A 56,062-nucleotide genomic window follows, 5' to 3' on the forward strand; every position below is an offset into this window, starting at 1 on the left:
TGATAACTAGATCTGTACACCCTAACTTCTTTTGTCTTTTAAATGCGCTCACCCGGCTTTAGGCCGGGTTAGTCGTTATATCGCGATAGCAACTAGTACTCAATTATGCCTAGATATTTATTTTTTGATGCTTTGATATACCTTGGAATATTGCATCTTCTTCTTGCTTAATTTTATTGTATATCCAATCAGCCATCATTTCTTCCGCTTGGCTATCTAGGCCTTGAGAAGAATATTTGAAAAATGTCTTTTCAAATTCGTTGGAAACAGTATATCCGTCAAGCTCGTTTCCTTTGGGCACTACGAGTTTGGCATAGCCCACTATGTTCCTTTTTTTTAGCGTGTTCATTCTCAGCCCCTCCTCATCTATCTCTTTGACATAGACAAACTATCATTTAGCACATTTTTAAAATTAAATCTAGTTTTTGTTTTGATTATTTTCGTGATTTGTATAGATTTCTATAGCAACATCTAAATATACAGCAATAAGTGACGCTATATTTTGTAGAAAGTCTTTGTCTCTTTCCAATGAGAATTGTTCTGGTTGGGCACTTGTCAACACAAGGACTCCTAGACACTCATTATCTGAATTGCTTTCATTATATGTTAGGATTGGGACGGAGATAAAAGAACAATAATTTCTTTTATCTGAGGAGTTAGTTATTTTTAGCTCACTACTTTTAGTAATATCTGGGCATATTTTCAATTCTTTGTGTAAGTGTGTTAAACCTACATGCCCAAAGCCAGGTTTCCAACTTCTATCTTTTCTAATAATTCTATCATCACAACGTCTTGATGCTACTTGTAGCTCTTGGCTGCGGTTATCATATATATAGAGCTATGTTGTATCGAGATTCACTAACAAAACTAAACAGCACTTCTCTATGTATGGAAAGATAGCTGAGTATTGTGTCAAAGAAATCCTGCAGTTTATTATCCATTGTTTCCTCAGAAAGTGAGCCATCTCGTTTACCGTGGATCATATCCCTGATGTGACTATTAACTTTTAATGTTGTTAGATAGATAACTAACTTTTGTGTTGCTGTCAACGAGGTTGATAAATGCATTCTTTCATAAATTTTTTCAATATCATCGGATATGCTATTATATTTTTTCACTAACTCGGAAAGCTCTATAGTTGTATCACTTCTCTTATCAAGGTAATGAAATCCAACGGAGAGTAAAAAATGGACAATCAAAAAAACAAAACAGAATATAAAAAATGAAGAATGAAGCTTTGATAAGTCATCTTTAAATAAGAAAACATAGGAAACACCAAGGCCAATAATAATTGGAGCAAAACAGGTGTTCCATATGCTAAATGTTGATATAAAATAACCAGTAAACCTTGAATTAATATATTTGTTCTTTTTAAGAACACTTTCAATTCTTTCTTGGTCCATATAACGACGCCCCCCTATCAGAAATCAATTTCTAGCTAAGACGTAGCTGATATAACTACGCCTTGCTTTAAAGCTCAATCACTTAACCAACTTGCTCTCCATCACCCCTTGCTTGCCTTCCTCTTCACTGACTTGACTCAGCTTGGAGCGGGCCATCAGCAGGCCCATCTTGACCTCCTGCCAGACGTAGTAGTTTTTACCCGCCTCGGTGCTGAGGGTCAGAGTGGCATCGTTCTCTGACTTGGAGGTGATGGTGTGGCTGCCCGGCGTCACCTGCTTGAGGATATAGCTGTGGGCCACGGTATCGCCGACTGCCATGCCATCCACCAGCACCGGCATTTTAATGGCGGCACCGAAGGTCTCATTGCGATAGATATAGAGGTTGGCCGCATCCTTGGGCGCCATAAACTGCTTGGCCTGCGCGTCTGCGGTGACATCGGCCATGGGCACGGAAGCACAACCGGACAGTAGCGCCGCCGACAGCAGGGCGGCGGTAACCATTATTTTCCTGAACATAGGCACTGTTTTTATTGGATTAAAGGGAGATAAAGGTTCGCATGGAGCTTGGTTGGCCGGCAATTGCCCTTTGCCCTTCTAGCCGTGACCCGCCTCTCTTTTTTGGGAATTCATCGAGTCCGATATGCAGTTTCTCTCCCCCAAGCTGACCGCTTGCTGTGATAGTGGCAAGATGACCCATTCGGAGAAGAGACCATGCTGGCGCTGATCACCACAGCTCACCAAACCTGTTACCCCAATCCCATCGGCTTTGTGGCCGGAGAGCGGGTGCGTATCGGCCATGAGGATGACGAGTTTCCGGGCTGGGTGCGCACCTACACGGCCGACGGCAACGAGGGGTGGGCGCCCCTGTCGCTGCTGACCCCGGCCGGGCAGGGGGAGGCGTTGGCGCGGCAGGATTACACGGCCCGGGAGTTGAATGTGGAGGTGGGGGAGCGGGTGACGGTGGAGCGCGAGCTGGCCGGCTGGCTCTGGGTGCATAACGATCGGGGGCAATCGGGCTGGATCCCGGCCAGCTGCATCGCCACCGTCAGCTAGGGACCATGGCGCCGTTTTGCCGTTATCATGCTCGCGTCGACGGAGGGAATCATGATGAGCGAGCGACGCAGAGCGTATCAGGCGAGGTTGTTGCCACTCTGGCACAGGGGAAGGCGGGCCTGTCAGGGCGGCTTGCTCTTTGCGCTTTCATTCAGCGCCTATCACCTGTTGGTTTGGCTACCCGTGCTGCGCGAGCGAGGGCAACTGCTGTGGGACGGCGGCAGCTGTTACACCCCGGCCGATCTGGCGATATCTATCGTGCTGGTCGGCCTGGTCGGTGCGGCGCTGCTCTGGTGGCCCCTCTTTTTGCTGCGTGGTCTCTGGCAGGCGGGGGCCTTTGCCTGTGTCTGGCTGTGGCTCGCGTATTACCTGGCGCAGCAGGCCAGTGCCAATGACGGGGCAACCTGGGCGATGAGCGGCATCATCTACAGCTTTATGGTGCAGAATGCCCACCACATCTTGGTCACTCTGGTGCCCGCCCTCGCGCTTGTGATGCACAGGGGACGCAGACGGGGGTAAGGGAGTCGTAATAGAGGTGGCATGGGTTATAGTGAGACTCGTTTGTTTTGGTCCATTTTTTCACCCACCGAGAGCGCACCATGAACCGTGATATTGCCGCCCAGTTTATCAAGATGCTGACCAACCTCGATCACTGCCTGGCCAAGGCCGAGGCTCATGCCGAGGCGAAACACTTCAACGTGGAGAACTTCTTCGGCGAGCGCCTGATCGTCGACATGCTGCCCCTGAGCAAGCAGGTGCTGATCTGCTGCGACGCGGCCCGCGCCTGCGTCGCCACCGCCAGCCTGACCGAGCCGCCTGTGCTGGGTGACGATCCCAAGACCATGGCCGATCTGCGCGCCCACGTGGGCAAGACCCTCGCCTACCTGGAAGGGATGCAGGAGGCTGACTTCAGCCGCTACCAGAGCGGGCGCTACCTGCCCCACTGGGCCGGCGGCAAGGGCATGGATGGCCACACCTGCGTGTTCGAGTACGCCATCCCCAACTTCTATTTCCACCTCACCATGACCTATGCCCTGCTGCGCAAGGCGGGGGTCGATCTCGGCAAGCGCGACTACCTGGGCGCGTTGGCGATGTAATAAGCCGGGCCGGGCACGAAAAGCCTGCCGGATGGCAGGCTTTCTTCGCCCTGGACGGAGAGCCCTTGGCCCCAGTCTGCGCCGGCATCTTCTTGACGAGCGCGCGGGCTGTGCGGGTCAGTGAATGGCGCCGGGGAAGACCCCTGGTCGGTTGAAATGGCGCTTTTCGATAAAAGCGCACCACTTATCTAAAGCATCCTGGCTTGGCCCCACTTACAGTGCGAAGTGAAGGGTCTCAAAGGCGCTCATCACGTCACTCCAACCGATCGGATGCATCACCGGCATGCCCTGCGGCATTCATGGCGGCAGAGTGATGCCTTACTTCGGTAAAGCGGGGGCGTTGCCCCTGTCGACTGTTCAGACCACAAGTAAGTGGCCAAGTCGCTACAATCCGCGCTGAAAATCAGAAAAGGCAATAAAAACATGAAGATCCGAACAATCTTACTTGCGACTGTGCTGAGTCATGGCGCCGTGCAGGCGCAGGAAAGCGTCGCCTCAAGCTGGCAAGACAGCCCGGTCACCCGCCTCAAGGCCCAGGCTCTGTTGCAGACACTCAACGCCACCCTGCTCAGCAACCCGAGCGCCACCGTCACACTGCAAAGCTGGTGCACCGACCACAAGATGGCCGGTGAACCGCGCATCCGCGCCTTGCGCGACCAGAACACCCGTAAACCCGCCGATGCCGCCATCCGCGAGCAGCTCAAGGTCGGTGCCGATGAGCCCGTCGGCTATCGCCGGGTACAACTCGCCTGTGGCGATCATGTGTTCTCCGAAGCGGACAACTGGTACGTGAAAAGCCGCCTCACGCCTGAGATGAACCGGCTCCTCGACACCAGCGATACCCCGTTTGGCCTGGCCGTCAAGGCACTGAACTTTAGCCGCCGGACTCTCTCGTCCACCCTGCTCTGGTCGCCTCTACCGGCCGGTTGGGAGATGCAGATGCCCAAGTTGGCCACCAGTGATCAGTCGTTGGCGATACCCGAGCGGGTGCTGCAACATCGTGCCCTCCTCTCACGGGGTGATGGCGTGCCGTTTAGCCTGGTGGTCGAGACCTATCGCCGCGATCTCTTCGCCTTCCCGCTGGACAACGCCGTCAGCCACTAACGCCAGATGACGCCCTGTTAGGGGGCGAGACGCCAGCTTGCTGGCGTGCAATCAACAACAAAGCCTGCCAGGTGGCAGGCTTTTTTTATTGGGCGCGGCTCAGCCCTGCACTGTGTCGGGCTCCACCAGGCTTGCCAGCTGGGTGAGCGACTCCTGCCAGCCGAGGTAGCACATGGGCAGTGGTATGGCCTCGGGAATGCCGGTTTGCTCTATGGTGAGCTCGGTGCCGCACAATACGGGGTGGAAGGTGACGCTGACCCGCAGCTCGCCGGGCAGCTGAGGGTCATCGAAGCGGTCGGTGTAACACAGTCGCACGCCGGGCTCGAGGACCAGGTAGGTGCCGCCGAAGGCATGCCCCTGGCCGCTGGCAAACTGGGTGAAGGCCATCCTGAAGGTGCCACCGACCCGCGCCTCCAGATGATCCACCCGGCAGGTGAAGCCGTGGGGCGGTAGCCACTTGGCCAGTGCCAGGGGGTCGATAAAGGCCCGATAGACCCGCTCCGGCGGTGCCTTTAGCACCCGGTGCAGCTTCACTGTGCCTGTCGTCATGGTTCGCTCCTTCTGGGTGAGATGACCCGTCAAGGATAGCCGGCGCCGGGCTCGGCGCCGCCACGGGGCAGGATGAGAGGGGGGCGCGATAAAAAAGCCCGCTTCGAGAAGCGGGCTTAGGGTCAGCGGGCGGCTCAGGCGCGCCAGGCTTTCCAGGTGTTGATCAGGCCATTGGTAGAGCTGTCGTGGCTGCTGATGGCCTCAGCGGTGCCGAGCTCCGGCAGGATCTTGTTGGCCAGCTGCTTGCCCAGCTCAACGCCCCACTGGTCGAAGCTGAAGATGTTCCAGATAGCGCCCTGCACGAAGATCTTGTGTTCGTACATGGCGATCAGGGAACCCAGCATCTTGGGGGTCAGCTGCTTGAACAGCAGGGAGTTGGTCGGGCGATTCCCCTCGAACACCTTGAACGGCACCAGATCCTTGACCTGCTCCAGCGTCTTGCCGGCGGCCAGGAACTCGGCCTCAACCTGTTCTTGGCTCTTGCCGAAGGCCAGGGCCTCGGTCTGGGCGAAGAAGTTGGCCAGCAGTTTCGGATGGTGATCGCCGATGGGGTTGTGGCTGATGGCCGGGGCCAGGAAGTCGCAGGGGATCAGCTTGGTGCCCTGATGGATCAGCTGATAGAAGGCGTGCTGGCCGTTGGTGCCCGGCTCACCCCAGATGATGGGGCCGGTCTGGTAGTCGACCGGGTTGCCGGCGCGATCCACGTACTTGCCGTTGGACTCCATGTTGCCCTGCTGGAAGTAGGCAGGGAAACGGTGCATGTACTGATCGTACGGCAGGATGGCCTCGGACTCGGCGCCGTGGAAGTTGTTGTACCAGAGGCCAATCAGCGCCAGCAGCACCGGCACGTTCTGCTCATAGGCGGCCGTGGCGAAGTGCATGTCCATCTCGAAGGCGCCTTGCAGCAGGGCTTCGAAGTTGTCGATACCGACCGACAGGGCGATCGGCATGCCGATGGCAGACCAGGAGGAATAGCGACCGCCCACCCAGTCCCAGAACTCGAACATGTTGGCGGTGTCGATGCCGAACTCGGCCACGGCCTTGCCGTTGGTCGACAGGGCTGCGAAGTGCTTGGCCACGTGGGCCTTGTCACCGGCATGGCCCAGGAACCAGTCGCGGGCGCTCAAGGCGTTGGTCATGGTCTCCTGGGTGGTGAAGGTCTTGGAGGCGACCAGGAACAGGGTGGTCTCCGGATCGATCTTCTTGAGGGTCTCGGCGATATGGGTGCCGTCGACGTTGGAGACGAAGTGCATCTCCAGGTGGTTCTTATAGGCGCGCAGGGCCTCGGTGATCATGACGGGGCCGAGATCCGAGCCGCCGATGCCGATGTTGACCACGTGCTTGATCGGCTTGCCGGTGTAACCCTTCCACTCGCCACCGATGACCTTCTCGCAGAAGCCTTTCATCTTGGCCAGCACGGCGTTCACTTCCGGCATCACATCCTTGCCGTCCACCTCGACCGGGCGATCGGAGCGGTTGCGCAGGGCCACGTGCAGCACGGCGCGATCCTCGGTGCGGTTGATCTTCTCACCGTTGAACATGGCGTCGATGGCGCCGCGCAGGTCGGTCTCGTCGGCCAGCTTGATCAGCAGTTGCAGCGTCTCTTCGGTGATCAGGTTCTTGGAGTAATCCACCAGCAGATCGCCGCCGAAGGTGAGGGAGAACTTCTCAAAGCGCTGGGGATCCTTGGCGAAAAGATCCTTCAGTTGCATGTCGCCCTGGGCGGCGAAGTGGGCTGCCAGTGCCTGCCAGGCCTGGGTATGGGTTGGATTGATGTTTTTCATAGTCATCCTGAGATTCCAATTGTTGTTTGAACCTTGCAGGCAAGGCTCCCGCCAAACCTTATTATTCGAGGGATTATAGCCAGTCCGGCAGCCGTTCCGGGGTAACAGAAGATTGCAGACTGTCTCGCTCAGAGAGGTGGTAAGTTTACAACCAAACGTCCGGATTATGGCCCCCCGAGATGGCGGTGACATTGAGCCTGCTCATATTTTCCCCGGCCTGCCCCAGCGCAAAGCACTGCCGCCACCCCCTTCCCCGTGACAAAAACGGGTTTTGTGCAGAAGTTGACCGCCGTCAACTCAGGTTCAGCTGACCCCTTCTATGCTGCGCTCGCAAGGATTCAGATCTCCCAGGGACGGTTCATGAAGAGAGGAGATCGGATATGAAGAAGATGTTTTCCCTGTTGGTGCTCTGTCTGGTGGCGACCGGTGTGGTCGGAGTGTTGACCCTGTCTGCCGCAACCCTGGCGCCAAGCATGGAGGTAAGGGTGCTGTCGGTCATAGGCGCGCTGTTGGCCGGTTATCTGATGATGCAACCCATCGTCAACCGGTTGGCGAGTCGCCTGGCCTGATCCCGTTAACGAGGCGAATGCCTCGTTATTTTCGCTCTTTACATTACAGTTAAGGTAAAGGTTAAGGTTAATGATATTCCATCGGGGGAGTATCACTCATGACCATTTCCATTCAGGTGCCTGTCAAAGGCATGAGCTGCGCCGCGTGCGGTGATCGCATCGGGCGTGGCCTGAGCGAGCTGGAAGGGGTAACGGCCTCGGTCAACTTTGCCCTGGAGCTGTGCGCCATCTCGGCGTCGACCCCGGAGGCCGAGCGCGCCGCCCTGGCTCGTATCGGTGAGCTGGGCTACCAGACCGTCGAAGAGACCCATCAGTTCGCCATCGAGGGGATGAGCTGCGCCGCGTGCGCCGCGCGCCTCGAGCGGGTGCTGGCCGCCCAACCCGGCGTGGTGGGGGCCGAGGTGAACTTCTCCCTGTCCCAGGCCCGGGTGCGTGGGGTGCAGGGGGCGGTGACGCCGGCCTCCTTGCGCGATGCGGTGCAGGGGGCCGGCTTTGGCGCCCACTTCGCCAGTGGCGAAGACAAGGCGCGCCAACTCGCCGAGCAGGCCGAGCGGGAACGCCTTGAGGAGCGCGGTGAGCGCCGTCGCCTCATGGTGGCGGCCCTGCTCACCCTGCCCCTGGTGGTCGGCATGGCGTCCATGGCCGGCTGGCTCCCCTGGCACCTGCCGCCCCTGATCGAGTTTCTGCTCGCCACCCCGGTCCAGTTCTGGGTCGGCGCCCGTTTCTATCGCGGTGCCTGGCGCGCCTTGCGTGCCGGCGCGGCCAACATGGATGTGCTGGTCGCCACCGGCACCAGCGCCGCCTATGGCTACAGCGTCTGGATCTGGCTCAAGCTGGGGTCGGCGGCCATGGGGCACCTCTATTTCGAGGCGAGTGCCGTGGTCATTACCCTGGTCTCCCTCGGCAAGTGGCTGGAGGGGCGCGCCAAGCGCAGCACCCGTACCGCCATCGTCGAGCTGATGGCCCTGCGTCCGCAACAGGCCAGGGTGTGGCGCGGCGACCAGTGGCAGCAGTGCGCCATCGCCGAGGTGCTCAAGGGGGATCGCATCCAGGTGCTGGTGGGGGAGCGCATCCCGGTTGACGGCGTGATCCTGGCCGGTGAGAGCGAGCTCGACGAGGCGGTGGTCACCGGCGAGAGCGTGCCCGTGCTGCGCCAGGTGGGGGACAAGGTGTTGGAGGGGACCATCAACGGCTCCGGCCTGCTCGAGATCGAGGCCCACGCCGTGGGGGAGGAGTCAAACCTCGGCCGCATCATCGCCCTGGTTGAGCAGGCCCAGATGGGCAAAGCGCCGTTCCAGCAGTTGGTGGACCGCATCAGCGCCCTGTTCGTGCCGGTGGTGATGATCATCGCCCTGCTCACCGGTCTGCTCTGGTGGCAGCTCGGCGGCGGTCTGGAGCAGGCCCTCATGGCCGCGGTCTCCGTGCTGGTGATCGCCTGTCCCTGCGCCCTGGGGCTGGCCACCCCGGCGGCCGTGGTAACCGGTACCGGCGTGGCGGCGCGCCACGGCATCCTGATCCGCGACATCGAGACCCTGCAGCGAGCCCATGGCATTCGCGCCGTCATCTTCGACAAGACCGGGACCCTGACCCTGGGGAGGCCGACCCTCGAGCAGTGGCAGGGCTGCGAGGCGGATATGCGTCTGGCCGCCGCCCTGCAACAGGGCAGCGAACACCCGCTCGCCCACGCCATGCTGAGCGCCGCGAGTGGCCCTCTGCCCCAGCCCGAATCGGTGCAGGTGCACGTGGGCAGCGGCATCGAGGGGCGGGTCGAGGGGCATCATCTGTTCATCGGCAATCAGAGCCTGATGGCGACCGCCGGCCTGGACCCGGCACAGTGCGTGGTGCCAGAGGCCGGGGTGACCCGGGTCTGGGTTGCCCGCGATGGCGAGCTGGCGGGGTGGGCCGATCTGGCCGATCCCCTGCGCCCGGAGAGCGAGGCCGCGGTGCGCGCCTTGCAGGGGCGCCACATCGCCGCCTGGCTGGTCAGCGGTGACGCCCGTCCTGCGGTCGATCACGCGGCGGCGCGCCTCGGGCTGGACGGCGCCTTCGCCCAGGTGAAACCCGAAGGCAAGGTGGAGCGGGTGCGCGAGTTGCAAGCCAAGAGCGACGGGCTGGTGGCCATGATTGGTGACGGGGTTAACGATGCGCCGGCCCTGGCCGCCGCCGACGTCGGCATCGCCATGGGATCGGGGGCCGAGGTGGCCATGGAGACGGCGTCGATTACCCTGATGCGCCCGGATCCGCGCCTGGTGGTCGATGCCATCGACATCTCGGCCTCGACCTGGCGCACCATACGCCAGAACCTGTTCTGGGCCTTTATTTTCAACACGGTCGGCATTCCGCTGGCCGCCTTCGGCCTGCTCAGCCCGGCGTTGGCCGGCGCCGCCATGGCACTGAGCAGCGTGACCGTCCTGACCAATTCCCTGTTATTGAAACGGTGGCGCCCGCGCGCCGCCGCCTGGATAAGGAGAACCTAATGAACATCAGCAAGGTGGCCAAGGCCAGCGGGCTCACCGCCAAGACCATCCGCTACTACGAGAGCATCGGGCTCATCACGCCGCCGGTACGCAGTGCCAACGGCTATCGCAGCTACGGTGAGGCTGCGGTGCGCGAGCTGCGCTTCGTCAAGCGGGCGCGCGAGACCGGCTTTAATCTGGAGGAGTGTCAGGAGCTGCTGGCCCTCTATCGGGATGAGCACCGCACCAGCGCCCAGGTCAAGAAGCTGGCCCAGGAGAAGATCGCCGATCTGCGCGAGCGCATCAGCGGCCTGCAGGCCATGCTGGCCAGCCTGGAAAAGCTGACCTGCTGCTGCCACGGTGACGGGCGTCCCGAGTGCCCGATCCTCGAGGAATTTGAGAAGGGATGAGCCGGCTAAGAGGCTAATTTGGGAGGCGTTTGCGACAGGGTAATCTGAGTAAAAGGCTAATAATTGGCCGTTATTGTTGGCCCGATAGGCCGGTGCTAGACTGTCGCCCTTCTTGGGCTGGGAGTGGCAGAGTGACGGCGAGTATTACCAAGCAAGTCCGACAGGCAGTCGTGACCCAGCTCTGCGAGCATATGGCGTTCAGCCTGCCCTGCCTGCTGCTGATGGCCGTCAGTTGGGCCCTGATGTTCTACGCCTATGTCGAGCCGCGCCAGACCCTGATCTGGCTGGGCAGTCACCTGTTGTTGCTGGGGCTGCGCTGGGCCCATCTGCTGTGGCGCCAGGGCATGCTGGATCGCGTCGAGCATCAGCGGCTCGAGCATGAGCTCTTCATCGGCGTCACCATCACCTCCATCCTGTGGGCCATGGGGGTGCTTGCCTACTTCGATCAGCTGCCCGATACCTATCGGGCCAGCGTGCTGATCCTGGTCAGCCTGATCCTCACCGGTGGCAGCATACTGCTCATCGGTAGCCGCCGCTGTTTTCTGGGGTTTCTGTTTCCCCTCGGGGTGATCCAGTTGCTGGACTTGGCGCTTGGCAGCGAGCAGGAGCGGATCCTCGGCTGCATGATCGCGGGTTACCTGTTCGTGTTTCTCCCCACCCTGGTGCGCCGACTGCGGCGGGATATGCTGACCTCCCTCTATCACCGCTTCGCCAACGCCGATCTGGCGGCCGAGTTGAAGGCGGTCTCGGAGCATCTGCATCTCGCCTCGCGTAGCGATGGCCTGACCGGCATTGCCAACCGGGCCTGCTTCGATCACTCCCTCGAGCAGGCCTGGCGCCGTTGTCACCGCGCCAAGGCCCCCCTGTCGTTGATCCTGCTCGACGTGGATTACTTCAAACAATTCAACGACCTCTATGGCCATCAGAAGGGCGACGCCTGCCTGCAACAGGTGGCCGGCGTGTTGTCCGGGGCCCAGCGCAGGGAAGACGATCTGGCCGCCCGTTACGGGGGCGAGGAGTTTGCCCTGCTGCTGCCGGCGACCGGCCATCGCGGTGCGCGACAGGTGGCGGAGCAGGTGCGCCGGGCCATGCGCGAGCTGGCGATCCCCCATGCGCGCTCGCGGGTCTCCGGGGTGGTGACCTGTAGTCTGGGGGTGGTGACCCTGGTGCCGGATCCCTCGCTCTCCATGAGCGATCTCATCCAAAAAGCGGATGCAGCCCTCTATCAGGCCAAGCATAATGGGCGCGACCGAGTGGAGGTGGCCCCGTTGGGGCGCGCCGCCTGATATCCGACCGAACGAGGAGGCGACATGCAATGTCATCGTATTGAGGAGCTGCTCGAACTGCTGCAGCCCGCCTGGATCCGCGAGCAGGATCTGAATCTGATCCAGTTTATCGAGAAGCTGGCAAGAGAGGCCGGTTACCAAGGGGCGCTGGGCGAGCTGACCGACGACGTGCTCATTTATCATCTCAAGATGCGTGACGCCGACAAGAGTGCCCTGATCCCGGGTTTGGCCAAGGATCATGTGCCCGATTTCAAGGAAGCCTTGCTCAAGGCGCGCGGCATCAAATAAGTCCCCACTCTTTGTGGTGTGTTGTCAATGGCAACGCGCCACTTCTTCGCTACAAAATTGCGATCATCGTTCCATTCTTGTCACATCTGACGCCATCTCGCAGCAAGCTGTTTAAGATATAATCCGCCTATAACAATCACAACGGAGCAACGTGCTGCAATGGGTGACCACGAAAAGATCGAGGTCAAGGACGTGACCGGGGTATTCAATCCCAACACGTACAAGGCCAGTGACGACAGATTTAACCCGGGTAACCGGATCTATGTGCGGGCGCAACTGGGTTATTGGCAGCGGCTGCGCAAGGGGATGGGATGGTTCTTCATGCTGTTCTTCCTGGCGCTCCCCTGGCTGCGCTACGATGGCAGGCAGGCGATCCTGTTCGATATCGGCAACCAGCAGTTCCATATCTTTGCCGCCACCATCTGGCCTCAGGATCTCACCCTGCTCGCCTGGATCTTCATGATCGCCGCCTTCGGGCTCTTCTTCCTCACTACCTTCCTCGGCCGTGTCTGGTGCGGTTATCTCTGCCCCCAGACGGTCTGGACTTTCCTCTTCATCTGGTTTGAAGAGAAGCTGGAGGGGCCGGCCAACAAGCGACGCAAGCTCGATGCCGCCCCCTGGAGCCGGGAAAAGATAGTGCGCAAGGGGAGCAAGCATCTGGCCTGGATGGTTGTCTCACTCATCACCGGCCTCACCTTCGTTGGCTACTTCCACGACATGACCGAGTTGGTGCCGGGGCTTGCGACCCTCTCCATCGACTTCTGGCCCCTGTTCTGGGTCTTCTTCTTCGCCGCCTGCACCTATGGCAACGCCGGCTTCATGCGCGCCATCATGTGCGTGCACATGTGCCCCTATGCCCGCTTCCAGTCGGCCATGTTCGACAAGGACACCTTCATCGTCGGCTATGATGCCAAGCGCGGTGAGCAGCGCGGCGCCCGCTCCCGCAAGGCCGATCCCAAGGCGATGGGGCTCGGCGACTGCATCGACTGCGATCTCTGCGTGCAGGTCTGCCCGACCGGTATCGACATCCGCGACGGCCTGCAATACGAGTGCATCAACTGCGGCGCCTGCGTCGACGCCTGTGACCAGACCATGGATCGCATGGGCTATGCCAAGGGGCTCATCAGCTATACCACCGAGCACAAGCTGGCGGGTAACAATACCCATGTGGCCAGGCCCAAGCTCATCGGCTATGGCCTGGTGATGGCGGTGATGCTCTCGGTGTTTGCCTATAACGCCATGTCCATCATGCCCATGGGGCTGGATGTTATCCGCGACCGTAACCAGTTGTTCCGCGAGAACAGCGACGGCCTGGTGGAGAACACCTATAACCTGAAGATCCTCAACAAGACCATGCAGCCCCAGAGTTATCGGCTGACGGTCGAAGGGCTACCCGACTATCAGTGGTACGGTCCGCGCGAGGTGACGCTCAAGAGCGGCGAGATCCTCAACCAGCCGGTCAGCCTGGGGGTCAACCCGGACAACCTGCGCCAGGGCTCACTGGATATCCGCTTCGTGCTGATCCGCAAGGGGGCGGGGTCGGATCCCAAGGGGGTCATCAAGCAGGAGAGTAAGTTTATCAGCCGGCTCTGACCGGTTGTGGATAGAATGGGGGCCAAGTGCCCCCCTTTTGTTTTGGAGATGTCATGGGCTTTCACTTTCACGATCTCACCCCGGATCTGATCCTCGATGCCCTCGCCAACACCGGCCTGGCGGTGGATTCGGGGCTGACCGAGCTCAACAGCTACGAGAACCGGGTCTACCAGTTCCACGACGAGGATCGCCGCCGTTATGTGGTGAAGTTCTACCGCCCCGCCCGCTGGAGCCGCGAGCAGATCCTGGAGGAGCACGGCTTCTCGGCCCTGCTGGCGGCCGAGGAGATCCCGGTGGCGGCCCCGCTCGCCTTCGGCGGCGAGACCCTGCTCGAGCAGGGGGGCTTTCACTATGCGGTCTGGCCGAGTCTGGGGGGGCGCTCCTTCGAGGTGGATAACCTGGACCAACTGGAGTGGGTCGGCCGCTGGCTGGGGCGGATCCATCGCCTGTCCCGCACCTTCCCGTTCCACCACCGCCCGCATCTCGATGTGGCCTCCATGCTCGAGGAGCCGCGCCACCTGCTGGCGTCGGGGGAGTGGGTGCCACGGGGGATTGCCAAGTCCTTCTTCGGCCTGCTCGACGAGCTGATCGCCCATGTGCGTGAGGCGATGACCCTCGAGGTGGAGCAGATCTCCCTGCACGGGGATTGCCACCCCGGCAACATCCTCTGGCGCGATGGCCCCCTGCTGGTGGATCTGGACGACTGCCGCACCGGTCCGGCCATCCAGGATCTCTGGATGCTGCTCTCGGGAGACCGTCAGGAGCGGCTGCTGCAACTCGACACCCTGCTGTGCGGCTACGAGGAGTTCATGGAGCTGGACCGGCGGGAGCTGTCGCTCATCGAACCCCTGCGAGCCATGCGGATGGTGCACTACATGGCCTGGTTGGCGCGCCGCTGGGAAGACCCGGCCTTCCCGCGCCATTTTCCCTGGTTCAACACCCCGGCCTATTGGGAGCAGCAGCACAAGATGCTGCACGATCAGTTACAGCTCCTGCGCGAGCCGCCCCTCTCATTGACTCAGGGCTGGTGACACAATAGGCTTGGTTCTGCTTCGGTTCGCCGGGCGTGCCTCACACCTATCCTATTAACAGGAAAGATCATGAAAAAAATACTGTTTTTCATTGCCGCTATGCTGATGATGCCGACGGTGCACGCCGCCCCGGAATTCAAGGAAGGCGTCAACTACGACGTGATCAAACAGACCGGCAGCGCGCAGCCGGAAGTGCTGGAATTCTTCTCTTACTACTGCCCGCACTGCTACAAGTTCGAGCCCATCGCCAACGAGCTCAAGAAGAGCCTGCCCGAGGGCGTTGCCTTCAAGAAGAACCCGGTCGCCTTCCTCGGTCGTGAGATGGGCCCCGAGACCCAGCGCGCCTATGCCGTCTCCAGCCTGCTCGAGGTCGAAGGCAAGTTGACCCCGGCCATCTTCAACAAGATCCACAATGAGAAGAAGTACCCCCAGAGCCGCGACGATCTGAAGCAGATCTTCGTCGACAACGGCGTCAAGGGTGAGGAATTCGACGGTGCTGTCGACAGCTTCGCCGTCTCCGGCATGGTCTCCCAGTACGATCGCAACACCGAGGAGTATCAGATCCGCGGTGTGCCGGCCTTCCTGGTGAACGGCAAGTACCTGGTCAAGATCGAGTCTATTACCTCTCAGGATCAGTTCAACCGTTTGGTAAGCTACCTGGTTGGCCTGAAGGGCTGATTCCGGATAGCAAAAAGCCCGGCCAATTGGCCGGGCTTTTTCATGCCCGCTTACTTCTTGCGGGCGTTGGCGAAGGCCGCCGCGAAGGCGTTGCCGAGCGCCCCGTTCTGGGGCTTCTCCTCCCGTCGTCCCTGTGGCTTGGCACCCTGGCCGGAGCGGGCCTCGCCACCGCGGCGATCCTCCCCGCGCGGCTTGCGCTCGCCGGCCTTCTCGTCGAGGCGCATGGTGAGCGAGATGCGGCCGCGCTGCACGTCCACCTCCAGCACTTTCACCTTCACGATGTCGCCGGCCTTGACCACCTCGCGGGGATCCTTGATGAAGCGGTCGGTCAGTGACGAGATGTGCACCAGGCCGTCCTGGTGGACGCCGATGTCGACGAAGGCACCGAAGTTGGTGACGTTGGTGACCACCCCCTCGAGCACCATCTCGGGCTCGAGATCCGACACCTTCTCCACCCCTTCGCGGAAGGTGGCGGTCTTGAACTCGGGGCGCGGGTCGCGGCCCGGCTTGTCGAGTTCGCCTATGATGTCGGTCACGGTCGGCACGCCGAAGCGCTCGTCGGTGTATTCGGCGGGTTTGAGCCCCTTGAGCAGGCTGCTGTTGCCGAGCAGGCTCTCCACCGACTGCTGCAACTTCGCCAGGATCCGCTCCACCACGGGGTAGGACTCAGGGTGCACCGCAGAGGCATCCAGCGGGTTGGCCCCGCCGCGGATACGCAGGAAGCCGGCGCACTGTTCGAACGCCTTGGGCCCGAGGCGGCTCACCTTGAGCAGCTGCTGGCGGCTGGCGAAGGCGCCGTTGTCGTCCCGGTACTGGACGATATTCTGGGCCAGCGTCTGGGTCAGGCCCGAGACCCGCGCCAGCAGGGGGGCGGAGGCGGTGTTGACGTCCACCCCGACCGCGTTCACGCAGTCTTCCACCACCGCCTCGAGCTTGCGGACCAGCTGGGTCTGGCTCACGTCGTGCTGGTACTGGCCGACACCTATGCTCTTGGGATCGATCTTCACCAGCTCGGCGAGGGGGTCTTGCAGGCGGCGGGCGATGGAGACGGCGCCGCGCAATGAGACGTCGAGCCCGGGGAACTCATTGGCCGCCAGCTCGGAGGCGGAATAGACAGAGGCGCCGGCCTCGCTCACCACTATCTTCTGGGCGCGCGCCTCCGGATAGCGGGTGAAGAGCTCGGCGGCCAGCTTGTCGGTCTCACGCGAGGCGGTGCCGTTGCCGATGCTGATGAGCTCGACCCCGTGTTTCACGCAGAGATCGCGCAGGGTCTTGAGGCTCTGCTCCACCTGGCGCTTGGGCTCGAACGGGTAGATGGTGGCGGTGTCGACCAGCTTGCCGGTGGCGTCGACCACGGCCACCTTGACCCCGGTGCGGATCCCCGGATCCAGCCCCATGGTGGTGCGCATGCCGGCCGGGGCGGCCATCAGCAAGTCCTTGAGGTTCATGGCGAACACCTTGATCGCCTCCTCCTCGGCACTCTCGCGCACCCGGCCGATGAGCTCGGTCTCCATCTGCAAGGAGAGCTTGATGCGCCAGGTCCAGCTCACCACCCCCTGTAGCCACTTGTCAGCCGGTCGACCGCCGAAGGCCAGCCCCAGCTGGCGGGCGATGATCCCCTCGCAGGGGCTGGCCCCTTCCTCTTCGCCGGTGTGCAGGGTGAGCGACAGCACCCCCTCGTTGCGGCCGCGCAGCATGGCCAGCACCCGGTGTGACGGCGCCTTGGCCAGCGGCTCGTCGTGCTCGAAGTAGTCCTTGAACTTGGCCCCCTCCTGCTCCTTGCCGGCCACCAGACGGGCGCGCAGGTTGGCGTGTTGCCACAGGAAGTCGCGCAGCTTCTCGAGCAAGTCCGCCCGTTCGGCGAAGCGCTCCATCAGGATGTAGCGGGCGCCGTCGAGCACCGCCTTGGTGTCGGTGAAGCCCGCCTCGGGGTTGAGGTAGGCGTTGGCCTCTGTCTCGGGATCCCGCATGGGATCGCCCAGCAGGGCGTCGGCCAGGGGCTCGATGCCGGCCTCGATGGCCATCTGTCCCTTGGTGCGGCGCTTGGGCTTATAGGGGAGGTAGAGATCCTCGAGGCGGGTCTTGCTGTCGGCCTCCCGGATATCGCGGGCCAGCTCTGGGGTCAGCTTGCCCTGCTCCTCGATGGAGCGAAGTATGGTCTGGCGGCGATCCTCCAGCTCGCGCAGGTAGCCGAGGCGGCTCTCGAGGTTGCGCAGCTGGGTGTCGTCGAGGCCACCGGTCACCTCTTTACGGTAACGGGCGATGAAGGGGACGGTGGCGCCCTCGTCGAGCAGGCGGATGGCGGCTTCGACCTGCTCGGGGCGGGCGGCCAACTCGGTGGCGATCTGTTTCTCTATGGTGCTCATGGGGTTCTCGTCTTATCAGGGCCGGGAATAGGTGATGGCGTTGATGTACCAGACGGCCTCACCGGCCGGAGTCTGCACCACGGCCTCGTCGTCGACCTCCTTCTTCAGGAGGGCGCGGGCCATGGGGGAGTCGATGGAGATGTAGTCCTTGCGCCCGAAAATCTCGTCGTAGCCGACGATACGAAAGTTCAGGGTGTCGCCGGCATCGTTCTCTATCTCGACCCAGGCACCGAAGAAGACCTTCCCCTCCTGGGTCGGGGAGTAATCGACGATCTTGAGGTTTTCCAAACACTTGCGCAGGTAGCGCACGCGCCGGTCGATCTCGCGCAGGCGTTTCTTGTTGTACTGATAGTCGGCGTTCTCGCTGCGATCGCCCAGGCTGGCGGCCCAGGCCACCTTGCGGGTGGTCTCGGGACGCTCGACGCGCCACAGCTGGTCCAGCTCCTGCTTGAGGGCATTGTATCCCTCTCGGGTGATGAGTTGGCTTCGCATGGAAGGGCCTCTCCTTGTCACTTGGTCCGGGCATTCTAACCTCGAGCCGCAGCGAGGGCACCTGGGATGCGTGCTTTCCCCCTGTTGCCGGTCGGTCGGCTGTGCGATGCTCATATGAGGACAACAGGGAGGGCGTGTCATGCGTTGGGTGATCGTGTTGTGGTGGCTATTGATGTCACCCCTGCTGGGGGCGGCCGAGCCGAGAGGAGAGATGACCGGACAGGAGCGGGAGCGCACCCTGATCCTGCTCAACGAGCCTGTGGTGATGTTTCAGGCCAGCCTCGGCAGCCTGACCCCTGAGGCGCGGGTGCGACGCGCCAAGGCGCGCATCGCGACCCTGGAAGAGTCGGATCTCAAGGGGCCGGTCGCGGTAGAGACCCAGATGCGGTTCGGTCAGTCGGTTCGTTTTATCACCCTCAATGGCAAGCGGCTGGTGATGCTGGTCGAGAAGGATCTCGACGAGTCGGACGAGCTGACCCTGGATCAGGCGGCCGAGCGGGTGCGCGAGCGGCTCGAGAGGATGCGGCTTCAGTTTATGGAGCTGCGCTCGCCCGCCTATCTGGCCCGGGCCACGGCGCTGGCGTGTGGCTCGGCCTTGCTGCTCTGGGTCTTCTTCATGGGGCTACAGCGCGGCTATCGCCGCACGCGCCAGTGGCTGGCGAACCGGCTCCTGATGAAGCGCAGCTGGCTGCCCGAGAGCTGGCGTCCCCTGGTCGGCCCTATAGAGCTGCGGCTACTGGGTGGCATGACTCTGGTGGTGGTGGTGATCGCCCTCTATCTCTGGCTCACCTATGTGCTGGGCCTCTTCCCCCACACCCGGGCCTGGAGCCAGCAGCTGGGCCAATCGCTGCTGGCGCTGTGTACCCGCCTGCTGGAGGGGGCCCTGGCCGCCCTGCCGGGGCTGGCGACCGTCCTCATCATAGTGGTGGCGACCCGCTTCTTCATTCGTCTGCTGGGATTGCTGTTCGATCGGGTGCAGCGCGGGCAGGTGCAGATCCAGGGGCTGCATGCCGAGACGGTGGGGGCCACTCGCCGCCTGATGAACGCGGTGATCTGGCTGTTTGCCCTGACGGTGGCCTATCCCTATCTGCCCGGTGCCGACTCCGATGCCTTCAAGGGGGTCAGCGTCTTCTTCGGCCTGATGGTGACCCTGGGCTCGGCCGGGGTGATGAATCACGCCATGAGCGGTCTGGTGCTGATTTACTCACGCGCCCTGCGCAAGGGCGACTGGGTCCGGATCGGTGAGGTTGAGGGGCAGGTGAGCGAGCTCAGCGCCCTCTCGACCAAGATAGTGACCCGGGAGGAGCACGAGGTGACCCTGCCCAACGCCGTGGTGGTGGGGGGGCGTATCACCAACCTGAGCCGGCTGGCGGCGGGGCGTGGCCTACCCCTGCTGACCAGGGTGACCATCGGCTATGACACCCCCTGGCGTCAGGTACAGGCCATGCTGGAGCTGGCGGCGCGGCGCACCCAAGGGGTGAACGGTGAACAGGCCCCCCTGGTGCGCCAGCTCGGCCTGCTCGACTGGTACGTCGAGTACGAGTTGCAGGTGTGGATCGACGAGGGGGAGAAACCGGCCCTGATCCGCAGTCGCTTGCACGGGGCGATTCAGGATGTCTTCAACGAGTTTGGGGTGCAGATCATGTCCCCCAACTTTGTCGCCCAGCCGCCGCGGGATCTGGTGGTTCCTCGCGAGCAGTGGTATGCCGCCCCGGCGCAGACGGAGGATAATAAACGGTAACATCTTTTCCCTTGGCGCACTGTCATGCCCCCTCTACCATGACCGTGAATTGTGGTGAGGAGTAACGAAATGACCCAACAGCAGAAGGTGCTGGTCGTCGACGATGATCCCAAGCTGAGAGGCTTGTTGGAACGCTACCTGAGCGAGCAGGGGTTCTGGGTGCGCGGGGTGGCGAACGGAGAGCAGGCCGACCGCCTGCTGACCCGGGAGAACTTTCATCTGATGGTGCTGGACCTGATGCTGCCGGGTGAGGATGGTCTCTCCATCTGCCGTCGCCTGCGCGAGGGGGGTAACCAGATCCCAATCCTGATGCTCACTGCCAAGGGAGACGAGGTGGACCGCATCGTCGGCCTCGAGATGGGGGCCGATGACTACCTGCCCAAGCCCTTCAATCCGCGCGAACTGCTGGCCCGGATCCGGGCCGTGATGCGCCGCCACTCGGTGGAGCTGCCGGGCGCCCCCTCTGCCACCGAGAAGGTGGTGGAGTTCGGTTCCCACGTGCTCAATCTGGCGACCCGTGAGATGACCACGGATGGTGAGCCGGTCACCCTGACCAGCGGCGAGTTTGCCGTGCTTAAGGTGCTGGTCAGCCATCCGCGTGAGGCGCTGTCACGCGACAAGCTGATGAACCTGGCTCGCGGCCGCGAGTACACCGCCACCGAACGCAGTATCGATGTGCAGGTGTCGCGCCTGCGCCGCATGCTGGAGGCCGACCCGGCCCATCCCCGCTATATCCAGACCGTCTGGGGAATCGGCTATGTGTTCGTGCCTGACGGCAGCGCACCGTGAGACGCGCCTCGGGCATGTTCGCCCGCCTGCTGATGTTTCTGGCGGCGGTGCTGGTGGTCTATCAGGTGGCCTCCTATGCGATCTTCTACAACTATCTGCTCGATCCGACGGTCAAGCAGATCAGCCATCTGTTGGCCAATCAGGTCAAACTCATCTTCCCGATCGACCGCAATCAGCAGCCCCTGAGCGAGGATGCCGAGGCGCTGGTCTATGTGGCGACCGGGTCCGATATCTACACCCAGAGCGAAGCCGAGCGCTATGGCCTGAAGCAGGCCAGGCCCAACGACTTCATGGAGGAGCTGATAGCCCAGGAGCTGGGCGGCAAGACCCGGGTCATGGTGGAGATCAAGGACTACTACATCATCTGGATCCAGCCTCCCCAGGCTAACGGAGTCTGGGTGCGGATCCCCCTCACCGAGATAGAGGACGGCGACATCAAGCCGTTGGTGCTCTATCTCTCCATCATGCTGGTGGCCGTGCTGTTCGGGGCCTGGTGGTTTGCCCGTCAACTGGTGCGCCCGCTGGAGAGGCTGGAAGAGGGGGCCATCGCGGTCAGTCGGGGTCAGTTCCCCGATCCGCTGGCAGAGCAGGGATCTCGCGAGTTGCGCCGGCTCACTCGCACCTTCAACAACATGTCGCGAGCCATCAAGGATCTGATCGAGGAGCGCAACCTGATGATGGCCGGGGTCTCCCACGATCTGCGCACGCCGCTCACCCGGATCCGGCTCGCCACCGAGATGATCTCCTCCGAGGATGAGTTTCTCAAAGAGAGCATCAACGCCGACATCGACGAGTCGAACGACATCATCGATCAGTTCATCGACTACATCCGCCCCGACACCGGGGTGACCATGGAGCGCACCGATCTGGCGGCCCTGGTGCACGACGCCGTGCTGCTGCAGGCGGATCAGGGGCTGGAGATGGATATCGACCTGCCGGCCACGCCCATGCCCGTGGATTGCAACCCGGTGGGGCTGCGTAGGGTCATCAACAATCTGACCAACAATGCCCTGCGCTACGGTGCGAGCCGCTTCTGGGTCGAGCTGCGTGGCGACCAGCACTGGGCGTGCCTGCGCCTGTGCGACAACGGCCCCGGCATGGCGGAGCAGGATTACGAGCGGCTGCTGCGCCCCTTCACCCAGGGGACGACGGCGCGCACCCAGAGTGGTAGCGGCTTGGGGCTGGCCATCGTCGCCAAGATCCTGGCCCATCATCACGGCACGGTACGCCTCGGGCGGGCCGAGCAGGGGGGGCTGATGGTGGAGTTGCGGCTACCGCGTCAGCAGCCGCTGGAGTGGGAAGAGTAACAAGGGGTAATAAAAAGCGGGCCAATCGGCCCGCTTTGTCATCTCGGCGTGTGCTTACAGCTGGGGACCGGCGGCCACCAGGCGCTTGCCCTCGTCGTTGTCGGTGAAGCGCTCGAAGTTCTTGATGAAGCGCCCTGCCAGATCCTGCGCCTTGGCATCCCACTGGGCCGGCTCGGCGTAGGTGTCACGCGGATCGAGGATAGCCGGGTTCACATCGTGCAGCTCGGTCGGTACTTCCAGGTTGAAGATCGGCAGCACCTTGGTCGGCGCCTCTTCAATGGAGCCATCCAGGATGGCGTCGATGATGGCGCGGGTGTCCTTGATGGAGATACGCTTGCCGGTGCCGTTCCAACCGGTGTTGACCAGATAGGCCTCGGCACCGGCGGCTTCCATCCGCTTCACCAGCTCCTCACCGTATTTGGTGGGGTGCAGGGTCAGGAAGGCGGCCCCGAAGCAGGAGGAGAAGGTCGGGGTCGGCTCTGTGATGCCGCGCTCGGTACCGGCCAGCTTGGCGGTGAAGCCTGACAGGAAGTGGTACTTGGTCTGCTCCTTGGTCAGCTTGGAGACCGGGGGCAGCACGCCGAAGGCGTCGGCGGTCAGGAAGATCACCTTGTTGGCATGACCCGCCTTGGAGACCGGCTTGATGATGTTTTCGATGTGATAGATGGGGTAGGAGACCCGGGTGTTCTCGGTCTTGGAGCCATCGTCGAAGTCGATGGTGCCGTCGGCCGCTACGGTCACGTTCTCCAGCAGCGCATCGCGACGGATGGCGTGGTAGATGTCCGGCTCGGCTTCCTTGGAGAGCTTGATGGTCTTGGCGTAGCAACCCCCTTCGAAGTTGAACACGCCGTCATCGTCCCAGCCGTGCTCGTCGTCACCGATCAGTTGACGCTTGGGATCGGTGGAGAGGGTGGTCTTGCCGGTGCCGGAGAGGCCGAAGAAGATGGCCACGTCGCCATCCTTGCCCACGTTGGCGGAGCAGTGCATGGAGGCGATGCCACGCAGGGGCAGGAAGTAGTTCATCATGGAGAACATGCCCTTCTTCATCTCGCCACCGTACCAGGTGCCGCCGATCAGCTGCATGCGCTCTGTCATGTTGAAGGCGACGAAGTTCTCGGAGTTGAGACCCTGCTCCTTCCACTCGGGGTTGGTGCACTTGGCACCGTTCATCACCACGAAGTCAGGCTTGAAGGTTTTCAGCTCTTCGTCGCTCGGGCGGATGAACATGTTCTTCACGAAGTGCGCCTGCCAGGCCACCTCGGTGATGATGCGCACCGCCAGACGGGTGTCCGGGTTGGCACCACAGTAGCCGTCGACCACGAACAGGCGCTTGCCGGAGAGCTGCTTGGTCACCAGGGACTTCAGATGTGACCACACTTCAGGGGAGATCGCCTTGTTATCGTTCTTACCCTGGTCGGACCACCATACGGTATCCTGGGTAGTCGCGTCTTTGACGATATATTTATCTTTCGGAGAGCGACCGGTGAAGATGCCGGTGTTGACATTGACGGCGCCGAGTTCGGTGACGACGCCGCGCTCAAAGCCTTCCAGCTCGGGGCGGGTCTCTTCGATGAAGAGCTGTTCGTAAGAGGGATTGCGTACTACATCCGTCACACCATGGATGCCGTAACGTTCCAGGCCCAATTGCTCGGCCAGGGTGGGTTCAGCCACGATTGTCATTGTGATCTCCTGGGTTCAGAGGTTCTTGTAGGGTTCTATCTGGCCTCCATCCTACCACCTAGGTGGTAGGATTTAGCGACGGCCATCAAACTTTATAAAATAGGGTGTTTTTTTAATTATTAAGTTAAAGGCGGGTTGCCCCGCCTTCAATTAGTGTAACTTGTTTGCATCATTTCCTGGAACCACATTGAACAGGGTTTCCACGTCGATGCCGTCAAAAATGTAGTGATTTCCGCAGTAGTCGCAGTGCATGTCGATCTGCCCCTGCTCCTGCACTATGGCCAGCGATTCTTCCCTGCCAACCTGCAGCAGGGCGTTCTGGCAGCGCTCGCGCGAACAGGTGCAGCGGAACTCGACCGATTGCGGATCGAACAGGCGCACCTGGTCCTGGTTGTAGAGGCGGTAGAGGATCTCCTCGGCCGGCAGGGTGAACAGCTCCTCGTCCTTGATGGTCTCGGTCAGTTGCACCAGGTGGTCGAAGTCGGCCTCGTGATCCTCGCTCTGGGCAGGCAGGGCCTGCACCATGATGCCGGCGGCCTTGGGTTGGCCCTCCACCATGCCGGTGCGGATCCAGAGGCGGGTCGGCAGCTGCTCGGACTGGGCGAAATAGGCCTCCAGGCAACCGGAGAGGGTATCGGCCGCGAGGGCGATGATCCCCTGATAGCGCTCACCCTGATCCGGGGTGATGGTGATGACCAGCTGACCGTTACCGACCAGATCTTTCAGGGCATTGCTCGCCGGCAACTCCCCTTCGAAACGGGCGACGCCGCGCAGCTGCTGGTTGTGGTCGCCGTTGATGACGGCCATCTTGACCGGGCCATCCCCTTGCAGCTGCACCGTGATGGAGCCTTCAAACTTGAGGGTGGCGGTGAGCATGCTGGTGGCGACCAGCAGCTCCCCCAGCAGACGCTGGATCTGCAGCGGGTAGGATTGGGCATCGACGATGTGGCGGTAGGTCTGGTCGAGCTGTACCAGCTCGCCACGCACTTCATACTCTTCAAACAGGTAACGATGGAGTTGATCTTGAGTCATCTTGGTTTCCAGTGATGGGCGCAAGCCGTGGCTTGCGGCAATAAAAGGGATCAGAACTGTTTGGCCCGGATCAGCAGGCGGCGTTCCTGCTTGTCGGGGCGGCGCTCGGGGCTCGGGGCAAATTGGCTGCCCAGCTTGCGCGCCTCGGCGTTATCGTGGCGGCGCTTCACGCTGGCCTCGGTCTCCCGATAGAGCAGCTGCGCCTCGGGGGCGCCACGGCGCTGGGCCGTGATGGCGAGCACCTCGACCTCTCGCTCGTCATGGCCCTGCCAGAAGCGGATCAGGGCGCCCACCTCGACCACCTTGCCAGGCTTGCTGCGCTGGCCGTTGTAGTGCACCTTGCCACCTTCGACCATCTCCCGGGCCATGCTGCGCGCCTTGTAGAAACGGGCGGCCCAGAGCCACTTGTCGAGCCGGACGGCCTCGGATTTCTCCTGTTGCAACGACATGGGATGTCCTGATGGTGAAAAATGATGCCTTATTATACCAGAGTGAGGTGGCCGGGTTGAACGCAAGGGAGAGAGGCGGCGAGTGTGATCCCCCCCCTTTTTTCGAACGAGACCCCGGTATGGCGGTTGTATCGCCGCCCAAGGCCGTACACAATGACCAGCCCGGTACATCCTAGATATTATTGATAAAACCATGAATGACCTGCTCAGGGAAGACTGGCTCCAGAAGAGATGGGAGTGGTTGTCGCGCCTGCCCTGGCGCCGCAGTTGCCAGCCCCTGTTTCTGCTGTTGCTGCTGCTGATCGCCCAGCAACTGGCCATCCTCACCTGGCGGCTCACGGGTATGTTGCAGCCACCGCAGGCTAGCCTCTGGCAGCCGGCCAGCCAGGGACTCTCCGGCTCCTCCCGCCAGGGGGAGAGCGATCTCGGCGCCATCACCCGTCTCGCCCTCTTTGGCAAGGCCGCTCCCAAGGAAGAGGCCGCCGAGGATCGCGCTGTCGCGGCCGACGCCCCCCAGACGCGGCTCAATGTCCAGCTCACCGGTGTGCTGGCGAGCAATGACCCCACCAAGTCCATCGCCATCATCGCCAACGGCGGGATGCAGAACAGTTACGGGGTCGGCGACATCATCGACGGCACCCAGGCCAAGATCCGTCAGGTCTATCCTGACCGCGTCATCATCGAGCATCAGGGACGCGACGAGACCCTGATGCTGGACGGCGAAGAGTATGGCAAACCGCTGCCCACCGCCCATGCCGGTAACACCCTGGGTGGGGTACGCGATGAGCTGTTAAAAAACCCCGGTAAATTGACCGATTACATCGCCATCGACCCGGTGCGGGTGGATGGGCGCATGGCCGGCTACCGCCTCACCCCGGGCAGCGACCCCGAGCTGTTCAACCGGCTCGGTCTGCAGGCCAACGACATGGCGGTCAGCATCAATGGACTGGACTTGAGAGACACGGCGCAGGCCATGCAGGCCATGCAACAGTTGGCGGGCGCTACCGAGATGACGGTTACCGTGGAGCGGGATGGTCAGCTCTACGACGTTTTCGTCGGGCTGTCGGAATGATGATCTGGAGTTACACCAATAAATGATTATTAAAAACAAAGCACTGCGCATGGCTTCCGTGGCTGCCGCGCTGCTGATGGCGGGTCAGGCGTGGGCGGCCGAGTTTTCGGCCAGCTTCAAGAATGCGGATATCGAAGAGTTCATCAACACGGTCGGCAGGAATCTCAACAAGACCATCATCATCGAGCCCTCGGTGCGCGGCAAGATCAATGTCCGCAGCTATGACCTGCTCAACGAGGCGCAGTATTACCAGTTCTTCCTGAGCGTGCTCGACGTCTACGGCTTCGCCGTGGTGCCCATGGATAACGGCGTACTCAAGGTGGTGCGTTCGCGTGACGCCAAGACCTCGGCCATTCCTGTGGTGGATGGATCCAACCCTGGCATGGGCGACGAGATGGTGACCCGGGTTGTGCCGGTTCGCAACGTCTCGGTGCGTGAACTGGCCCCCCTGCTGCGTCAGCTCAACGACAACGCCGGCGGTGGCAACGTGGTTCACTACGACCCCTCCAACGTGCTGCTGATCACGGGGCGTGCCGCCGTGGTAAACCGCCTGGTCGAGGTGGTGCGCCGGGTCGACAAGGCGGGCAACCAGGAGGTCGACATCATCAAGCTGAAGTACGCCTCGGCCGGCGAGATGGTGCGGCTGGTGATGACGCTCAACAAGGATGCCAATCCCCAGGGCGGCATGGCGGGCTCGGCCCTGCTCACCCCCAAGGTGGTGGCCGACGAGCGCACCAACTCTGTGGTGGTGACCGGTGAGCCCCAGGCGCGTGAGCGGATCATCCGCATGGTGCGCCAGCTGGATCAGGATCTGCAAACCCAGGGCAACACCCGGGTCTTCTATCTCAAGTATGCCAAGGCCAAGGAGATGGTCGATGTGCTCAAGGGCGTGAGCTCCAGCATCGAGGCCGAGAAGAAAGGCGGTGGCGGTGCCGCCGCCGGTGGTGGCGGTGGCAACAGCATAGGCGGCAAGCTGGCCATCTCTGCCGACGAGGCCTCCAACTCTCTGGTCATCACGGCCCAGCCGGATGTCATGGCCGAGCTCGAGCAGGTGATCGCCAAACTCGACATCCGCCGCGCCCAGGTGCTGGTCGAGGCGATCATCGTCGAGATGCAGGATGGCGACGGCCTCAACCTCGGGGTGCAGTGGGGTAACACCAATGGTGGTGGCACCCAGTTTACCAACACCAATCTGCCACTCGGTCAGGTGATCGCCGCCGGCAAGGCCTATGACAAGAACGGCAGCACGGATGCCCTCGGCAAGTTGGCGGGGAGCTTCAACGGCATGGCCGCCGGCTTCTACCACGGGGATTGGGCCATGCTGATGACGGCGCTCTCCACCAACACCAAGAACGACATCCTCTCGACTCCGAGCATAGTCACCATGGACAACAAGGAGGCGTCGTTCAACGTGGGGCAGGAGGTGCCGGTCCAGACCGGTTCCCAGAGCTCGACCTCGGGTGACAACATCTTCAACACCATAGAACGCAAGACGGTCGGTACCAAGCTGGTGGTGACCCCCCAGATCAACGAGGGGGATTCGGTGCTGCTCAATATCGAGCAGGAGGTCTCCAGCGTCGCCAAGGCCCAGGCCTCGGGCACCGCAGACCTGGGCCCCACCTTCGACACCCGCACCGTGAAGAACGCCGTGCTGGTGAAGAGTGGTGAGACCGTGGTGCTGGGTGGCCTGATGGATGACCAGACCAAGGAAGAGGTCTCCAAGGTGCCCATCCTCGGCGATATTCCCGTACTGGGCTATCTGTTCCGCGCCACCTCCAACACGGTGAGCAAGCGCAACCTGATGGTCTTCATCCGCCCGACTATTTTGCGCGATGCCAGCGTCTACTCCGGCATCTCCAGCAACAAGTACACCCTGTTCCGCGCCCAGCAGCTGGAGAACGCGGCCCAGGAGGGCTACCTCACCTCGCCGGATCGCCAGGTGCTGCCCGAGTATGGCCAGGACGTGACCGTCTCCCCCGAGATGCGTCAGCAGATAGAGCAGATGCAGCGCCAGCAGCAGAACACGGCCAGCGGGGCGCGTACCTTCCTGCAGGGTAACCAGTAATGGCGTATCAGCTCGACGATGCAGAGGCACCGGCATCACTGCCGGAGCTCCCCTTCGCCTTTGCCCGCCAGAACGGGACCATACTGACCGAACGGGGCGGTGTCCCCTGGTTGGTGTGTCGTGCCGGCATCACGCCGCAGACGCTACTTGAGGTGCGCCGGGTGGCCGGCCGCCCCTTCCAGGTGGAGCAACTCGACGCCGAGGCGTTTGAGGAGCAGCTGATGGCCCACTATCAGCGCGACTCTTCCGAGGCGCGTCAGCTGATGGAGGACATCGGCAACGAGATGGACTTCTTCGCCCTGGCCGAGGAGCTGCCCCAGAGCGAAGACCTGCTGGACGCCGATGACGACGCCCCCATCATCCGCCTCATCAACGCCATGCTGAGCGAGGCGATCAAGGAAGAGGCGTCGGACATCCACATCGAGACCTTCGAGCGCTCCCTGGTGATCCGTTTTCGGATCGATGGGGTGCTGCGCGAGATCCTGCGCCCCCATCGCAAGCTGGCCTCCTTACTGGTGTCGCGCATCAAGGTGATGTCGCGCATGGACATCGCCGAGAAGCGGGTGCCCCAGGATGGCCGCATCTCATTGCGCATCGGCGGCCGCGCCGTCGACGTGCGGGTCTCCACCATGCCGTCGAGCTATGGCGAGCGGGTGGTATTGCGTCTGCTCGACAAGAACACCATACGCCTCGAGCTGGCCCAGCTCGGCATGACCCTGCGCAACCGCAACATCATCAGCGATCTCATCAGAAAGCCCCACGGCATCATACTGGTGACCGGCCCGACCGGCTCGGGCAAGTCGACCACCCTGTATGCGGCGCTCTCGGAGATCAACTCGCGGGATCGCAACATCCTGACCGTGGAAGACCCCATCGAATATGACCTCGAAGGGGTCGGCCAGACCCAGGTCAACACCAAGGTCGACATGACCTTCGCCCGAGGCCTGCGGGCCATCCTGCGTCAGGATCCGGACGTGGTGATGGTGGGGGAAATCCGCGACCTCGAGACCGCCCAGATCGCGGTGCAGGCCTCCCTGACCGGTCACCTGGTGATGTCGACCCTGCACACCAACACCGCCATCGGCGCCATCACCCGGATGCGCGACATGGGGATCGAGCCCTTCCTGCTCTCCTCATCCTTGCTGGCGGTGCTGGCCCAGCGGCTGGTACGTACCCTCTGTCCCGACTGCCGGGAGCCTCACCCCATTACCCAGCACGAACGGGAGCTGATGGGGCTGCGCGACGACGAGGGCGAGACCGTCTGGCGCGCCGTCGGCTGCGAGCAGTGCAACCACACCGGCTACCGCGGCCGGACCGGCATCCACGAGCTGGTGGTGATCGATGAGCCGGTGCGCGAGGCGATCCACAATGCCAGCGGTGAGCTCGCCATCGAGCGCCTCATCCGTGGCCACACCCCCAGCATCCGTCGCGACGGCATCGACAAGGTGCTGATCGGGCAGACCAGCCTGGAAGAGGTGCTGCGCGTGACCCGGGAAGACTGAGATGGCGGCGTTCGAATATAAGGCCCTCGACGCCAGGGGGCGCAACAAGAGCGGCGTGCTGGAGGGGGATTCCGCCCGCCAGGTGCGCCAGCAGCTGCGTGAGCAGGGACTTACTCCACTGGAGGTGAACGAGACCACCGAGAAGGCCAAGCGTGAGGCGACCCGCTTCGTGCTGTTTCGCCGCGGTGCCAGCACCTCTGAGCTGGCGCTCATCACCCGTCAGCTGGCGACCCTGGTGGCGGCGGCCATGCCCATCGAAGAGGCGCTCAAGGCGGTGGCCCAGCAGTGCGAGAAGGCCCACCTGCGCAGCATGGTGGCGACGGTGCGCAGCCGGGTGGTGGAGGGGTATTCGCTGGCCGACTCGCTCGCCACCTTCCCCCACGTCTTCGATCAGCTGTTTCGTTCCATGGTGGCGGCGGGGGAGCGCTCCGGCCACCTGGAGAAGGTGCTCAACCGTCTGGCCGATTACACCGAGCAGCGCCAGCACATGCGTACCAAGCTGTTGCAGGCGATGATCTATCCCATAGTGCTGACCTGCGTGGCCATCGGCGTCATCTCGATACTGCTCACCGCCGTGGTGCCCAAGGTGGTGGCCCAGTTCGAACACATGGGGCAGCAGTTGCCCGGCACCACCCGCTTCCTCATCGGGGCAAGCGAGCTGCTGCAGCACTATGGCCTCTGGTTCCTGCTCGCCATGGTGCTCGGCGGCATGGGGTGGCGTTGGTGGCTCAAGGATGCCGCCCGTCGTCGCCGCTGGCACGCCGTGCTGCTGCGCCTGCCGGTGATAGGCCGGGTCAGTCGCGGTCTCAACACCGCCCGTTTCGCCCGCACCTTGAGCATCCTCAACGCCAGCGCCGTGCCGCTGCTGGAGGGGATGCGCATCGCCGGTGAGGTGCTCTCCAACGACTTCGCCCGGACCCGTATCCTGGAGGCGACCGAGCGGGTGCGCGAGGGGACCAGCCTGCGGGCCTCCCTCGAAGAGACCAAGATCTTCCCCCCCATGATGCTGCACATGATCGCCTCTGGGGAGCGCAGCGGCGAGCTCGACAGCATGCTCGAGCGGGCCGCCGACAACCAGGATCGGGAGTTCGAAACCCAGGTCAACATAGCACTCGGGGTGTTCGAGCCCATGCTGGTGGTCTCCATGGCGGGGGTGGTGCTCTTTATCGTCATGTCGATCCTGCAGCCGATCCTCGAACTCAACAACATGGTGAACCTGTGACGGGGGGCGGCAGCTGCGTGACGCAGCCTGCTCCCGCAAGCCACGCGCTCGCCATCAACGAAATGGTCAACCTGTGACGGTCCACCGTCATCGCTACTCAACGTAAATGGAGTCTCCTATGAACAGTCGTCGTCAACGGGGTTTCACCCTGCTGGAAGTCATGGTGGTGATCGTGATCCTCGGGATCCTCGCCAGCCTGGTGGTGCCCAACCTGATGGGTAACAAGGAGAAGGCGGATCAGCAGAAGGCGGTCTCCGACATAGTCGCGCTGGAAAATGCCCTCGACATGTACAAGCTCGACAACAACCGCTACCCGACCACTGAGCAGGGCCTGGAAGCCCTGGTCACCAAGCCGACCATAGAGCCGGAGCCGCGCAGCTACCGTGACGGTGGCTACATCAAGCGTCTGCCGCAAGACCCCTGGGGCAACCCCTATCAGCTGCTGAGCCCGGGCCAGAACGGCAAGATCGACATCTTCACCTCGGGTCAGGACGGCGAAGCCGGTACCGAAGACGACATCGGCAACTGGAACCTGAAGGACTTCCAGTAAGTGCCTACTCCCGCCCACGCCGAGGCCCCGTCATGTTGAGGGGCCCCACACCCTGCCGCCAGTCGGGCTTCACCCTGCTCGAGGTGCTGCTGGTCGCCATGCTGATGGGGCTGGTCGCCATGGCGGTGACCCTCAGCATGGGGAGCGTCAAGGGGGATCGTGAGCTGGAGAACCAGAGCGCCCGCCTGCGGGCTGCCCTGCAGCAGGCTCAGGAGCAGGCCATCATGGAGGGGCGTCTGGTGGGGCTGCGGGCAGAAGATCAGGCCTGGCAGTTCATGGTGCGCAGTGGCAAGGATCGCAAGTGGCAGGCCATCGAGGGGGACAAGCTGCTCGCTCGTCATGAACTGCCCGAGGGGATGAGCCTCACCCTGGAGGTAGAGGGTTTCTCCTGGCAAGCGGAGCGGGATGAGCAGGCCGAGCAGAAGCGCGACGAAAAGGAGCGCACTCCCCAGGTGCTGCTGTTCCCCGGCAGCGAGCTGACCCCCTTCACCCTGACCCTGACCCTGGATCAGGACGGGGAGCGCTTCCTGCGCCGTTATCAGGGGGATGAGTTTGGTCGCATCACCCTGCAGCAGGAGGAAGAGTGAAGGCCCGTGGCATGACTCTGCTCGAGGTAATGGTGGCCCTGGCGGTGTTCGCCGTGGCGGGACTCGCCGTCATGAAGAGCGCCAGCGAGCACCTCTCGGGCCTCTCCTGGTTAGAGGAGAAGACCCTGGCCACCTGGGTGGCCGAGAATCAGCTGGTGCAGCTCAAGCTCGAGAAGAAGTGGCCCGGTGACAGCTGGGTCGAGGGAGAGAGCGAGCTGGCCGGCCAGAAGTGGTACTGGCGCTATCGTGGTCAGGCGGCTCAAGACGCCAGCCTGCGCCTGGTCGAGGTGGAGGTGCGCGACACCCCCAAGGGGGAGAACCCCATCACCCTGCTGCGGACCTATATCAACCGATGACCATGCGAATCCACAAGGGCTTCACCCTGCTCGAGATGCTGGTGGCCATCGCCATCTTCGCCACCCTGAGCCTCGGCGCCTATCAGGTGCTGCAAGGGGTGCTGACCAGCGACGAAACCGCCAAGGGCAAGGAGGCGAGGCTCGCCGAGTTGCAGCTGGCCATGGGTGCCCTGGAGCGGGATCTCACCCAGATGGTGCCGCGCAGCGGCCGCATCGAGGGGGAGGCCAACAAGGTGGCCATCGCCGCCTCCCGCTTCGGGCAGGAGAGTGAGGACTGGGGCATTGCCTTCATTCGCGGCGGCTGGCTCAACCCGGACGCCATGTTCCCCCGCTCCGAGTTGCAGCGGGTCGGCTGGCGCCTCAAGGGGGGCAAGCTCGAGCGCCTCACCTTCCTCTACCCGGACCCGGTGATCGGCGCCGAGCCCAAGGCGAGCGCGATGCTGGGCGGGGTGACGGCGTTTCGCCTGCACTTTTTCAATCAGGGACGCTGGGCCGAGGAGTGGAGCCGGCGCGACACCCTGCCCGAGGGCATAGCGGTAGAGCTGGAGCTGGAAGACTACGGCCTCATCCGCCGTCAGTTCCTGATCGGCTCCGGTGGCCAGAGGATAGAGAATGGGACCCCGTAAGGGCGAGCGGGGCATGGCCCTGCTGGTGGTGCTGCTGATCCTGGCGGTCATGGTGATAGTGGCGGCCAACATGAGCGGGCGCTTGCAGATAGAGCTGCGCCGCACCGCCAATCAGGTGGCCGGCAAGCAGGCCTGGTGGTATGCCCTCTCGGCCGAGGCCCTGGTGGCCAAGGCCCTGGCCCAGGATGCCAAGGACAACGCCAACGTCACCCATCTGGGCCAGTACTGGGCCCGCAAGGAGACCGTCTTCCCCGTGCCGGACGGTCAGCTCAAGGGCGAGGTGCGCGATCTCTATGGCTGTTTCAATCTCAATAGCCTGGAGGCGCGTATCGGGGGCACCAATCCCAACGGAGGCACCAATCCCGACGGCAGCCAGCCCGGGGGCACTGCGAACCCGGATGATCCCCTGAGCCAGCCGCTGCCGGCCCAGGCGTTTCGGATCCTGCTGACCGAGCTGGGAATGGATGAATACGACGCGGTGCAACTGACCGATGCCCTGCGCGACTGGATCGACAAGGATACCGTGCTGGTCTCCAGCTACGGGGCCGAGGATGCCTACTACGAGGGGCTCAATCCCCCCTATCTGCCGGCCAACCAGAGGCTGCTCTCCTTAAGCGAGCTGCGGATGGTGCGCGGTGTGACGCCGGATCTCTACCGCAAGCTCTCCCCCTACCTGTGCGTGCGGCCGGACGGGGAGCTCAAGGTGAACGTCAACACCCTTGCGGCCGATCAGGGGGCGCTGCTGACGGCCCTGAGTCTGGGCAAGCTGCCCGCCGATGAGGCGAAGCGGATCCTGACCGATCGCCCCCGCAACGGCTGGAAGAGCAGCGACGAGTTTTTGCAGCAGGTGCCGGCCTGGGAGCAGAAGGCGCGTGCCTCGGTCGTGGTCAAGAGCGAACGCTTCGCGGCCCGCCTGGTGGCGGAGGTGGGGGATAGCCGCGCCTTCCTCGTCAGCGAGTTCCAGCGAGAAAAAGACAACAAATTCAAGGTGGTCCGCCGGCTCCAGGAGAGCGGCGAGACGCTCAAGTGAGGATGATAAGGTGAGCGAGAGTCTGGTCGTTCGACTCGGGACGAGTCGGGAGCAGCCGGTGCATTGGCTGGTCTGGTCGGTGGAGCAGGGGGAGATCATCGCCTCCGGCGTCCTCCCCTCGGCCCACGCCCTCGGCGAATTGAAAGAGCGGGCCGGTGGTCGCCCCGTGGTGGCGCTGGTGCCGGGCAGCAGCCTGATCCTGCGCCGGGTGACTCTGCCCGGCCGCTACAGTCGGCAGTCCCACAAGGCGCTGCCCTACCTGCTCGAGGAGCAGGTCGCCTCGGACGTGGAGTCGCTGCACATCGCCGTGCTCGGCCATGAGGGCAATCAGGTGGATCTGGCGGCGCTCGATCGCGCTCAGATGCAGAGTTGGCTCACCTGGCTGGACGAGGCAGATCTCACCAGCCGCAAGCTGTTGCCGGATGTGCTGGCCCTGCCGCTCCCCGCCGAGGGCTGGTCTGCCCTGCAGCTCGGTGACGAGTGGCTGCTGCGCCAGGGTGAGTATCAGGGGATGGTGGCCGAGGCGGCCCTGCTGCCCCTGCTGCTCGGCGGTGAGCTCCCGCCCATTCACGCCCACACGGCCCTGCCGACAGGGGTGTCGGGCCAGTGGCAGGCGGCCGAGCCCGAGCTGCCCATGCTGCTGTTGGCCCGTGGCGCCCTGGCCAGCCGGGTCAACCTGCTGCAGGGGAGCTTCAAGCCCCAGAGCGAGCTCTTCAAGCATTGGCGCCCCTGGCGCAAGGTGGCGGTCGCCGCCGCCGTGCTGCTGCTGATGGTGCTGGGAAACCGGGGGCTCGAACTCTATCGTCTCGATGCCAGGGACAAGGCCCTCAAGGCCGAGATCCGCCAGGTCTATACCCGCATCTTCCCGGGCGAGACCCGTATCGTGAACGTGCGTGGCCAGATGGAGCAGCATCTGAGGGTGCTGGGGCAGGATAACCGGGGCGGTCTGCTGCTCTGGATGACCGAGCTGGCTCCCGTCTTCGCCCAGGTGCAGGGGCTCAAGCCCCAGGTGATCCGCTTCGACGCGGATCGGCGTGAGCTTCGCCTGCAAGTGAGCGCCCCCGGCTTTGCCGAGGTGGAGCGTTTCCGCGAGCTGGCGGGCAAGGGGTTTGCCGTGCAACAGGGTGAGCTGCGGAGCGAAGAGGGCAAGGTAGAAGGCATGCTGATTCTGAGGAGCAAGGGATGATGGAGCCACTGCGCGCCTGGTGGGGGGGCATCACCCCCCGCGAGCAGAAGATGGTGGGAGCGGCCGGCGCCATGCTGGTGGTGGGTCTCTTCTATTGGGGGCTGTGGCAGCCCCTGGCGGATCGGGTCGCCGAGCGGGAGCGCCAGGTGGTGGCCCAGCAGCGTACCCTGGCCTGGCTCAAGGAGAAGGGGGAGCTGGTGCTGGCCATGCGTGGCAACAGCGGCGGCCAGATCGACACCTCAGGCACCCTGGAGGGGGTGGTCAACCGGACCGCCTTCAACCACAAGATCACCATAGCCCGGTTGCAGCCCCAGGGTCAGGAGTTGCAGGTGTGGATCGACACTGTCCCCTTCGACACCCTGATGCTCTGGATGGCCGAGCTGACCGATCGCTACGGGGTCCAGGTGATGGTGATCGAGATCGCCCGTGAGAACCTGCCTCCCGGCATGGTGAAGATTCGTCGTCTGCAGTTGAGTCGCCCCGTATGAAACAGCGCATCCTGATCGCCCTGCTCTTCCTCATCGCCTATCTCGGCTTCCTCATCGCCCGTCTGCCGGCGGATCTGGTGGTGCGCTACGCCCCCCTGCCGCCCATGGTGAGCATTGAGGGGGTGAGCGGCACCCTCTGGCAGGGGCAGGCCGCCCGTGTGCAGTACGCCTCCGAGTCCTTGAGTAACCTGAGTTGGGATCTCGAGGTCGGCTCGCTGCTGACCCTCTCTCCCCGCGTGGCCCTGCGCTTTGGTCAGCGCGGCGGTCTCAACGGAGAGGGGGTGCTCGGCTGGCAGGCTAACCGCATTACGGCCCGGGAGCTGGTGCTCAACGTGCCGGCCCCCTGGCTCCTCTCGCGCCTCCCGCTGCGTCCTCCCTTCCCCCTCGAGGTGGCGGGTCAGCTGCAGCTCAAGGTGGACGAGTTCGCCCAGGGCCAGCCCTGGTGCGAGAGCCTCTACGGCACTCTGGATTGGGTCGGTGCCCGCGCCGACACCCCGGCCGGCAAGCTGGATCTGGCGGATCCCTCCGCCAAGCTGCTGTGTCAGCAGGGCAAGCTGGTGGCCGAGCTGCGCCAATCCTCCGAGCAGGTGTCGCTCACCGGCAAGGTGGAGCTGATGGCGGGGCGCCAGTTCCTGTTCCAGGGCTTCCTCAAGCCCGGCGCCGATCTGCCGGAGCAGATGCGCCAGGGACTGCCCTTCCTCGGCCAGCCCGACAGCCAGGGACGCTACCCCCTGCGCCAGCAGGGCTACTTCTAAGCGCCTGAGCCAGAACGAGAGACCCGCCACCCGGCGGGTCTTCTCATTGGGCGACCAGCTGGCCGAGGAACAGGGTGAAGAGATCGGCGCGCGAGGTGAGCCCTAACTTGGCGTAGAGGTGCTTGCGGTGGTTCTTCACCGTGCCCGGGGCGATGGCGAGGCGCAGGGATATGGTCTCGGTGTCGAGGCCGTGCAGGATCAGGGTGGCCACCTCCCGTTCGCGGCGGGTCAGGTGGGGGCCGCCCAGACGGGGCAGCGTGGTGGCGATGATCTCTCGGATCCGCGCCAGATCCTCGCGCCCCGGCGGGGCGGCGGGCAGGGGATCGCTCATCTGGCCCCAGTGCTGGCGACAGAGGGCGTGCACCAGGGGGAAGTGCTGGCGCAGCCGGGCCAGCTCGGCCGCGCTCACCGGTCGCCCCTTACCGAGGCGACCGAGGAAGATCACCAGGGCGAAGCCGGGCCGCAGGGGCAGGTGTAGCCCCAGCTCCTCGCGCCAGCCGGTGGCCCGGTAGAAGGCGCGCACATAGTCGGGTTCGAGGCCGGCGCGGCGCGACACCTCGTTCAGGGTCCAGACCCCCGCCTCCAGCCCCTGTTGCAGGGCGAGCAGGAAGGGATCCTGGCGGTGGGCGCCGGTGAGATAGCGCTCGAACAGCAGCTCACGGCGATCGGGCAGGGTGTCGTAGAGGTAGAGGGGGCGGCGATCGTGACCCAGCACCAGGGCGCAGTCGAAGGCGGCCCACTGGCGCAGCAGGGCCACCAGAGCGGCGGGAAAGCCGGGCTGGTGCAGCGCCGTGACGGCGTGGGTCAGGGCGTCGGTGAGGGGGGCAGACATGGCGAGCATAGGGTTCGGATAGGTGGCTCCATGCTAGCACCGGATCCAAAAACTGTCCCCTGGGGGACATATTCGGCGCGGGCCAAAGCGGCGAGGATGTGGGCTTTTCCCCTGCTGTTGGAGCCCTCCATGACAAATCCTCACCTGCTCGATGAGCTGACCCGACGCGGCTTGGTGGCCCAGAATTCCGACCCGGTGGCGCTGGCCGACCATCTTGCCACTCCGCGCACCGTCTACTGTGGCTTCGATCCCACCGCCGGCAGCCTGCACATCGGCCATCTGGTGCCGCTCTTGATGCTGCGCCGCTTCCAGCTGGCGGGCCACACCCCGGTGGCGCTGGTGGGGGGAGCCACCGGCCTTATCGGCGATCCCAGCTTCAAGGCAAGCGAGCGCAGCCTCAACAGCGCCGAGACGGTGCAGGAGTGGGTAGCCAGCCTGTCGGCCCAGATAAGCGCGCTGCTGCCGGCGAGCGACGGGCTTACCGCCCCGCAACTGGTCAACAACGCCGACTGGATGGGGCAGATGTCCGCCCTCGATTTTCTGCGGGACATCGGCAAGCACTTCTCGGTCAACGCCATGCTGGCCCGCGAATCGGTGCGCCAGCGCCTCGCCCGCCCGGATCAGGGGATCTCGTTTACCGAGTTCTCCTACGCCCTGCTGCAATCCCAAGACTTCGCCGTGCTCAGCCAGCACCTCGGCTGCACCCTGCAGATCGGTGGCAACGACCAGTGGGGCAACATCACCAGCGGCATGGATCTCACCCGGCGGCTGCATCAGGCCCAGGTCTATGGCATGACGCTGCCGCTCATCACCAAGGCGGACGGCACCAAGTTCGGCAAGACCGAGGGGGGCGCAATCTGGCTGGATCCGGCGCTCACCTCGCCCTACGCCTTCTACCAGTTCTGGCTCGGCACTGCGGACGAGGATGTCTACCGCTTCCTGCGCTACTACAGCTTTATGGCGCTGGCCGAGATTGAGGCGCTGGAGGCGGAGGATGCCACGCGGCAAGGGCGCAAGCTGGCCCAGCAGGTGCTGGCCGACGAGCTGACCGAGCTGGTGCACGGCAAGGGGGCACTGGCGGCGGCGCGGCGCATCAGCGAGCTGCTGTTCAGCGGTGATGTGGCCCACCTTGGCGAGAGCGATCTGGCCCAGCTGGCCCAGGATGGCCTGCCGAGCAGCCCCATCGAGGGGGAAACGGATCTGGTGACCCTGCTGGTGGAGTGTGGCCTTACCAACTCCAGGCGCATCGCCCGCGAGCTGCTGGCGGCGGGGGCGGTCAGCCTCAACGGTGCGATCCGCCAGGATGAGCCAGTGACCGACGGCGACTGGCTGTTCGGCCGCTATCTGCTGCTGCGCCGGGGCAAGAAGCAGTACCACCTGGTGATCCGCTCATGAGGCGGTGAGCGCCTCGATGACGTAGTCGAGGAAGTGGCCGACCAGGGCCGACTCGGCCCGGCGCTGGGTGTAGAGGGCATAGAAATGGGCCCCCTTGGGACGGAAGTCGGGCAGCACCTCGCGCACCACTCCCTCGGCCAGCTCGGCCGCCACCAGGTAGCGCGGCAGGCGGGCGATCCCCAGCCCCTGGCGCATCGCCTGGTGAATCGCCTTCTTGCTGCTGAAGGCCAGCTCGCCCGCCACTTCCAGCGGGATCTCGCGCCCCTGGGCAAGCAGGGTCCAGCGCTCGTGGCGGCTGTACTCCTGGCAGCGGGTGATGAGGGGGTGCTGCTGCAGATCCTGCGGCTCGCGCAAGGGCGGGTGGCGGTCCAGGTAGTCGGCGCTGGCGCAGAGCACCAGATCGTCCACCGCGATGGGGCGCGCCAGATAGGGCTGAGTGCCGAGCTCGGTGCTGCGAAACGCCACGTGCAGGTTGTCGCGCAGTAGGTCGGCCGGGGTATTGCTGAAATCGGCGATGATCCGCACCTCGGGGTGGTCGGCGCGAAAGCGCAGCAGCACCGGGGTCAGCACCACCTCACCCCACAGATCCGGCGCCGTGATGCGCAGCTCCCCGCACAGGGCCGAGCGGCGGCGCTGCAGGCCGTCCAGCAACTGCTCGTGCAGGGCGATCATCTGGTCGGCCTGGCGGTAGGCGAGCTCCCCCGCGTCGGTCAGCTGCACCCGGCGGGTGGTGCGGCTCAGGAGCGTGTTGCCGAGGCTCTGCTCCAGGTGGCGCAGATCCTTGGAGGCCTTGCTCGGGGTGATGCCGAGCTGGGCCGCCGCCGCGGCGAAGGATCCGCAGCGGACGATGGCGACCAGCAGGCGCATCAGGTAGAGGGTGTCGAGCTTGTGGTGACGCATGAGGGGTGACCTATTGTGTCTTGCTGGGAATGAATGCCTTGCCTGTGTGCCTGATTATATCCTGATTGTCCCGGTTTATAGTGGCGGCCATTCCATTGCGATCCCGGGAGAGGGCGATGAACAAGGCACTTGGCGACAGCTTCCACTTCGAACGAGCCGGATTGCGGCTCAAGAACCGGGCCGTGCTGGCCCCTTTGACTCACAACATGAGCGGCGCAGGCGGCGATCCCGCTCAGGCCGAGCTCGACTGGCTGGCGCGCTGCGCCCGCGGCGGCTTCGGTCTGCTCATCGCCGCCGCCACCCAGGTACAGCCCGGCGGACGCTGCTGGGCGGGGCAGCCGGCCCTGATGACCGACACCCAGCAGCAGGCCTTCACGGCCCTGGCCGACAGTGCGCGGCAGGCCGGGGCGCTGGCGGTGGTGCAGCTGCATCACGGTGGGATGCGGGCCTTGCCCGAGCTGAACGACGGGGCGCCGGTCGGCCCGTGCGAGCTGGCGCCGGGTGGGCGCTACCTGCTCGGGGTTAAGGGGCTGACGGAGGAGGGTATTCTTACGCTCATTGAAGCCTTCGTGCGCGCCGCCGAGCGGGCCCATGGTGCCGGCCTGCACGGGGTCGAGCTGCACGGGGCCCACAACTTCCTGCTCTGCAACTTCCTCAACCCCCTGCACAACCGGCGCACCGACCGCTGGGGTGGCAGCATCGCCAACCGGGCGCGGATCCTGGTGGAGATAGTGCGCGGCATTCGCGCCCGCCTGCCCCGGAGCTTTCTGGTCGGGGTGCGCCTCTCCCCCGAGAGCTATGCCCATATCCAGGGCATAGCGCTGCCCCATCAGCTGGCGGTGGCGCACCTGCTGGCGGACGAGGGGATCGACTACCTGCACTTCTCCATGGGGGACAGCTTCAAGGCGGTGGCGGGGGACCCTGACGGCGGCGCCCTGCTGGAGGCGGTGCGGGTCGGGTTGGCCGGGCGGGTGCCGCTCATGGTGGCGGGCAAGATCCACGACGCAGATTCGGCCGAGCTGGCTCTGGCCGGCGGCGCCGATCTGGTGGCGGTGGGCACGGCGGCGATCGGCAATCCGGACTGGATGGAACGGGTGAGTCGCGGCCAGCCCTTGCACCGCGCCCCCTTCACGGCGGCGCACCTCGCCGAGATCGGCTTCACCCCGAGCGCCCTCGACTACCTGGCCGGCATGGGGGTGCTGGCCCCCCGTGATGCGGCCTGAGGAGGTCATCATGAGCGAGTGGACCCTGCTGCTGATGTTTATCCCGACCTTCTTTCTCATCTCGGTCTCCCCCGGCCTTTGCATGATGCTGGCCATGAGCTTTGGTGCCAGCCTGGGGCTGCGCCGCACCCTGTGGGTCATCGGCGGCGAGCTGGCCGGGGTGGGGCTCATAGCCCTCACCGCCTTGCTCGGCTACACCCGGGTGCTGGCCGAGCAGCCGGCCCTGATGCAGGGCTTTAAATACCTCGGCGCCCTCTATCTGCTGTGGATGGGGGTGGCAAGCTGGCGCGGCGGCGGGCAGGCGGGGGCGACCCGCCAGGAGGACAGCGGCCGCCTTGGACTGGTGCTGCGCGGCTTTACCGTCGCCATCTCCAACCCCAAGTCCTGGCTCTTCATGATGACCCTGCTGCCGCCCTTCATCAGCCCAGCGCTCTCAACCGAGTTGCAGACCCTGCTGTTCGTCGCCCTGGTCATCCTGATCGAGTGCGTCAACCTGCTGCTCTACGCCTACGGCGGGCAGCGGGCAAACCAGCTGCTGCAAGGGCAGGGGCGCGGGGATCTGCTGGGGCGGGTCTCCTCCCTGCTGATGATGGGCGTCGCCGGCTACTGGCTGCTGACCTGATGTGACAAGGCCCTCGCGAGGAGGGCCTTGAGTGTGTCAGCCGAGGGGCAAGAGCTCGGCGTAGTCATCGAGCGCCGGGAAGCGGCTGAAACAGAGGGGCGGCTTCTGGCTGTCTGGGCGGACTATCCCCAGTTGATGGGCGATGCCGAACTCGGCCGAGGCATCTAGGATCCGCTCGCTGTCGTCGATGAAGAGGGTGCGCGCCGGATCGAAGGGGATGCACTTGGTGAGCGCCTGCCAGCAGCGCTGGCTCTCCTTGGACCAACCCAGGTGATGGGTGGTGACGATACCGTCCAGATGGGCATCGAGCTCGAGCCTGAGCAGCTTCACCTCCAGGCTGGCCGGGTGGGCGTTGGTGAACAGGATCCGCTGTTTGCCGGCGGCCTTGAGCGCATCGAGGAAGGGGATGACATTGGGGCGCCACTGGATCTTCTCCAGGATCTCCTGCTTGAGGGCCCGGATGTCGAGCTCCAGGGTATCGGTCCAGTAGTCCACGCAGTACCACTTGAGGGTGCCGGCCACGGCACCGTAGTGGTCGTCGATGCGGCGCTTGGCCTCATCCTGTGCCAGGGCGTGGCGGGCGGCGTAGCGCTCGGGCACCAGGGTCTGCCACAGGTGGTTGTCGAAATGCAGATCGATGAGGGTGCCGTCCATGTCGAGCAGGACGGTGTCGATATCGCGCCAGGGCAGGGTGATGGGCATGGTGCTCTCCTTGAACGGGGCGGGCAGTATAGCAGCTCGCCCCCTCCCGACTCACCCCCGCGGACCACCGAAACGATCGATCAGGGCATCGCTGGGGAAGCGCTCGGGCTCATCCAGGGCGCTTTGTTCCCACTCCCGCATGGCCGGGTGGTGCAGCATGGTCTCCATGTAGGGGCGCAGCTCCTCCGGGATGGCGACATGGTAGCTGTGCAGGCGCCACACCACGGGGGCAAACATGGCATCGGCGATGGAGAAGGGTCCGAACAGGTAGGGGCCTGATTCGGCCATGGCGCGGGCCTCACGCCAGATGGTGAAGATGCGCTCGAGATCCCGTGCGAGCGCCGCGTCCGGCTCGGCCCCCCGGGCGCGCAGGCGGATGTTCATGGGCAGCTGGCTGCGCAGGGCGGTGAAGCCCGAGTGCATCTCGGCGCTGATGCTGCGGGCGCGGGCGCGCAGGTCGGCGCGTGCCGGCCACATCTCGGGATAGCGCTCGGCCAGGTATTCGGCGATGGCCAGGCTGTCCCACACCTTCAGCTCGCCGTCGTGCAGGCAGGGCACCAGGCCACTGTCCGAATAGCGCTGGTGGCGCTCGTTCACCCCCTGGCCGGTCAGGGCGACCTTGGTGGCGCAGAAGGGAACGGCGAAGTGCTTGAGCAGCAGCCAGGGGCGCAGTGACCAGGACGAGTAGTTTTGATTACCGATATAGAGCGTAAACATGGGGCATATCCTCCGTGACAAGGGGTCGATTGTGCCACTCGGCCTCGACATGAGATAGCCCGGCCGCCCCGTTTTGTGGATAGCCGCGAGGCGGGGAGTCGTTTACTCTTGAGGCATGAGCCCAGCCCAGTGATCACCATGGACCACGCAAAAGAGAAACCCGAGATCCTCAAGGCCGAGCTGGTGGCCGAAAGCCGCCTGTTCAAGGTCGAATCTTTGCACCTCAAGTTCTCCAACGGGGAGGAGCGCGTCTACGAGCGGATGCGCGGCGGCAGCCGTGGCGCCGTCATGGTGGTGCCCATGCTGGACGACCAGACCCTGCTGCTGGTGCGCGAGTACGCCGCCGGTACCCACAGCTATGAGCTCGGCTTTCCCAAGGGGCTGATCGATCCGGGTGAAGACATCTTCGAGGCGGGCAACCGCGAGCTGATGGAAGAGGCGGGCTTCGGTGCCCGCGAACTCATCCCCCTCAAGCAGGTGTCGCTCGCCCCCGGTTACTTCTCGAGCCGGATGGATATACTGCTGGCCCGAGAGCTCTACCCGGAGCAGCGGGAGGGCGACGAGCCCGAGCCCCTCGAGGTGATCCCCTGGCCGCTGCATGACATAGACACCCTGCTGGCGCGTTCCGACTTCACCGAGTCGCGCAGCATCAGCGCCCTGCTGCTGGCGCAGAAATGGTTGAAGGAGGAGTCATGATCGATCTGCTGGCGGTCGCCCCCGAGGCGCGCCGCATCGCCCGAGAGGCCGGGCGGATCTTGAGCGAAATCTACCGCGGCGGTCAGTTCGAGCGTCACCTCAAGGAGGACGACACCCCGGTCACCAGCGCCGATCTGGCGGCGGATGCCTACCTCAAGCAGGCTCTATCGGCCCTCACCCCCGGGGTGCCTGTGCTGACCGAAGAGGCGGCCGACATCCCGCTGGCCGAGCGCGCCGAGTGGCCCGAGTACTGGCTGGTCGATCCCCTCGACGGCACCGGCGAGTTCATCGCCGGCAGCGGCGACTATGCCACCCTGATCGCCCTGGTGCGCCACAACCAGCCTGTGCTCGGCATCGTCTATGCGCCCGAGGCGGACATTCTCTATTGGGCGGTGCAGGGGCAGGGGGCCTTCAAGGAGGAGCAGGGGCTAAGCCACCCCATCCATGCCCACCATCATCTGGTGCCGCCCACCAGTCTGACGGTGGCGGTGAGCCGGCGTCAGGCCCCCGAGCTGCTGACCCGTCGTCTCAGCCCCGCCTTTGGCTACGAGCGGCTGCCGCTGGGGTCGAGCGCCCTCAAGTCCTGCCTGGTGGCCGAAGGGGCGGCCGACTGCTATGTGCGTCTCGGCCCGACCGGGGAGTGGGACACCGCCGCCGCCCAGTGCATCGTGGCCGAGGCGGGCGGTCGCATCCTCAGTCTCGCCCTGCTCCCCTTAAGCTATAACCGGCGCGACTCCCTCGAAAATCCCGACTTCATCACCCTGGGGGATGAGGGGTTGCCCTGGAGCGAGATATTGCGCCCCTGAGGGGCGGCGCAAAACGAAGAGGCGGCCACAGGGCCGCCTCTTGTCATTCTGGCGTGGGGATCAATAGTCCCCGGCCGCTCGCTTGGCGCGCTCAATCATGGGGGTGATGGTCATCCCCTGCACCACGATGGAGAACATCACCACGGCGTAGGTCATGATGAGGATCACCTCGCGCAGATCGACGCCATACTCGGGCAGCATCATCTGGCCGGAGGGGAGCGCCAGTGCCATGGCCATGGCCAGACCGCCGCGCAGGCCGCCCCAGGTGAGGATCCGCACCGAGAACTTGTTGTAGCTGCGGAACTTGCGAAACGCCACATAGGGCAGCGAGACGCTGATGAAGCGGGCCACCAGGCACAGAGGCACAGAGATGACCAGCAGGATCCAGTCACGCCAGGCCAGATCCAGCAGCACCAGCGCCAGGCCGATCAGCAGGAACAGCAGGGCGTTGAGGAACTGATCCATCAGCTCCCAGAAGTGATCCAGGTGGTGCTGGCTCTGCTCGGAGAAACCGGAGTGACGGGTCCAGTTGCCGATCATGATGCCGGTGACCACCATGGCCAGGGCGCCGGAGACGCCGAGCATGTTGGCCAGGGCGAAGCCGGCGGTCGGGATGCACAGGGTCAGCAGCAGCTCGAGCGAGCCGTCGTCGGTGGCGCTGATCATGATGTGGGCCACCAGGCCCAGCACCACCCCAAACAGGATGCCGCCGAGGGCCTCGTGCAGGAACAGGCTGGCCACGCCGCCGAAGGTGGGCTCGACGCCGCCAAATGCCACGGCAAACACGGTGGCGAAGATAACCAGGCCCACACCGTCGTTAAACAGGGACTCCCCCTCGATCTGGATGGCGATCTGGGGCGGCGCCTTGAGCTTCTTGACGATGGCCAGCACGGCGATCGGGTCGGTGGGGGAGATCAGGGCACCGAACAGCATGCAGTAGACCAGCGGGATCTCCCAGCCCAGCAGGCCGCCGATAAACCAGAAGCCGTAACCGATGATGAAGGTGGAGAGCAGGGTAGAGAAGACGGCCATGATGGCGATCTCCCACTTCTGGTCGCGCAGGGCAGGCAGCTTGATGCCGATGCCACCGGCGAACAGCAGGAAGCCCAGGATCCCCTTGAGCAGGAAGTTCTGGAAGTCGATGCTTTCCATCGTCTCGACGGCCAGGGGGCCCATGTTGAACCAGTCCAGTTTACCGAACAGGACCATCAGGGCGGAGATCAGCATGGAGCCGGCGGTGATAGCGATGGTGGTCTGGATCCTGATGACGTACTGGTTGGCGAATGCAATAAAGATCGCCAATGCCGCCAGGAAGCAGAGGGTGTAATAGACACTCATGTTGTTATTTTCTCATTAGTAGAACAGCAAGCACGCTCAGCCCGACAGGGTCGGGCCGCCATAGGGTACTCTCTGGCGGGGTCGGTCTCACTACCCTCTATTGGGTAGAGTTATCGTGATTTGGATAGATAGACGGCTGGATTGCTAATGCGGGTTTTTTGCTGATAGGATGGGGCAGGGTCGTCACAGCATACAAGGAGTCGTCGTGTCGCAAGCCAAGCAGAAACTGGAAGCCCATCTCAGAGAGCGGATCCTCATCATAGATGGTGGCATGGGCACCATGATCCAGGGCTACCGGCTCAAGGAGGCCGACTACCGCGGCGCGCGTTTCGCCGACTGGCCCTCGGATCTCAAGGGCAACAACGATCTGCTGGTGCTGACCAAGCCGGCAGTGATCCGCGAGATCCACGACGCCTACTGCGCGGCCGGCGCCGACATCCTCGAGACCAACACCTTCAACGCCACCAGTATCGCCATGGCGGACTACCGCATGGAGTCGCTCTCGGCCGAGATCAACCGGGAGGCGGCCCGCCTGGCGCGCGCCGTGGCCGACGAGTGGACGGCCAGAGAGCCCCACAAGCCGCGCTTCGTGGCCGGCGTCCTGGGGCCCACCAACCGCACCGCCTCCATCTCACCGGACGTCAACGATCCGGGCAAGCGCAACGTCACCTTCGACCAGCTGGTGGCCGCCTATGACGAGTCGACCCGCGCCCTCATCGAAGGGGGAGCCGATCTCATCCTGATCGAGACCATCTTCGACACCCTCAACGCCAAGGCGGCGGCCTTCGCCGTCGACCGGGTGTTCGAGGCCCTCGGGGTCAGGTTGCCGGTGATGATCTCGGGCACCATCACGGACGCCTCCGGCCGCACCCTGTCGGGCCAGACCACAGAGGCCTTCTACAACGCCTTGCGCCACGTGCGGCCGATCTCGTTTGGCCTCAACTGCGCCCTGGGGCCGGACGAGCTGCGCCAGTACGTGGAGGAGCTCTCGCGCATCTGCGAGTGCCACGTCAGCGCCCACCCCAACGCCGGCCTGCCCAACGCCTTCGGCGAGTACGATCTCGGCGCGGCCGAGATGGCGACCCACATCCGCGAGTGGGCGTCGAGCGGCTTTCTCAACCTGGTGGGGGGCTGCTGTGGCACCACCCCCGAGCACATCCGTGCCATGGCAGACGCGGTGGCCGGCATGGCCCCACGCCCCCTGCCTGTGCTCCCGGTTGCCTGTCGCCTGTCGGGGCTCGAGCCGCTCACCATCGACGCCGACTCCATGTTCGTCAACGTGGGCGAGCGCACCAACGTCACCGGCTCGGCCCGCTTCAAGCGCCTGATCAAGGAGGAGCTCTACGACGAGGCGCTGGAGGTGGCCAAGCAGCAGGTCGAGAGCGGCGCCCAGATCATCGACATCAACATGGACGAGGGGATGCTCGACGCCGAGAAGGCCATGGTGCGTTTCTTGAACCTCATCTCCGCCGAGCCGGACATAGCCCGGGTGCCTGTGATGATCGACTCCTCCAAGTGGGAGGTGCTGGAAGCCGGCCTCAAGTGCGTGCAGGGCAAGGGGATCGTCAACTCCATCTCCATGAAGGAGGGGGAGGCCAAGTTTATCGAGCAGGCCAGGCTGATCCGCCGCTACGGCGCCGCCGTCATCGTCATGGCCTTCGACGAGACCGGCCAGGCCGACACCCGGGCGCGCAAGACCGAGATCTGCCAGCGCGCCTACCGCATCCTGGTGGAGCAGGTGGGCTTCCCGCCCGAAGACATCATCTTCGACCCCAACATCTTCGCGGTGGCCACCGGCATCGACGAACACAACAACTACGCGGTGGACTTCATCGAGGCGGTCAAGGACATCAAGGAGACCCTGCCCCACGCCATGATCTCCGGCGGCGTCTCCAACGTCTCCTTCTCGTTCCGGGGTAACGAGCCGGTGCGCGAGGCCATTCACGCCGTCTTCCTCTACCACGCCATCAAGAACGGCATGGACATGGGGATAGTCAACGCCGGCCAGCTCGCCATCTATGAGGAGATCCCCAAGGATCTCAAAGAGAAGGTCGAGGCTGTGGTGCTCAACACCCACCCGGGGGCCACAGAGGCGCTGCTGGCCATCGCCGAGCAGTACCGGGGCGGCGGCGCCGAGGCGGCCGATCCGCGCGAGCAGGAGTGGCGCAGCTGGCCGGTGGGCAAGCGGCTCGAGCACGCCCTGGTCAAGGGCATCACCGACTTTATCGAGGAAGACACCGAAGAGGCGCGCGCCGGGGCCGAGCGCCCCCTGCACGTCATCGAGGGGCCGCTGATGGACGGCATGAACGTGGTCGGCGACCTGTTTGGCGCCGGCAAGATGTTCCTGCCCCAGGTGGTGAAGTCGGCCCGGGTGATGAAGCGGGCGGTCGCCTACCTGCAACCCTATATCGAGGCGGAGAAATCCGGCGGCACCAGCAACGGCAAGATCGTGCTGGCCACCGTGAAGGGGGACGTGCACGACATCGGCAAGAACATCGTCGGGGTGGTACTGGCCTGCAACAACTTCGAGATCGTCGATCTCGGGGTCATGGTGCCTGCCGAGACCATATTGAAGACCGCCCGCGAGGTGAACGCCGACATCATAGGCCTGTCGGGTCTCATCACCCCGTCCCTGGACGAGATGGTGCACGTGGCCAAAGAGATGGAGCGCCAGGGCTTCACACTGCCGCTGCTCATCGGCGGGGCCACCACCTCCAAGGCCCACACGGCGGTGAAGATAGAGCAGAACTACAGCGAACCCGTGGTCTATGTCTCCAACGCCTCGCGCGCCGTGGGGGTGGCCCAGAGCCTGCTCAGCCCGGAGCTCAAGCCGGCGTTTGTCGAGCGGCTCGCCAAGGAGTACGAGGTGGTGCGCGACCAGCACGCCCGCAAGCAGCCGCGCACGCCGCCGGTGTCGCTGGCAGCGGCCCGCGCCAACCGGCACCAGCTCGACTGGGCCGACTATCAGCCGCCGCGCCCGCATGCCCTCGGGGTCCAGGTTATCGAGTCCATGCCCATCGCCACCCTGCGCCGCTACATCGACTGGACGCCGTTCTTCCTGAGCTGGGAGCTGGCGGGCAAGTTCCCGCGCATCCTCGACGACGAGGTGGTGGGGGAGGAGGCGACGCGCCTCTTTGCCGACGCCAACGCCATGCTGGATCGTCTCGAGGCCGAGGGGTCGGTGCGCTGCGCCGGCGTGTTTGGCCTGTTCCCGGCCAACGCCGTGGGGGACAGCATAGAGGTCTATGCCGACGAGTCCCGTGAGCAGGTCATCGAAACCCTGCACCACCTGCGCCAGCAGACCGAGAAGAAGGGCTTCCCCAACTACTGCCTGGCCGACTATGTGGCGCCCAGGGAGAGCGGTGTGGCCGACTGGGTGGGCGCCTTCGCGGTGACCGGCGGCATCGGCGAGGAGGCGATCGCCAAGGCGTTCAAGGCCGAGCACGACGACTTCAACGCCATCCTGATCCAGGCGGTGTGCGATCGCCTGGCCGAGGCCTTCGCCGAATACCTGCACGAGCAGGTGCGAAAGGTGCATTGGGGCTATGCGCCCGATGAGGCGCTCAGCAATGAGGAGCTGATCCGCGAGAACTACCGTGGCACCCGCCCGGCGCCCGGTTACCCGGCCTGCCCCGAACACACCGAGAAGGGGGCTATCTGGCGGCTGCTGGGGGTGGAAGATCGCATCGGCATGGTGCTCACCGAGTCGTATGCCATGTGGCCGGGGGCGGCGGTGTCGGGCTGGTACTTCTCCCACCCCGAGAGCCGCTACTTCGCGGTGGCCCAGATCCAGCGCGACCAGCTCGAGGATTACGCGGCCCGTAAGGGGATGAGCCTGGAGGAGGCCGAGCGCTGGCTGGCGCCGAACCTGGGTTAACCTGCGAGTGTGACCGGAGTATGACGGCGCCCCGAGGGGCGCCCCATTTTGTGCGCTCGTGCTTGTTGTCAGGATAAACAATTGGCGTTGCCTTGAGGCCGTGGCACCTTATACTCACCGCCCCGATCCCTAAGCCGTAACCCCTCATGAAGATTGCCATTCTCTCCCGCGAACCCAACAACTACTCCACCTGCCGCCTGGTGGAGACCGCGGAGAGCCGCGGCCACAGGGTCGAGGTGCTCGATACCCTGCGCTGCTATATGAACATCGCCTCCCACAGCCCCTCCATCCATTACGAGGGGCTCGAGCTGGGTGGCTATGACGCCATCATCCCGCGCATCGGCGCCAGCATCACCTTTTACGGCACCGCCGTGCTGCGCCAGTTCGAGATGATGGGCACCATGGCCCTCAACAGCTCGCTCGGCATCTCCCGCTCCCGCGACAAGCTGCGCGCCATGCAGCTGCTCTCGCGCCACGGCATCGGCCTGCCCGTCACCGGTTATGCCCACAGCACCCGCGACGTGCCGGACCTCATCAAGATGGTGGGGGGCGCCCCCCTGGTGGTGAAGCTGCTCGAGGGCACCCAGGGGATCGGCGTGGTGCTGTGCGAGACCAACAAGGCCGCCGAGAGCGTGATCGAGGCCTTTATCCAGACCGATAACAACATACTGGTGCAGGAGTACATTCACGAGGCCCAGGGGGCGGATATCCGCTGTCTGGTAGTGGGGGGCAAGGTGGTCGCCGCCATGCGTCGCCAGGCCCAGGAGGGGGAGTTTCGCTCCAACCTGCACCGGGGCGGCAGCGCCTCGGCCATCACCATCACCCCCGAAGAGCGGGCCACCGCGGTGCAGGCCGCCAAGATCATGGGGCTCGACGTCGCCGGGGTGGATATCCTGCGCTCCGCACGCGGCCCCCTGGTGCTGGAGGTGAACTCCTCCCCCGGCCTGCAAGGGGTCGAGAGTGCCTCGGGCAAGGACGTGGCCAGCAAGATCATCGAGTTTCTCGAGAAGAAGGCGTCGAAGAAGCATAAGCCAGCCGAGTAAGGCGGCGCTTAGCCGAGTTGGAGGGGGAGTTCAGCCAAACTCCGTCGCCTGTGGCAAGCGGTTGGTAGCCCTGCCCTTTTGCGCCAAGCGCCCCCACCTGGGGGCGTTTTGCTATCTGCTGCCTCGGTGCCGAGGGGCAATTGGCATGGGGATGCCAGGCCGCTTGGCCTGGGACTTTTTGATGCGGCTGCGCCGCATGGGACGCGAGGCCGTTGGCCTCGATGGGTTTCGCCTGCCCTTCGGGCCGGGGCGAGTGACTTTTCTTTGCGTGGCCAAAGGACCCTGGGTTCGATTAGCCGTCAGGTGTAATCGGACGTTTGCTCTTGGTCTGGGGCGTTTGATGCGGCTGCGCCGTATGGGATGCGAGGCCGTTAGCCTCGACGGGTTTCGCCTGCCCTTCGGGCCGGGGCGAGTGACTTTTCTTTGCGTGGCCAAAGGACCCTGGGTTCGATTAGCCGTCAGGTGTAATCGGACGTTTGCTCTTGGTCTGGGGCGTTTGATGCGGCTGCGCCGCATGGGACGCGAGGCCGTCGGCCTCGACGGGTTTCGCCTGCCCTTCGGGCCGGGGCGAGTGACTTTTCTTTGCGTGGCCAAAGAAAAGTCACCAAAAGAAAGGCCACCCCCGCTTATTCGCCCGACGGTGTCGGGTTCCTTCGCCTCACCCGCTTGTCCGACGGCACGCGCCGACGGGCCTTCCATGACCCGCCGCCACTCGCTCGACATCCCTGTCTCGCGGCCTGGACAAGCTGGCTCGTCTCAGCGAATAAGAGGGGGGCGCCAATACCGTGCCCGACGGTGACTGAGTGGGCTGGGCCGCTACGCGGAACTCAAAATGGTGGGTGTCCCATTTCCGCTCCCACCTGCGAATGAGGGGGCTGGCCGCCGATCTATTGGCCGCTACGCGGCACTCCGAATGGTAGGTGTCCCATTTTCATCAAGGGGCAGACTCCTACAACATGTTCAAAAAGGGTCTGAAATTGATACCGAAGGAAGTGCGCTCTAAAGTAGCGTAAACAAGACACCGGTTTGAGGCCGGTGTCAGGTGATAACTAGATCTGTACAGGTGGGTGTCCCAGAATCACTCACCAACTCTTTGCACCATAACTTTTCTACCAGCGAAATATAGACGGGCATATATAACTTTATCTTTATGGCAAAAATGATCGCCTCTCGCAAAACAAAATGTCTTTTCTGAATGGGGATCAATTTTCTGATTAATTAGTTCATCTTCTGGTGACCATAGCTCTTTATCTTCTTTAATTAATGGCCACCAGCCTTTTTTGTGATAAAAAAGATCCATGTAGTTTAATAAAACTGGTTTTCCAGACAGATTCTGCACACTGATTTCATTTCCTGACACGGGGTCGCTTCTAAAAACGTAATTTAGCTCAATTTTAAATCTGCCACTCCAATACTCCTTAACTCTAAGAAATGCTAGCGTAGTCGAGAGTAGTGCTCCCCATACTGAGAGTACTGTTGGTAAATCAAATGACATATTTCAAACCTCTCACCATTTATTGCGGACTTACGTAAACGTATAACTTTTACTTAAATGGCAGCACGCAGTGCTGTCCAGTTTCAAGTTTTTGTTAGGTCTGAGTTTGTGATAATAAAAATTCTTTTTGCGTAGGAGATAATTTGTTTTTTATTACATTTATTTTATTTTTGATTTCAATTTGTAAGAATCTCTTGACTATATTGATAGTCCTGTAAAAATCAATATAGTCGAAATTAGTCCAAATTTCATGTTGCACATGAGTGTTAACTGAAAAATCAATATCTTTTCCATCTTGGGATAAGATATATTTGAGCGTATGCCTGTTGTAATTGTATTGAGAGTGAGCATAGTGTTTATTTCTTAGGTCTATTACTTTCTCATGAAATAGATAGCAATCTGGATGTGCTTTGAAAATTTTACCAGAGTCCAAGCTTGTTCTTCTCTGTGATTCACTAAATGCTTTTGCATAAGAAATAATTGCACCAGAGAACAACATTTCCAGGCTATTAACTAAATTGTGATTAATAAGCGTAAGTGTACTGTATGTGCCTAATTCATCTCGAATTTCCCACAGGGTGTCCCTGATACTTTGCGCGTAATTTTTGTTTTCTTCATACTCATGCGCTATCTCTTTTAGATCCTCAGTAAGAGTCTCTAGTTCTTTCATTTGCGCATCAGTAAATATAGGTTCTTTTTTTACAGTGTTAAAGTTGCAAGCATTTAATGCGGTGATTGCATTAATTATGTTTTCCATGTCAAATCTAATTTCAATATAACTTTCAAGTGTTTTAATTAATGATTTCAGAGACTTGTTATCTTCGTAAAAAGCATCATCATTTGGCATGTTAGTCATTTAATTACCTCAATATCAGTAGGACCTGACGCCGCACTCACCGGAAAATTAAGAGCGAAGCGAGTAATTTATCCGTGTGCAGCGCGTTGTCATGGCCTGAACGATGGGCCATTGTCATTATTGCATTCTTGCTTAGGCTTTAATTCGGGTGAATCTATATCTCCATATTTTTCACGATTCACCATCACAGGTGCATTATCAACAACCAGCTCAAGCGTAGGAGAAACAACGACATCTGCTGTTACCACGTACTTATACTTTATCTCTGAATCTGTAAACCCAGCAGCAGAGGCTACAATTGAATCTCGATAATCAAGACCATGCCCCATCAATAAGCGATATCCTAACAATTCAGAAATATTCTCAGAGTGTTTATATATGCCTCTATGTTTTTCGTTCAACGCTAGTAAGTGCGTTGTTAACATGCTTCGACACAATGGTGTGTTTTTCTCTCCGATCGGTAAATAATCGTACAGAATTGTGTAGTGAGCTGGAGATGATTCTGAATATTGTTTTAATCGATCCCACTTTATTGATGAAAATGAGCCGGATGAGATGCTACTTCCATACGTAATTCGCTTTGCCTCAAGAAATGCAACACCTTCAACATTTTTACCTGCCTCTAAATGAATCTTAACGATTAGAGCAATATCACCATGAGTTTGTTCAGAAGCACCTTTTAGCTTGTATGCATTCCAAGAAATAGAACGGTAAATATTACCTACTTTTATCGGGTTTTTATGTAGTTTTTTCAGAGCCCTTAAAATGTCTGAAGTTATTGTATTCTCATTCCACCGGCCATCTTCATATTCATCAAAGCAAGCTTCAATCTGAGAGTTTACAGCATTACCAAGGGCAGATGTCCATTCATGCCAATTCAATTACTTTCTCCTTAACGCCTATAGCGCCCTGTTAAGGTGTGAGCAACGCAATACCAAAGCTCCCGCATACCACCTTAAACACTAAACGCAACGCATAGTAAAAATGCCATGCGTTGCGAATCACTCTTAAACAGTTTGTTATGCTATTTTTTATCCGTAATAGCTTCAACACCTCGAATAGAGAAACGTTTACTGTAATGAGGTGATTTGTATAGAGCTTTAGTTTTTTTCTCAGCAGTCGTAATTAGCAGTTCCATGGCTTCGTCTAAACCCTCTTCTTTGTATGCTGTAGAAGGATCGTTGCTAAATGCCATATCTGGATTTGCCGTTATACAAGGCACTTTAGGGTGACCGATTTGCTCCAAGTAGGCATAAAAAGCACCCTTTGAAATAACAAGACCAAACTCGCGCCACGCATATTTCTTGCCCCAGTAATAACCATCGGTGGCTTCATGCGTAACTCTTTCGTCGTTTTTCTGTTTGTTAACTGTATGCCTAGCTTTAGAAAATTCTTTTGCATACATGTAGGATAGCATTGGATTTACACTGTCTGATTTTGAAATACACGATAAGTCGACGATCTTACGCCCATCTTTATCCTCGCGGAATCCGATGTTGTACCTTTCGCCTTCTTCCATTTCTGCGACTCCATTTGCCTCGAACTGATACAAAGTATTCGTCGTTTTCGGCTTAAACGAGTGCAAGAACCGACCTTCACCGATATGTTCCATCTTGTACTCAGTCACAATAACGTCATATATTGTTTTTAAATCTCTTGATTTCATAAATATCCAACCATTTTTACTGACATGTTTAAAATTGCATAACAGTGATTAGATGGAAGGCGGTACTAATCCGTTAGCAGAGAATTCCATATAACTCCGTAACATCTTTGTCGCCGCTAAGTGAAAATCATCATTAAAACATCATTAAAACATCATTAAAACATCATGTTACCAGCTTGCTTCTAGTGCTGAGCGTATCGCTTGACGTCCTCTTTTTGCGCCACCATTACGACTGTATAAAAAACAGTGCATGGGTTGCTCATAGAAAGCGCCGCCAAGGCACGCCTGCGTAAACAGGTCAGAAATAAAAATGAGGCCGTCACCATGTTGAGTGGGTCGTCGTGGACTACTCTCGGTTACCCATTTCAGCCGGCAAGGCTACCGCCCCTGAATGACAGCTTCCAGTCTGCTGCTGTTAACCTGCGATGTTGCGTAGGCTGGGCTCATGGGTGACTCCGATGAGGCGGTTGCCAAACGGCTATGTTAGCGAGTGGCGCGGGGGAGGGAAGCAGGAGGCGATGGTTTCCTGAGCAAGATCAATAAATTAATCACCAACGCGTAGTGTGGGGTAACACAACATCGATAGATCATCAGAGGGGCACGGTATTAGCTCCCCCTTCAATCCGCCGAGGATGGGGGCAAGCTCAGGGACGATCAGCGGCTACATCAATGCATCCCGTATCGGTAAGAGTATCTGTGGGGCAGGGTATTGGTTCCCTTCTGATTCGCCAAGTTGAAGCCATCAGGCCAGGTCGCGAGACAGGGATGTATACCGAATGCAGCAACCGAGGTTGCGAAGGGGCAGAGTATTGGCTCCCCCTCTGATTCGCCGAGGTGAAGCCATCATGCCAGGTCGCGAGACAGGGATGTATACCGAATGCAGCAACCGAGGTTGCGAAGGGGCAGGGTATTGGCTCCCCCTTCAATCCGCTGAGGTGAGGGAGCAAGGTCAGGAGCGCCATCAGGGATGATGGCGCAGCCGCAGCGGGGCATGGATGCCCCATCTGCGGCGGTCCGTCCGACCTGGCGACCGAGCCGAGGGCAACCGCGCAGCGGTCGGATTGGTGGGGGAAGGCCTTCTTGGTGACTTCTTGGGCCAGCAAGAAGTCACTCGCCACAGCCCGCAGGGCGGGCGAAAAAATATCGAGGGCGGAGCCCTCGTGTCCCATGCGGCGCAGCCGCATCAGGAGGCTTGTCGTAGGCAAGGAGCTCGACCGAGCTCCTCCAGGTGGGCGGGCGAAACCCCCTGCGGCGCAGCCGCATCAGGAGGCTTATCGTAGGTAAGGAGCTTGACCGAG

54 protein-coding genes are annotated in these 56,062 nt (G+C 62.1%); 34 read left to right on the forward strand and 20 right to left on the reverse strand.

The features are described 5' to 3' along the window. Positions 1-109: 109 nt before the first annotated feature. The 4 genes from BN1121_RS13470 to BN1121_RS13475 form a co-directional block, all read right to left on the reverse strand. Positions 110-349 carry a hypothetical protein gene (locus tag BN1121_RS13470; RefSeq protein WP_005364262.1) on the reverse strand — a complete coding sequence of 80 codons (240 nt, stop codon included), beginning with the start codon at positions 347-349 and terminating at the stop codon, positions 110-112. Positions 350-418: 69 nt separating this feature from the next. After that, the gene (locus BN1121_RS20350) at positions 419-832 is read right to left on the reverse strand and encodes a GAF domain-containing protein (protein WP_197065764.1); all 414 of its coding nucleotides are present in this window, start codon (positions 830-832) and stop codon (positions 419-421) included. Further along, the gene (locus BN1121_RS20060) at positions 825-1,403 is read right to left on the reverse strand and encodes a hypothetical protein (RefSeq protein WP_197065760.1); all 579 of its coding nucleotides are present in this window, start codon (positions 1,401-1,403) and stop codon (positions 825-827) included. The genes BN1121_RS20350 and BN1121_RS20060 overlap by 8 nt, the downstream gene beginning before the upstream one ends. 78 nt (positions 1,404-1,481) lie before the next feature. After that, the gene (locus BN1121_RS13475) at positions 1,482-1,919 is read right to left on the reverse strand and encodes a DUF2846 domain-containing protein (RefSeq protein ID WP_043158285.1); all 438 of its coding nucleotides are present in this window, start codon (positions 1,917-1,919) and stop codon (positions 1,482-1,484) included. Between the two features lie 195 nt (positions 1,920-2,114). Here BN1121_RS13475 and BN1121_RS13480 point away from each other — a divergent pair, with 195 nt between their 5' ends. From BN1121_RS13480 to BN1121_RS13495, 4 genes are all read left to right on the forward strand, one after another. After that, positions 2,115-2,456, forward strand: coding sequence for an SH3 domain-containing protein (locus tag BN1121_RS13480; RefSeq protein ID WP_005362624.1), 342 nt, complete (start codon positions 2,115-2,117; stop codon positions 2,454-2,456). 51 nt (positions 2,457-2,507) lie between these two features. Next, positions 2,508-2,975, forward strand: a complete 468-nt coding sequence (locus BN1121_RS13485; RefSeq protein ID WP_152424751.1) for a hypothetical protein — start codon at positions 2,508-2,510, stop codon at positions 2,973-2,975. Positions 2,976-3,055: 80 nt separating this feature from the next. Next, positions 3,056-3,553: a DUF1993 domain-containing protein gene (locus BN1121_RS13490; RefSeq protein WP_005362626.1), complete on the forward strand. Its 498-nt coding sequence runs from the start codon at positions 3,056-3,058 to the stop codon at positions 3,551-3,553. A gap of 438 nt (positions 3,554-3,991) precedes the next feature. After that, positions 3,992-4,657 (forward strand): hypothetical protein, encoded by a 666-nt coding sequence (locus BN1121_RS13495; protein WP_043158287.1) that lies wholly within the window; start codon positions 3,992-3,994, stop codon positions 4,655-4,657. A 99-nt stretch (positions 4,658-4,756) separates the two neighbouring features. Here BN1121_RS13495 and BN1121_RS13500 read toward each other — a convergent pair whose 3' ends face one another. Together BN1121_RS13500 and pgi are read right to left on the reverse strand one after the other, a co-directional pair. After that, positions 4,757-5,206 (reverse strand): SRPBCC family protein, encoded by a 450-nt coding sequence (locus BN1121_RS13500; RefSeq protein ID WP_005362634.1) that lies wholly within the window; start codon positions 5,204-5,206, stop codon positions 4,757-4,759. A gap of 134 nt (positions 5,207-5,340) precedes the next feature. Further along, positions 5,341-6,990, reverse strand: a complete 1,650-nt coding sequence (pgi, locus tag BN1121_RS13505) for a glucose-6-phosphate isomerase (RefSeq protein ID WP_005362635.1) — start codon at positions 6,988-6,990, stop codon at positions 5,341-5,343. 380 nt (positions 6,991-7,370) lie between these two features. On the opposite strand from pgi, the gene BN1121_RS13510 reads away from it, so the two are divergent. The 8 genes from BN1121_RS13510 (at position 7,371) to BN1121_RS13545 (ending at position 15,301) form a co-directional block, all read left to right on the forward strand. Next, positions 7,371-7,559 carry a hypothetical protein gene (locus tag BN1121_RS13510; protein ID WP_005362636.1) on the forward strand — a complete coding sequence of 63 codons (189 nt, stop codon included), beginning with the start codon at positions 7,371-7,373 and terminating at the stop codon, positions 7,557-7,559. 98 nt (positions 7,560-7,657) lie between these two features. After that, positions 7,658-10,036 (forward strand): heavy metal translocating P-type ATPase, encoded by a 2,379-nt coding sequence (locus tag BN1121_RS13515; RefSeq protein ID WP_005362637.1) that lies wholly within the window; start codon positions 7,658-7,660, stop codon positions 10,034-10,036. Then, positions 10,036-10,425, forward strand: coding sequence for a Cu(I)-responsive transcriptional regulator (cueR, locus tag BN1121_RS13520; RefSeq protein ID WP_005362638.1), 390 nt, complete (start codon positions 10,036-10,038; stop codon positions 10,423-10,425). Before BN1121_RS13515 ends, cueR begins: the two co-directional genes overlap by 1 nt. A gap of 131 nt (positions 10,426-10,556) precedes the next feature. Then, positions 10,557-11,711: a GGDEF domain-containing protein gene (locus BN1121_RS13525; protein ID WP_043597968.1), complete on the forward strand. Its 1,155-nt coding sequence runs from the start codon at positions 10,557-10,559 to the stop codon at positions 11,709-11,711. A gap of 24 nt (positions 11,712-11,735) precedes the next feature. Then, positions 11,736-11,999 (forward strand): YihD family protein, encoded by a 264-nt coding sequence (locus BN1121_RS13530; protein ID WP_005356455.1) that lies wholly within the window; start codon positions 11,736-11,738, stop codon positions 11,997-11,999. Between the two features lie 159 nt (positions 12,000-12,158). Then, complete coding sequence (gene ccoG / locus BN1121_RS13535; RefSeq protein WP_005356445.1) at positions 12,159-13,592, forward strand: cytochrome c oxidase accessory protein CcoG; 1,434 nt, start codon at positions 12,159-12,161, stop codon at positions 13,590-13,592. 53 nt (positions 13,593-13,645) lie between these two features. Continuing rightward, positions 13,646-14,623, forward strand: coding sequence for a serine/threonine protein kinase (locus tag BN1121_RS13540; RefSeq protein ID WP_005356443.1), 978 nt, complete (start codon positions 13,646-13,648; stop codon positions 14,621-14,623). Between the two features lie 69 nt (positions 14,624-14,692). Continuing rightward, positions 14,693-15,301 carry a thiol:disulfide interchange protein DsbA/DsbL gene (locus BN1121_RS13545; protein WP_005356441.1) on the forward strand — a complete coding sequence of 203 codons (609 nt, stop codon included), beginning with the start codon at positions 14,693-14,695 and terminating at the stop codon, positions 15,299-15,301. A gap of 50 nt (positions 15,302-15,351) precedes the next feature. Here BN1121_RS13545 and BN1121_RS13550 read toward each other — a convergent pair whose 3' ends face one another. Next, the gene (locus BN1121_RS13550) at positions 15,352-17,667 is read right to left on the reverse strand and encodes a Tex family protein (RefSeq protein WP_005356440.1); all 2,316 of its coding nucleotides are present in this window, start codon (positions 17,665-17,667) and stop codon (positions 15,352-15,354) included. A 15-nt stretch (positions 17,668-17,682) separates the two neighbouring features. Beyond that, positions 17,683-18,159: a transcription elongation factor GreB gene (gene greB / locus BN1121_RS13555; RefSeq protein ID WP_005356438.1), complete on the reverse strand. Its 477-nt coding sequence runs from the start codon at positions 18,157-18,159 to the stop codon at positions 17,683-17,685. 139 nt (positions 18,160-18,298) lie between these two features. Between greB and BN1121_RS13560 the strand changes: the two genes are divergently transcribed. The 3 genes from BN1121_RS13560 (at position 18,299) to envZ (ending at position 21,996) form a co-directional block, all read left to right on the forward strand. After that, a complete protein-coding gene (locus BN1121_RS13560; RefSeq protein ID WP_005356436.1) occupies positions 18,299-19,900 on the forward strand; it encodes a mechanosensitive ion channel family protein in 1,602 nt (533 codons plus the stop codon). Between the two features lie 69 nt (positions 19,901-19,969). Beyond that, a complete protein-coding gene (gene ompR / locus BN1121_RS13565) occupies positions 19,970-20,689 on the forward strand; it encodes an osmolarity response regulator transcription factor OmpR (protein WP_005356434.1) in 720 nt (239 codons plus the stop codon). Positions 20,690-20,703: 14 nt separating this feature from the next. Further along, the gene (gene envZ / locus BN1121_RS13570; protein WP_005356432.1) at positions 20,704-21,996 is read left to right on the forward strand and encodes a two-component system sensor histidine kinase EnvZ; all 1,293 of its coding nucleotides are present in this window, start codon (positions 20,704-20,706) and stop codon (positions 21,994-21,996) included. 54 nt (positions 21,997-22,050) lie between these two features. Here the strand turns inward: envZ and pckA are convergent, their stop codons facing one another. The 3 genes from pckA to hslR form a co-directional block, all read right to left on the reverse strand. Next, entirely contained in the window at positions 22,051-23,676 is a 1,626-nt protein-coding gene (gene pckA, locus BN1121_RS13575) for a phosphoenolpyruvate carboxykinase (ATP) (RefSeq protein WP_005356430.1), read from the reverse strand. Positions 23,677-23,826: 150 nt separating this feature from the next. Beyond that, the gene (gene hslO, locus BN1121_RS13580; protein ID WP_005356427.1) at positions 23,827-24,708 is read right to left on the reverse strand and encodes an Hsp33 family molecular chaperone HslO; all 882 of its coding nucleotides are present in this window, start codon (positions 24,706-24,708) and stop codon (positions 23,827-23,829) included. Between the two features lie 50 nt (positions 24,709-24,758). After that, positions 24,759-25,157 (reverse strand): ribosome-associated heat shock protein Hsp15, encoded by a 399-nt coding sequence (gene hslR, locus BN1121_RS13585; protein ID WP_043157834.1) that lies wholly within the window; start codon positions 25,155-25,157, stop codon positions 24,759-24,761. Between the two features lie 193 nt (positions 25,158-25,350). Between hslR and exeC the strand changes: the two genes are divergently transcribed. The 12 genes from exeC (at position 25,351) to BN1121_RS13645 (ending at position 36,596) form a co-directional block, all read left to right on the forward strand. Then, positions 25,351-26,229: a GspC family type II secretion system variant ExeC gene (exeC, locus tag BN1121_RS13590; protein ID WP_005356423.1), complete on the forward strand. Its 879-nt coding sequence runs from the start codon at positions 25,351-25,353 to the stop codon at positions 26,227-26,229. A 22-nt stretch (positions 26,230-26,251) separates the two neighbouring features. Beyond that, entirely contained in the window at positions 26,252-28,294 is a 2,043-nt protein-coding gene (gene exeD / locus BN1121_RS13595) for a GspD family T2SS secretin variant ExeD (protein ID WP_005356421.1), read from the forward strand. Then, the gene (gene gspE, locus BN1121_RS13600) at positions 28,294-29,796 is read left to right on the forward strand and encodes a type II secretion system ATPase GspE (RefSeq protein WP_043597970.1); all 1,503 of its coding nucleotides are present in this window, start codon (positions 28,294-28,296) and stop codon (positions 29,794-29,796) included. The genes exeD and gspE overlap by 1 nt, the downstream gene beginning before the upstream one ends. Before the next feature lies 1 nt (position 29,797). After that, positions 29,798-31,018, forward strand: coding sequence for a GspF family T2SS innner membrane protein variant ExeF (gene exeF / locus BN1121_RS13605; protein WP_005356420.1), 1,221 nt, complete (start codon positions 29,798-29,800; stop codon positions 31,016-31,018). Between the two features lie 118 nt (positions 31,019-31,136). Continuing rightward, on the forward strand, positions 31,137-31,568 hold the full coding sequence (exeG, locus tag BN1121_RS13610; protein WP_005356419.1) for a GspG family T2SS major pseudopilin variant ExeG: 432 nt from the start codon (positions 31,137-31,139) through the stop codon (positions 31,566-31,568). Positions 31,569-31,600: 32 nt separating this feature from the next. Continuing rightward, a complete protein-coding gene (gene exeH, locus BN1121_RS13615) occupies positions 31,601-32,155 on the forward strand; it encodes a GspH family T2SS minor pseudopilin variant ExeH (RefSeq protein WP_005356418.1) in 555 nt (184 codons plus the stop codon). Next, positions 32,152-32,511: a type II secretion system minor pseudopilin GspI gene (gspI, locus tag BN1121_RS13620; RefSeq protein ID WP_005356417.1), complete on the forward strand. Its 360-nt coding sequence runs from the start codon at positions 32,152-32,154 to the stop codon at positions 32,509-32,511. The genes exeH and gspI overlap by 4 nt, the downstream gene beginning before the upstream one ends. After that, positions 32,508-33,137: a GspJ family T2SS minor pseudopilin variant ExeJ gene (exeJ, locus tag BN1121_RS13625; RefSeq protein WP_005356416.1), complete on the forward strand. Its 630-nt coding sequence runs from the start codon at positions 32,508-32,510 to the stop codon at positions 33,135-33,137. Before gspI ends, exeJ begins: the two co-directional genes overlap by 4 nt. Next, positions 33,124-34,167 (forward strand): type II secretion system minor pseudopilin GspK, encoded by a 1,044-nt coding sequence (gspK, locus tag BN1121_RS13630; protein WP_005356414.1) that lies wholly within the window; start codon positions 33,124-33,126, stop codon positions 34,165-34,167. The genes exeJ and gspK overlap by 14 nt, the downstream gene beginning before the upstream one ends. A 10-nt stretch (positions 34,168-34,177) precedes the next feature. After that, a complete protein-coding gene (exeL, locus tag BN1121_RS13635; RefSeq protein WP_005356411.1) occupies positions 34,178-35,353 on the forward strand; it encodes a GspL family type II secretion system protein ExeL in 1,176 nt (391 codons plus the stop codon). Continuing rightward, a complete protein-coding gene (exeM, locus tag BN1121_RS13640) occupies positions 35,350-35,841 on the forward strand; it encodes a GspM family type II secretion system protein ExeM (RefSeq protein WP_005356409.1) in 492 nt (163 codons plus the stop codon). The genes exeL and exeM overlap by 4 nt, the downstream gene beginning before the upstream one ends. After that, positions 35,838-36,596, forward strand: coding sequence for a type II secretion system protein N (locus BN1121_RS13645; RefSeq protein ID WP_005356408.1), 759 nt, complete (start codon positions 35,838-35,840; stop codon positions 36,594-36,596). Before exeM ends, BN1121_RS13645 begins: the two co-directional genes overlap by 4 nt. Positions 36,597-36,639: 43 nt before the next feature. On the opposite strand, the gene BN1121_RS13650 is transcribed toward BN1121_RS13645, so the two are convergent. Then, complete coding sequence (locus BN1121_RS13650) at positions 36,640-37,437, reverse strand: helix-turn-helix transcriptional regulator (RefSeq protein WP_005356406.1); 798 nt, start codon at positions 37,435-37,437, stop codon at positions 36,640-36,642. Positions 37,438-37,557: 120 nt separating this feature from the next. Between BN1121_RS13650 and tyrS the strand changes: the two genes are divergently transcribed. Continuing rightward, a complete protein-coding gene (gene tyrS, locus BN1121_RS13655; RefSeq protein ID WP_005356403.1) occupies positions 37,558-38,823 on the forward strand; it encodes a tyrosine--tRNA ligase in 1,266 nt (421 codons plus the stop codon). On the opposite strand, the gene BN1121_RS13660 is transcribed toward tyrS, so the two are convergent. After that, a complete protein-coding gene (locus BN1121_RS13660; protein ID WP_005356401.1) occupies positions 38,818-39,723 on the reverse strand; it encodes a LysR family transcriptional regulator in 906 nt (301 codons plus the stop codon). The two genes, tyrS and BN1121_RS13660, sit on opposite strands and share 6 nt — an antisense overlap. A gap of 116 nt (positions 39,724-39,839) precedes the next feature. Here BN1121_RS13660 and BN1121_RS13665 point away from each other — a divergent pair, with 116 nt between their 5' ends. Then, positions 39,840-40,946 (forward strand): NADH:flavin oxidoreductase, encoded by a 1,107-nt coding sequence (locus BN1121_RS13665; RefSeq protein ID WP_005356399.1) that lies wholly within the window; start codon positions 39,840-39,842, stop codon positions 40,944-40,946. Positions 40,947-40,956: 10 nt separating this feature from the next. Further along, positions 40,957-41,568 carry a LysE family translocator gene (locus BN1121_RS13670; RefSeq protein ID WP_005356397.1) on the forward strand — a complete coding sequence of 204 codons (612 nt, stop codon included), beginning with the start codon at positions 40,957-40,959 and terminating at the stop codon, positions 41,566-41,568. 36 nt (positions 41,569-41,604) lie between these two features. Here the strand turns inward: BN1121_RS13670 and yrfG are convergent, their stop codons facing one another. Next, the gene (gene yrfG, locus BN1121_RS13675; RefSeq protein ID WP_005356396.1) at positions 41,605-42,270 is read right to left on the reverse strand and encodes a GMP/IMP nucleotidase; all 666 of its coding nucleotides are present in this window, start codon (positions 42,268-42,270) and stop codon (positions 41,605-41,607) included. Positions 42,271-42,321: 51 nt separating this feature from the next. After that, positions 42,322-42,987: a glutathione S-transferase family protein gene (locus tag BN1121_RS13680; protein WP_005356394.1), complete on the reverse strand. Its 666-nt coding sequence runs from the start codon at positions 42,985-42,987 to the stop codon at positions 42,322-42,324. A 138-nt stretch (positions 42,988-43,125) separates the two neighbouring features. On the opposite strand from BN1121_RS13680, the gene nudE reads away from it, so the two are divergent. Then, on the forward strand, positions 43,126-43,683 hold the full coding sequence (gene nudE, locus BN1121_RS13685) for an ADP compounds hydrolase NudE (RefSeq protein WP_005356388.1): 558 nt from the start codon (positions 43,126-43,128) through the stop codon (positions 43,681-43,683). Continuing rightward, a complete protein-coding gene (cysQ, locus tag BN1121_RS13690; protein WP_005356387.1) occupies positions 43,680-44,489 on the forward strand; it encodes a 3'(2'),5'-bisphosphate nucleotidase CysQ in 810 nt (269 codons plus the stop codon). The genes nudE and cysQ overlap by 4 nt, the downstream gene beginning before the upstream one ends. A gap of 60 nt (positions 44,490-44,549) precedes the next feature. Here cysQ and BN1121_RS13695 read toward each other — a convergent pair whose 3' ends face one another. Then, the gene (locus BN1121_RS13695) at positions 44,550-45,827 is read right to left on the reverse strand and encodes a cation:proton antiporter (RefSeq protein WP_005356386.1); all 1,278 of its coding nucleotides are present in this window, start codon (positions 45,825-45,827) and stop codon (positions 44,550-44,552) included. 169 nt (positions 45,828-45,996) lie between these two features. Here BN1121_RS13695 and metH point away from each other — a divergent pair, with 169 nt between their 5' ends. Beyond that, positions 45,997-49,704, forward strand: coding sequence for a methionine synthase (gene metH / locus BN1121_RS13700; RefSeq protein ID WP_043597972.1), 3,708 nt, complete (start codon positions 45,997-45,999; stop codon positions 49,702-49,704). A 146-nt stretch (positions 49,705-49,850) separates the two neighbouring features. After that, positions 49,851-50,747, forward strand: coding sequence for a 30S ribosomal protein S6--L-glutamate ligase (gene rimK, locus BN1121_RS13705; RefSeq protein WP_005356382.1), 897 nt, complete (start codon positions 49,851-49,853; stop codon positions 50,745-50,747). Between the two features lie 1,078 nt (positions 50,748-51,825). Here the strand turns inward: rimK and BN1121_RS19795 are convergent. From BN1121_RS19795 to BN1121_RS13710, 4 genes are all read right to left on the reverse strand, one after another. Then, the gene (locus BN1121_RS19795; RefSeq protein ID WP_156139400.1) at positions 51,826-52,242 is read right to left on the reverse strand and encodes a hypothetical protein; all 417 of its coding nucleotides are present in this window, start codon (positions 52,240-52,242) and stop codon (positions 51,826-51,828) included. 94 nt (positions 52,243-52,336) lie between these two features. Next, the gene (locus BN1121_RS19800) at positions 52,337-53,098 is read right to left on the reverse strand and encodes a hypothetical protein (protein ID WP_156139401.1); all 762 of its coding nucleotides are present in this window, start codon (positions 53,096-53,098) and stop codon (positions 52,337-52,339) included. An 89-nt stretch (positions 53,099-53,187) separates the two neighbouring features. Beyond that, positions 53,188-53,979, reverse strand: coding sequence for a hypothetical protein (locus tag BN1121_RS19805; protein WP_156139402.1), 792 nt, complete (start codon positions 53,977-53,979; stop codon positions 53,188-53,190). A gap of 143 nt (positions 53,980-54,122) precedes the next feature. Next, positions 54,123-54,710: a hypothetical protein gene (locus BN1121_RS13710; RefSeq protein ID WP_197065761.1), complete on the reverse strand. Its 588-nt coding sequence runs from the start codon at positions 54,708-54,710 to the stop codon at positions 54,123-54,125. Positions 54,711-56,062 lie beyond the last annotated feature (1,352 nt).

Source organism: Aeromonas diversa CDC 2478-85 (assembly GCF_000819805.1).
GTDB classification, from domain to species: Bacteria; Pseudomonadota; Gammaproteobacteria; order Enterobacterales; family Aeromonadaceae; genus Aeromonas; species Aeromonas diversa.

What these genes read in the sequence shown, in the direction of transcription:
- BN1121_RS13470 (WP_005364262.1), bottom strand. Translation starts at nt 349, where the DNA reads ATGAACACGCTAAAAAAAAGGAACATAGTGGGCTATGCCAAACTCGTA.
- BN1121_RS20060 (WP_197065760.1), bottom strand. Translation starts at nt 1,403, where the DNA reads ATGGACCAAGAAAGAATTGAAAGTGTTCTTAAAAAGAACAAATATATT.
- BN1121_RS13475 (WP_043158285.1), bottom strand. Translation starts at nt 1,919, where the DNA reads ATGTTCAGGAAAATAATGGTTACCGCCGCCCTGCTGTCGGCGGCGCTA.
- BN1121_RS13480 (WP_005362624.1), top strand. Translation starts at nt 2,115, where the DNA reads ATGCTGGCGCTGATCACCACAGCTCACCAAACCTGTTACCCCAATCCC.
- BN1121_RS13485 (WP_152424751.1), top strand. Translation starts at nt 2,508, where the DNA reads ATGATGAGCGAGCGACGCAGAGCGTATCAGGCGAGGTTGTTGCCACTC.
- BN1121_RS13490 (WP_005362626.1), top strand. Translation starts at nt 3,056, where the DNA reads ATGAACCGTGATATTGCCGCCCAGTTTATCAAGATGCTGACCAACCTC.
- BN1121_RS13500 (WP_005362634.1), bottom strand. Translation starts at nt 5,206, where the DNA reads ATGACGACAGGCACAGTGAAGCTGCACCGGGTGCTAAAGGCACCGCCG.
- pgi (WP_005362635.1), bottom strand. Translation starts at nt 6,990, where the DNA reads ATGAAAAACATCAATCCAACCCATACCCAGGCCTGGCAGGCACTGGCA.
- BN1121_RS13510 (WP_005362636.1), top strand. Translation starts at nt 7,371, where the DNA reads ATGAAGAAGATGTTTTCCCTGTTGGTGCTCTGTCTGGTGGCGACCGGT.
- BN1121_RS13515 (WP_005362637.1), top strand. Translation starts at nt 7,658, where the DNA reads ATGACCATTTCCATTCAGGTGCCTGTCAAAGGCATGAGCTGCGCCGCG.
- cueR (WP_005362638.1), top strand. Translation starts at nt 10,036, where the DNA reads ATGAACATCAGCAAGGTGGCCAAGGCCAGCGGGCTCACCGCCAAGACC.
- BN1121_RS13530 (WP_005356455.1), top strand. Translation starts at nt 11,736, where the DNA reads ATGCAATGTCATCGTATTGAGGAGCTGCTCGAACTGCTGCAGCCCGCC.
- ccoG (WP_005356445.1), top strand. Translation starts at nt 12,159, where the DNA reads ATGGGTGACCACGAAAAGATCGAGGTCAAGGACGTGACCGGGGTATTC.
- BN1121_RS13540 (WP_005356443.1), top strand. Translation starts at nt 13,646, where the DNA reads ATGGGCTTTCACTTTCACGATCTCACCCCGGATCTGATCCTCGATGCC.
- BN1121_RS13545 (WP_005356441.1), top strand. Translation starts at nt 14,693, where the DNA reads ATGAAAAAAATACTGTTTTTCATTGCCGCTATGCTGATGATGCCGACG.
- BN1121_RS13550 (WP_005356440.1), bottom strand. Translation starts at nt 17,667, where the DNA reads ATGAGCACCATAGAGAAACAGATCGCCACCGAGTTGGCCGCCCGCCCC.
- greB (WP_005356438.1), bottom strand. Translation starts at nt 18,159, where the DNA reads ATGCGAAGCCAACTCATCACCCGAGAGGGATACAATGCCCTCAAGCAG.
- BN1121_RS13560 (WP_005356436.1), top strand. Translation starts at nt 18,299, where the DNA reads ATGCGTTGGGTGATCGTGTTGTGGTGGCTATTGATGTCACCCCTGCTG.
- ompR (WP_005356434.1), top strand. Translation starts at nt 19,970, where the DNA reads ATGACCCAACAGCAGAAGGTGCTGGTCGTCGACGATGATCCCAAGCTG.
- envZ (WP_005356432.1), top strand. Translation starts at nt 20,704, where the DNA reads ATGTTCGCCCGCCTGCTGATGTTTCTGGCGGCGGTGCTGGTGGTCTAT.
- pckA (WP_005356430.1), bottom strand. Translation starts at nt 23,676, where the DNA reads ATGACAATCGTGGCTGAACCCACCCTGGCCGAGCAATTGGGCCTGGAA.
- hslO (WP_005356427.1), bottom strand. Translation starts at nt 24,708, where the DNA reads ATGACTCAAGATCAACTCCATCGTTACCTGTTTGAAGAGTATGAAGTG.
- hslR (WP_043157834.1), bottom strand. Translation starts at nt 25,157, where the DNA reads ATGTCGTTGCAACAGGAGAAATCCGAGGCCGTCCGGCTCGACAAGTGG.
- exeC (WP_005356423.1), top strand. Translation starts at nt 25,351, where the DNA reads ATGAATGACCTGCTCAGGGAAGACTGGCTCCAGAAGAGATGGGAGTGG.
- exeD (WP_005356421.1), top strand. Translation starts at nt 26,252, where the DNA reads ATGATTATTAAAAACAAAGCACTGCGCATGGCTTCCGTGGCTGCCGCG.
- gspE (WP_043597970.1), top strand. Translation starts at nt 28,294, where the DNA reads ATGGCGTATCAGCTCGACGATGCAGAGGCACCGGCATCACTGCCGGAG.
- exeF (WP_005356420.1), top strand. Translation starts at nt 29,798, where the DNA reads ATGGCGGCGTTCGAATATAAGGCCCTCGACGCCAGGGGGCGCAACAAG.
- exeG (WP_005356419.1), top strand. Translation starts at nt 31,137, where the DNA reads ATGAACAGTCGTCGTCAACGGGGTTTCACCCTGCTGGAAGTCATGGTG.
- exeH (WP_005356418.1), top strand. Translation starts at nt 31,601, where the DNA reads ATGTTGAGGGGCCCCACACCCTGCCGCCAGTCGGGCTTCACCCTGCTC.
- exeJ (WP_005356416.1), top strand. Translation starts at nt 32,508, where the DNA reads ATGACCATGCGAATCCACAAGGGCTTCACCCTGCTCGAGATGCTGGTG.
- gspK (WP_005356414.1), top strand. Translation starts at nt 33,124, where the DNA reads ATGGGACCCCGTAAGGGCGAGCGGGGCATGGCCCTGCTGGTGGTGCTG.
- exeM (WP_005356409.1), top strand. Translation starts at nt 35,350, where the DNA reads ATGATGGAGCCACTGCGCGCCTGGTGGGGGGGCATCACCCCCCGCGAG.
- BN1121_RS13645 (WP_005356408.1), top strand. Translation starts at nt 35,838, where the DNA reads ATGAAACAGCGCATCCTGATCGCCCTGCTCTTCCTCATCGCCTATCTC.
- BN1121_RS13650 (WP_005356406.1), bottom strand. Translation starts at nt 37,437, where the DNA reads ATGCTCGCCATGTCTGCCCCCCTCACCGACGCCCTGACCCACGCCGTC.
- tyrS (WP_005356403.1), top strand. Translation starts at nt 37,558, where the DNA reads ATGACAAATCCTCACCTGCTCGATGAGCTGACCCGACGCGGCTTGGTG.
- BN1121_RS13660 (WP_005356401.1), bottom strand. Translation starts at nt 39,723, where the DNA reads ATGCGTCACCACAAGCTCGACACCCTCTACCTGATGCGCCTGCTGGTC.
- BN1121_RS13665 (WP_005356399.1), top strand. Translation starts at nt 39,840, where the DNA reads ATGAACAAGGCACTTGGCGACAGCTTCCACTTCGAACGAGCCGGATTG.
- BN1121_RS13670 (WP_005356397.1), top strand. Translation starts at nt 40,957, where the DNA reads ATGAGCGAGTGGACCCTGCTGCTGATGTTTATCCCGACCTTCTTTCTC.
- yrfG (WP_005356396.1), bottom strand. Translation starts at nt 42,270, where the DNA reads ATGCCCATCACCCTGCCCTGGCGCGATATCGACACCGTCCTGCTCGAC.
- BN1121_RS13680 (WP_005356394.1), bottom strand. Translation starts at nt 42,987, where the DNA reads ATGTTTACGCTCTATATCGGTAATCAAAACTACTCGTCCTGGTCACTG.
- nudE (WP_005356388.1), top strand. Translation starts at nt 43,126, where the DNA reads ATGGACCACGCAAAAGAGAAACCCGAGATCCTCAAGGCCGAGCTGGTG.
- cysQ (WP_005356387.1), top strand. Translation starts at nt 43,680, where the DNA reads ATGATCGATCTGCTGGCGGTCGCCCCCGAGGCGCGCCGCATCGCCCGA.
- BN1121_RS13695 (WP_005356386.1), bottom strand. Translation starts at nt 45,827, where the DNA reads ATGAGTGTCTATTACACCCTCTGCTTCCTGGCGGCATTGGCGATCTTT.
- metH (WP_043597972.1), top strand. Translation starts at nt 45,997, where the DNA reads ATGGGGCAGGGTCGTCACAGCATACAAGGAGTCGTCGTGTCGCAAGCC.
- rimK (WP_005356382.1), top strand. Translation starts at nt 49,851, where the DNA reads ATGAAGATTGCCATTCTCTCCCGCGAACCCAACAACTACTCCACCTGC.
- BN1121_RS19795 (WP_156139400.1), bottom strand. Translation starts at nt 52,242, where the DNA reads ATGTCATTTGATTTACCAACAGTACTCTCAGTATGGGGAGCACTACTC.
- BN1121_RS19800 (WP_156139401.1), bottom strand. Translation starts at nt 53,098, where the DNA reads ATGACTAACATGCCAAATGATGATGCTTTTTACGAAGATAACAAGTCT.
- BN1121_RS13710 (WP_197065761.1), bottom strand. Translation starts at nt 54,710, where the DNA reads ATGGAACATATCGGTGAAGGTCGGTTCTTGCACTCGTTTAAGCCGAAA.